The sequence below is a fragment of the Catonella morbi ATCC 51271 genome (assembly GCF_000160035.2).
GTDB classification, from domain to species: Bacteria; Bacillota; Clostridia; order Lachnospirales; family Lachnospiraceae; genus Catonella; species Catonella morbi.
Genome location: NZ_KI535366.1, coordinates 149,571 through 207,241, shown reverse-complemented (window position 1 = coordinate 207,241; position 57,671 = coordinate 149,571). Strand labels below are relative to the sequence as shown.

Genomic DNA, 57,671 nt, shown 5'->3' with positions numbered 1-57,671 from the left:
ATAAAGTCAAACATTTCAGCTATATTTCTCTCAGCATAGTACTCTGGATACTTAGAAGGCTGGTTTATGGCTTCTTCCATATTGCCTGCGGGAGCGGTAACCGCCATTATTATATCAGCCATTTCATAGGATTCTGTGAGCTGACAGCCGGCTGACAGCACATGGTATTTTAGTGTACCTGCAAGCATATTTCCTTCATAAAGCGGAATAATGTTCTTCGCAGCCTCTGTAGCATATTTTAAGTATACTTTGGGTTTCTTGCCCTTAAGAGTATTTATCATTCTGGACATAAGGGTGAGTTCTACCTCGTCTGCACCGGGATACATAAGTACCTTATCATCAAGACAGTTCTCGATTATAGCCTTTCTTATATCTCTTTGGTCTATAGCCGCATAGCCATATTTACAGGAATCATCCTGAGGTACAACAAGTGCATCTACAATATTTTCTTTTACCAAATCAAGTGATGCAAGATTCAGTTCCCTATTTACCTTTCTTCTTGAAATATAGTCATTTAAGTATCTTTCCGGAACTTTTTCTATGATTTCATCAAGAGACAAAATATTATCTATACCCAAATGACTCTTGTGCATGGCTACACCGATTTCATGAATTTCCCTGCCATAGTTCTCATAGTAGTCAGGTTCCTCATCGCTGCTTGAATAATTCGGACATCTCATTATTATATTAAATGCATAGATTATAAGCCCGGTATTCTCCCTCCTTATGTCTCTTAATATCTGCAGTCTTTCTTTTAACTTATCTTCTTTTTCATTATGTATTCTGGATGGTACAAGCCCTCCGTAAAGCAGGGTATCCAAAGAAATGATCAGACCTGTGGCGTCTTTACATTCTTTTGTTAAAAAATTATCGATTTCATTCAAATCGGCAGGAATTTTCTTGTCTCCTAATTTTTTAGGCAGGATTATCTCTATATCATCATGCGAAAATAGTTTCTGTGGAAAAAGATAATTGCAAGGTCTTTCGTCTAAAGGTAATAATACTATCTTTGCTTTCATATTACCCTCCTTCTATACTAATTGTTTGTAAGCCGCTTTATATGTCCTCTTGATTTCAAAGCCAAACTGACCGTAGAACTTGACAAGAATGGTCCAGTCGATATTTACCCTGTTAATGCCGTTACGTTCAGCCTGAATTAAGGACTCACGAAGCAGATAATTACCAACCTGTCTGCCTCTTACTTCTTTGGCTATACCTATAGGACCAAGTCCTCCGTAACCTGTCTTTTTACCGTTCTCATCCTTATACGAGGTCAGCATACAAAAGCCGATTACTGTTTTTTGTGTTTTACTCCATAAAAGTACAATTTCAGAAGGAGATTTATCAGCTTTAATCGCAGTATCTGCTTCATAAGCCCATCTTCCCGGAAATTCTTTATTTAAAAAGTCCATCAGCTTATCATAATCATTGTTATATGTTTTTACTTCAAATTCAGCTGTAAAAGGCGAGGTATCAAATTTCGCAGGCTTATCATTATCAGTCAATAAGCTTTCCAAATCATAGTGACTTCCCTCACTTACAGAAAAACCTAAACCGGTGAAAAATCCTATATTTTCCTCATTTGGATTGGGAATACCGGAGAAAAAGTTATGAAATTCCTGACCTATACTTACCTGTTTTACTCCCACATTTTTAAGTTCATCTAAGGCTCTTGTGACCAGAAGCCTTCCATAACCTTTGTGTCTTTCGGTTTTTTCAACAGCAATTATACTGAGCCAGGCAGTATCAGGGTATAGGCTGCTATGAGATAATTTGGTACCGATAAAGCCAATCAGCTTTGAATCTGATTTTCTTCTTATAATAAAACTTCCTTCATCAAATTTATCGCTGTCTTGTAATAACTTTTCGTTTAAATTGACCTTTGTTACATTATATTCGGGAGGAAATGATGTCTCCGCTAATTCTGTCATTTCCTCTAAGTCATTCTCTGACATGAGCTTAATTTCAACATTTTCCATAATATCAACCTTTCACTGCACCGCTAACAGCTTCTATATAATTTTTCTGACAAAGCATAAATACTATTAGTACGGGTATTATAGATAAAATAGTACCTGCCGCTACATAGCCGAACTTATAACTAAACGAACCGTTCAGATACTGCAGGGCTGTTGCAAGCGGATATTTCTCAGGGCTCTTAAATATAATAATAGGCCATAAGAAAGCATTCCAATTACCTATAAAGTCAAATATTACTACCGTAGATATACTTGGAATTATGCCCGGAAGCATAACCTTAAGCCAGGTAAGAAACTGCCCCGCTCCGTCTATTTTAGCCGCATCTATAAGCTCCTTCGGTACCCCCAGATAGGCCTGTCTTAAAAGAATAATACTGAAAGTTTTTACGGATGAAGGCAGGATTACACCCATAACATTATCAAGCAAATTCATCCTTGAAATAGTAAGATAATTGATTATCATGCCTGCGGCAGCGGGAATTATCATAGTTGCCACAAGAACTCCGAACACAAAGTTCTTTCCTTTAAAGTTCATGGTTGCAAGGGGATAGGCACACATTGCAGAAAATACCACATCTATTGCTATTGCACCGAAGGTAATAACAACTGTGTTCCATACATATTTATGCAGCTTCATAAATTCCATTACACCGGTATAATTTGCAAAGGAAAAACTGCTTAATGAAAAATGTAAATCATAAATATTGGCACCTGTTCTGAGAGATGACAAAAGTAACCAGATAAATGGTCCCGCACATATTATAGCTATTACGATTAAAAGGATGTATGATATCAAATTAGAAATGATAACTTTGGTTTTAATTTTCTTTTTTAACCTTACCTTACTCATTATTTGTCATACCTCCCCTCTTCCCATATATAAAGACTGCTATACTTACAATACTGGTGATGATCGCCTGAACGGCACCTACTGCTGCGGCATATCCGAATCTGAACTCTCCGAAAGCTTTGGTATATGAATAATAATTTATTACCATAGTCGCATTATCGGGACCTCCCTTTGAAAGAACAAAGACTACATCAAATACTCCTATAGCAGATATTATTGAATTCAAGGTGCAAAGCCAGATAAAAGGCTTTAACTGCGGTATAATTACACTGGTAATAACTCTGAGAGTTCCGGCTCCGTCTATCTTCGCAGCTTCACCAAGTTCCGAAGGTATACCTTGAAGCCCCGCAAGATACATCATCATATAATAGCCAAGTCCCTGCCAAAGTGTGATGAACATAAGACAGAGCATAGCAGTTTTCTTATCACTTATAAAGCCTAAAGGCTGTGTAATCAGCCCCAAATCACTAAGTAAAGTATTTATAACGCCGCTTGAGTTAAATATAAACCCCCAGATGATAGAAACGGCTACCATAGAGGTAATAACAGGTATATAAAAAAGGGTACGGAAGATTCCGATTCCCCGCAATTTTCTGTTTACTAAAAGAGATAAAAGTATGGAAAGAATCTGAATAACAGGAACAACTGCAACAAAAATAACGGAATTTTTAATCGCGATGATAAATTCCCTATCATTAAATGCTTTAATAAAATTTCCTAAACCAACGAACTTGGTCTTACCTAAAACCGAATAGTCAAAAAACATGAGCCCCAGACTGGCAAATATAGGGATAACCGTAAAAAGTAAAATAATTATGAGTGCCGGAGCCATAAATGCATAAGCTACCGCTGTTTCTTTAGCCTTCCTTGCCTTACTGCTTTTTACCATAGTACCTCCAAATTAGCATGGGGTTGCTACATTTGTAACAGCCCCATGAAATAAGTTTAAATCATACTGAAATCTTACTTGTTTTCAGCTAAAATCTTATTAACATCTTCTTCTGCCTGTTTAAGAGCAGCTGCAATATCATCACCGTTTATGATAGAAGCTTCATAAGCCTTGTTGATAGCCGCCTGGATAGTTCCCTGGTTAGCTACTCCGAGTGAGAAATCCTGAGATGTAAGACTTGCCTTTGCAGACATTGCACTTGCCTGTCCTTCAAGAGTTTTTGTGTCAGAGGTGAAGAAGCTGTCTTCACTTGCCTTCTTGGTTGAAGGGAATATTGAAACTGTCTTACAGAATGCAAGCTGATTTGCATCATTTGTTATATAGTTAGCAAAAGCAATAGCTGCTTCCTGATTCTTACTTGCCTTAGGAACTACAAGGTTCATAAGAGGGTTGCGGCTAAGTCCTGTACTTCCTGTAAGCGGTGTGCTTACAGCTATGGTCTTATAGATATCAGGAGCCTCATCCTTTATCCTTCCCAGTGAAGAACCGGAAGAACTTACTATGGCAAGCTTGCCTGATTCAAAAAGCTTAAGTGCTTCATCCCATGAACCCCAGTTTGTCTTTGGAAGAACGCCCTTATCTGTATAGGATTTATATTTTTTTAGTAAGTCTACAGCAGCCTGTGTGTTAAAGGCAGCCTTTGTTCTGTCTTCATTTAGTATAGGGATGTTTTCTTCAATTAAAAGGTTGAAGAACTCATCAGGTAAGAAAAGATATGCTTTTGTATCATTATGGAATTTTTCAGCCTTTTCAAGTGCCTGGTCAAAGGTAGCAGGTGCTTCGATTCCACCCTTCTTCATAAGTTCCTGATTATAGAACATAATATCAGGTGAAGCATACCATGGGAAAGCATATACGGAATCACCTACCTTAGCTGAATTCCAAAGGCTCTCAATATAAATACTCTTCTGTTCATCTGTAGCAGCCTTATTTAAGTCAACAAGTGCATCCTGTCCTACAAGCGTAAGTGCCATCTGTGTGTTCAGATTAACAACATCAGGCGATGTTCCGCCCGCAACAGCAGTTACAAGCTTAGACTGTACATCATCATAAGGTACATCCACCCAGTTGATAGTTACATTCGGATTAGCATTCTGATAGTCTGCAATTAACTTATTGAAGAATTCTTCAAAATTTGCCTTAAGGGATATTGTCCAGAATTCAACAGTTACAGGCTCAGTAGTGGTTGATTTTGCAGAACTTGCCACCGTAGAGGTACTTTTTGTACTTGAAACAGCACCGGAAGTGTTTGATTTAGCTGCGCTTCCGGAATTTGTTTTAGCACCATTACCGCCGCAGGCAGTAAAGGCTGTAACAGTAACTGCAGCCAGGGCTAAGAAACTCAACAATCTCTTTTTCATTTTCCATCCTCCTTAAAAATTAAAATTAGGTATTAACCTTTAACTTGATAATATCATCATTGTATAAAATATACAATAAAAATAGGCAATTCTGAAAGTAGATTTATAATTAGTAATATTCATACTAATTTTTGATAAATACTTTCACAATTACCTATAACTCAACCAATAAATAAAAGTAAATTTTACAAATTCAGAATTTAACTCTTTCCTTCTTTTTCTTTCTTTATAGCCTTAAAATAATTTTTATTTGCAGAACAGTATGAATAGATTACATCCATTGTCATAAGTATAACCATCTGCATTGAAATGACGTTTGCCAACCCTTTCGGATAGCTTACCTTTATTACTTCATTACAGAGATCAGCATATTCACAGGCTTCATTTGCAGTTATAAGAACAATGTCGGCTTCTTTTACCTCAGCCTTTTGGACAACAGTTTTCAGATTATCATTTTCACCTGATATATCACAGACTATTACCAAACTGTCTTTATTAAGTAAATCTACACTTGGCTCTAAAAATTCTTTCTTGGTTACTGTGTTTATATCTATACCAAGTTTAAGATATTTTAGCTTATATTCCTCAAATACGGCATTTTCCGTCTCAGAACCTGTTAAAATCACTCTTTTTCCGCTATTTAACAATGTGGCTATTTTTCTGATTTGATTATCTTTTATTAAACCAAAATTCTCTTCTACAAGTGTAGTGTAAGCTGCTTTAAGCTTAATAATTAACTGATTTACCTTCTTTTCGTCAGTACCGTTATTCCTCTCATTTTCGATATCTTTTTCATAAGAGAAGATAAATTCCCTATATCCTTTATATCCGCATTTCTTAGCGAATCTGTGAAGAGAGGCTTCAGATACATACAACAGTCCGGAGATTCCTTTAGAGGAAAAATCTCTTGCAGACTTGTTTTTAATAAAAAACTCTCCTATGCTTTTCTCTAACTGAGTCATATCTTCAAAGTTCTTTTCAATATTTTGCTTTGTTTCATTCTGATAATATTCAAAAAAATAGTTGTTCATTTTTTCTCCCACATCATTGAATGTTTTCAAGTATTACCTTTGTCAAACTATCGGCAACCTTTTCGTTTACTGCTATGCTCGGATGTCCTGCAGCACCTATGCCATCGCTTTCCTCTTGCTTATCAAGTTTGACAAAGAGGAGGTTTTCATCTCCGCTTTGTTCTTTATATTCTTTAACCAAATCTCTGATAGCAGGAAGTAATTCTGTGTCCATCACTCCGTAAGCTACAAATATTTTAGCCAAAGGATAGAGTTTTCTTAAATTTACTATAAATTTTGTATATTCATTTTTAAATAACTTTATTCGTTCCTCCCTGCCTCTTATATAGCTGTTATCGTTTGTCCCAAGATTAATAACTATATAATCAGGTTCAGGAAAAGTCTCACCTTCAAAAGGAAAAAAATCCTGTATTATTCCGTCTTTATTCGGCACATCAATCTCAGGCGGTATCCATCCTGAAATAATTCCATGACCGCTTCTTGCAAATACAAAGACTTCAGAGCCTGTTTTTCTTGCTGTAAATATGGCAGATGAACCAAGTATGTTTTCTTCAAATGTGGTGAAATCACCCTCTCCGTCTATCCCGTTAACACCGTAACCGGCCGTAATGGAATCACCAATGAACAAAATACTTTTATCCAAGGTTTCTGACTTCTTTACGCTTGCCTCGTCTTCAAAATTCAGATTACTTAACCAAAGATTACCGTACTGTTCCTCTGTAAGCTTGACTACTTCTATTTTATGAAGCTTCCCATCATTTTTAAGAAATTTAATATCCTTTAATTCTTTGGTTACAGCCAGCTTGGTTACATTTAACATATCATCATCTACAACTATTCCCAGATACGGACAGTTATCCTTGTCTGTTTCATTTTCAGGTGTAATAGTAAGAGTTATACTGCCTTTACAATAAAAGGATATACCCGTATATGAATCCTTAAGCAACAATTTACCCTCATTTTCGTTAGTTCTTCCGAGTAATTTAACCTTTTCAGAAAACATAATTTCTCCTTAAAAATAAAAATTTATAAACATCCCCAAAGCTAAAAAAACTATCATAACACTTCTGGTTACAAATATAAGCGCTTCTTCTGATTTTGAAGCTTTTTCTAAAATCAGATTAAAAGCAAGATTTATATAAAACAGCAGAATAACAATAATTAACACCTTTATATCATCCTTAAATAAAATAAAAGGCAATATTATACCTACACATTTTAAGCTTGTTACCAGAATTTCATTTAATACCGCATTAATTTCTTTAACTCCTGACAATTTAAGCCTTGCAAGAATACCACTGTTTCTTATTCTGTTAAACTTTGCAACCTGATTTATACTTATATTCATACTAATCAGAAGCAGAAAAAACAAGCTTATATAAGATGAAAAATTAATCTCAGAGCTTATTCCATCAGCTATTTTCCTGTTGTTTACCGAAATAAACAAAATTTCATTTGCAAGCTTTGTCTCAGCCAGACTTTTTTCATACTCATCAAAGCTTATATCTTTTTCAAGCCTTATTCTGTCATAAAGATTCAGATATATATAATCACTAATAAGTTTGGTCGCAATCCTATCATTTAAAAGGCTTATTCCCTGCTTAAAACTGTTTTTCTTTACCTCAATAAGTCCGTTAAATTCGCCTTTAACAAAATTATCCTCGAATCCTTTTTTAATTATGTACTCAATATCAGCTTCTTTGCCGGTAATTTCTACTCCGTTAAGTGCACCGATACTTTCTGCTGTTTTATGAGAGAGATTACTTTTATCCTCATCTACAATGTTTACCTTAAAGTTAGTCGGAGTTTCTAAGCTTTTTCCAAAGATATTAAGTACAAAGGAAAAGGTAAATGAAATTGCAATAAGTATAAATACCCATTTATTAATTAATTCATTTTTAAGTTTAATCCCAGTATACACCTAATCACCTATCCCTATAGTCTTTGCAACGTTTTTGAAAATAATCAGAAAAATCACATTTGTAAGTAATACTTTAGTTATAACGGTCAGATAAATTTCAGCATTTGAAATACCCGACAATATAAGCCTTTGACGCATATTTTTACGCAGGATTTCACTCTTTGCCGGAATTCCGATGCTTATTCCTATTAAGAATACGGCTGCAAGCAAATAATATCCGACTTCAATATCCCTCTTATCAAGTCCCATTACCCTGTTTTCACCGGTAAATATACCGCTTCTGGCTAAAGTAAGCTTCATATATGCAGCTTGAAGCTCATTAAATTTATCTATTCTCTCATCTTCCGTCATTCCTCTCTCATACATTACGTCCATGTAAGCCAGTCCGGCATTTTGCGAAACATTGATTATATCCGTAAACCCTTTTATATAGCTGATTATCAATCTTGTAAAGTCATTATCTTCATTTTTTGTATATATATTAATTTCAGCCCTTTTACCTTCATACAAGGTATCTATTGTACCTTTTTTAATATATACTAAAATCAAAGCTTCTCCGATATCTACCTGCTTCTTCCCTTCATCATAGTTAGTTGTTACAAAGTTAACAATTTCAGCAACCTTGTTGTTTAATATTGAATTAATGGTAAGGTTTGCAAGCATACTATTTTCTTCATTGGCAATCAGTACTGTGGGCTTTGCCATATCATATTTTTTCCACCAGATTGCAAATAAGGCAATCATTAAAGCGGTCAGAGCAATCAAAAACAAAGCTGATTTAAGCTTAATCAAGGTAAGCTTTGTCTGAATTAAAGATAATTTTATTATATTTTTAATTTTCATAACCAAGCTCCAATTTCCCATCAGTGAGCCTTCCTGTAATATTACATACTTCTCTCATAAATTCATCCTGATGAGAGGTAATTATCATTATCTTATCAGCCTTAATAACATTTATAAGTTTAATAACCTTATTTACAGTATCTTCATCCATGCCCACTATTACTTCATCAAGTAGGATTATCTTAGGATTACTTGCAATCCCGACAAGGAAATTTACCAGTCTCTTTTGTCCACCTGAAAGTTTATTTACTTTTTTCTTGAAAAGCCCTAAAAGATTAAGCTCTTTAGCATAGTTTTCAAGTCTGGTAAAATTTTCTTTAGCATTATTTCCATTACAAAAGGTCTTGAGATTGTCCTTAACACTCAGGCTTTCGAATAATACTATATCCTGTGGCACATATCCTAGAGTCAAACCCTGTTCAAACTCTATTTTCCCTTCATAATCCTTATCTACTCCTGCGATTATTCTAAGAAAAGTAGTCTTTCCGCTTCCGTTACTTCCTCTTAAGGCAAGCACATCTCCTTCTTTTAATAAAAGATTAAGCCCACTTAGGATTTTCTTCTCACCTATGGTTTTAGATAAGCCCTCTATCTTAAACTCCATACTTTCTCCCATCTGCCTAAGAGTAAAGCACCTTGCATATTGCAAAGTGCTTTAACTTTTTTACTATAAGTCAATCCAAAATCGGATTTTTTAATTACCGCCCATTCCAGACATAGATGAAGCCTGCTTGAGTCCTGCTTCAACCATAGCAGCATCTTCAGCAGCAAGACTTTCCTTAGCTGTCTTAATAAGGTCAGCTTCCATATTCTTGTAAGCATCACCTGTTAAGATTTCATTAGCCTTACCCATAATCGTTGGAAGAAGGCTGTCAGAAGAGCTAATGGTTTCTGTAAGGCTGTCAGAATTAGAAGCATCAGCAAATGTAAAGCCATCTGCACTATACTTTTCCATAGTCATAGCAAACTTAACACCTATACCCTGAACTGACATATCTCCGTCAACCTTAACAATCTCATCACCCTTAAATGTAAAGGTGTATTTAATTGGCATATCGCCAACCTGTGCTAAAGCATCCTTAAAGGTTTCTCCTGAGTAGGTCTTTGCTGCTTCTGTCAAGATATTTTCCCAGTTGTCACTAAGCTGTTTCTTTCCTTCTTCTGCCTGTTTCTTAAAATCTTCCTCAGAAAGACCTGCTAACTTATAATCACCGTTTTTAACAGCAACTTCCACTAACTTGTCAAACTTCTTCATTACAAAGTTCTTTAAAGCCTCGTCCTTAGCACCCTCATTAAATATGTCTTCAAAGACTTTTAATGAATCAGCATAATTAAGGTTAAGCACAACCTTATCTGAACCTTCTGATGTAAGATTATCCTTGAACTTCGCTTTTAATATTTCCACATACTTTGAATTTGCAAAATTCTTTGTGAAATCATCCTCTTCATATAATACATCAAAATAATCTTTAAGCTTGATACTGCTTATGTCAATACCTGACTCATTCTTGACATTTTCCTTAACATCCATGTAGAGAGGTTTGTTAAGTAAGGTATTTGAAAATACTGTAACTTCCCAAGGTCTTGCTGTTAATCCGGCACCGGCAAGTTCTTTACTATCATAAAGAACTGACATATTAGCACCTATACTTACAGGATCTTCTTTAGTGTTAGCTATTACAGTATACTTTAACCCTATTTTTGGAAGTATCTTTGACACAAAATCCATAAGCTGGTCATTGCTTGACTTAAATGAACCTGCAGGAATCTGTTCAAATAACTTCTTTGCTTCAGCGTTTTCCTTATCCAGCGAAAATGAAACATCCATAGAATATCTCTGATCTCTTTGGGCATAGGCCTTCATATAACCTGTAATAAGTCTTGCCATCGGATCCTTCTTAACCATATTTTTTGCAAATATAGCTCCACCGATTGCAAGTACCGCAACTACTGCAAGTATTATGATTAGAACCGATTTTCCGATACCTCTGTTGTCCTTCTTAAAATTCATTCTCTTTCCTCCTTTTTAAATCATCTTTTTCATTTACTTTTTAATTTTAACACATTTTTTATACAACTTCAATCCAATAAAAAGTAACTAATTACATAATTACTGATATCAAGTCCTCTTTCGGATAGTTTCAAAAACTCGCCATCATTAAGTAAAAGCCCGTTTTTTATATGTTTTTCTATCATTTTACCAAATACATTTTCTACAGTAAAAGTGAAAATTTTTTTAAACTCACTTTTGCTTATCCCTGCGGTTTTTCTAAGTCCGAGAAACATAAATTCCGTCATGGTATCATTTAAGGTTAACTTTGTAATTTCTTCTCTTATATCCTCTATTCCTGCTTTTTTAATATACTCTTTAAAATTTGCCCTGTTTTTATATCTTTCATCTTCAAAAAAAGACGAAGCCCCTACTCCAAAACCAAGATAAGGAACTCTTTCCCAGTAGGAAGTGTTATGCCTTGAATAGAAACCGGGCTTGGCATAATTTGATATTTCGTATCTTTCATATCCTGCTTTACCCAGTTTTTCAGATGTAAGTGCGTACATCTCTCTGTCTTCATCTTCTGAAGGTAAATCCTTAAAATGAGGCGCATTCTCAGAATATTTCTTAAAAAACGGAGTACCCTCCTCAATTATAAGACTGTAGCTTGAAATATGTTCAGGATTAAGCCTTATAATTTCATTTAATGATTTTTCATAAGTTTTTATTTTCTGATTAGGTATTGCACTCATAAGGTCTATGTTTACATTCTTAAAGCCCGACTTTCTGACCATTTCGTAGCTTTCCAAAAAATCCTCATAGGTATGAATCCTGCCAAGAAGTTTCAGTTCATCATTATCTGTTGACTGAAGTCCGAGACTTACGCGGTTAATTCCGGCTTCACTGTAAATACTGAGTTTTTCCGTATCCACAGTCTTAGGATTGCATTCAATGGTAATTTCAGGGTAGAAATCATCTTTATAAAGCTTAAAATATGACCTGATTACATCCAGTATTTCCCTTATGTAATCAGCTTTAATTATAGAAGGAGTGCCACCGCCAAAGTAAATTGTATATACTTCATAATCAGTACTTACCTTTTTAGATACTTCTTTTATCTCCCTTTTAAGTGCTTCTATGTAATTCTTCTTCTCATCTTCACCTGAGGCTAAAGAATAAAAATCGCAATAATTGCATTTTCTGGCACAAAATGGTATGTGAACATAAATTCCAAGTCTTTTCAAATTTTCTCCTGACTAAATCTGTCTCTTAAATTTCTTTTCTACATCCGACTTACTCATAAATATCATAGTCGGTCTGCCATGTGGACAATTATATGGATTGTCAAGGCTCATCAGCTCCTCAATTAGTGCCTTTACCTCAAGCAGGGATATATTCATATTTCCCTTAATGGCAGCCTTACAAGCCATGGTTGCAAGCTTTGAAAGCACAGTATCAGGTGTGGCCTTCTTTCCTTCAAGTGAATACTGGTCAATTATATCAAAAAACATCTCTTTTTCACTTATTCCAAAAAGCTCTGTCGGTACTGCCTTTATCACATACTCATTCCCACCGAAAGGCTCTATTTCAAAGCCCAGTTTATGAAGGTAGTTGCTTATTTCTTCCACTATCTGTCTCTGGCTGCCTGAAAGTGTTACAACCACAGGAGGAAGCAGGTTCTGCGAAGTTACTTTGTTTGCAGAGATTTCTTTGACAAATTTCTCATACATTACCTTTTCATGGGCTGCATGCTGGTCTATCATATACACACTTCCGTCAAATTCCATTATCCAGTAAGTTCCAAATATTTGTCCTATAATTTTAATATCAGGGAGAGCTTTTTTTGCAAGTATTCCTCCCTTAAAATCTTCGGAAGAAAGTTCATTATCTGTTTCAGAACCTGGTTCTACTGTTGTAGTTTTAATATTGATTGCTGTTTCTTCTTCATTATAATCCGATATTTTTTTATATGCGGTTCCCTCTTCTTCAACTGACTCTATATGTTCATTTCCTGCAGTTTTTTTATCATCTTCTACAAAAGTAGAATTCACATTTGCAGCATTTGATTTTTTATCTTCATCTAGATTATCAAATGAAATTTCATTTTTATTTTCTAGAATTTTATTTAGTTCAGACGAATTTACATCAGCAGCCGGATTACTGACTAAAGGTGCATATACTTCAGACTTGATTAGAGGACTTGCCTCATCTCTTTTTACTTTCTCTGCCACAAAACTTTCCTGCATAAATACCGGCTTTAACTCCTTCTTCCACTCACCCTGTCTGCTTTTTTCAAAAGGTTCAGGCATGGGAATATCAGGAATTACATATCCTTCTGTTTTTTCAGACTTAGACACAGACTTAAATTCTCTTACAAGGGGCTGCTTATCTGGAACCTGCTTTACACCCATATCCGGAAGTAAATCCTTCTTTCTCAGAGCATTGTCAACTTCGTGAAAAATAAGCCTGTACAAGCTTTCCGTATCACTAAACCTTACTTCTAACTTGGCAGGATGTACATTTACATCTACCAGAGAACTGTCAACGCTTATAAGCAGACAGGTAAATGGAAACCTGTGCTGCATAAGAAATGACTTATAAGCATCTTCTATAGCCCTTGTAATAACCTTGTTTTTTATAAATCTTCCGTTTATAAAATAGTTTTCATACTCTTTATTTCCTCTGGTTAAGGATGGCTTGCCTATATATCCGCGTACAGAAAGTCCGTTTACAAGTTCTCCCTCAGCATCAGGATTATTTACAGGAATAATATTGGCTGTGGTTTCCTTTCCATAGATGTAGAATAATACATCTTTCAGACTGCCGTTACCCATAGTCTGAAGCTTTACCTGACCGTTTAAGATAAACTTAAAGGCTATCTCAGGATGACTTACTGCCATATGCTCCATAACCTCACCAACATATCTTCCTTCCGTAGCCGCTGTCTTTAAGAACTTCTTTCTTGCAGGAGTATTGTAGAAAATATTTCTTACTACAAATGTAGTACCCTCCGGAGTGCCGATAGGCTCGTTAGCTTCTTCCTTGCCACCGTTTATTACATATCTGATTCCGCTTATTTCATCAGCAGTTTTGGTAAGCACCTCCACCTCACTGACTGCGGCTATGCTGGCAAGAGCTTCACCTCTGAAACCAAGGCTTGATACCAGGACAAGGTCATCGGCAGTTTTAATCTTACTTGTAGCATGGGGCAGAAATGCAGTTTTAATATCATCACTGCCTATACCTTTTCCGTTATCAGTCACCCTTATAAGTGATGTACCGCCGTCTTTTATTTCTACGGTAACCGAGTTTGCATCTGCATCTATCGCATTTTCCACAAGTTCCTTGACTACGGCAGCAGGTCCTTCTATAACCTCTCCTGCAGCTATTTTATTGATAGTATCTTTATCAAGTAAGTTAATTATTGCCAAAACCTCACCTCGTTTCTAACTATAAGCCTCTGCTTTTTACCTTCTTTTGCATAGCATAGAGCTTGTTAAGCGCATCTATAGGAGACAGCTCTTCAAGCTTCATATCCATAAGCTCTGCAATTACATCTTCATTCTTTGACGAGCCAAAGAATGAGATTTGGTTTTCATCTGTTTTATTAGGTTTTAAAAGCTTTTTCTCTTCTTTTTTATCAGGCATACCGCCGGTTTCCGATAAGAACTCAATTACATTCTTATTTTCCACATATTCTCTTGCTCCACTGCTTCCATCAGCCACGGATTTTACTTCAAGCTTCTTGGCTTTTTCCAATATGTCATTACTGTCAAGCTCTATAGCCAGTTCTTTGGCTCTTTCAATAACACTGTCAGGTACTCCCGCAAGTCTTGCCACCTGTATACCGTAGCTTTTATCAGCTCCGCCCTTAACTATTTTTCTGAGGAAAACTATATTGTCTCCGTCTTCCCTTACAGCTATGCAATAATTGTTTACATTTGGAAGCTTGCCTTCAAGCTCGGTAAGCTCGTGGTAATGTGTTGCAAACAAAGTTTTTGCGCCCAAAAGTCTTGGATTGCTGATGTATTCAACCACAGCCCAGGCTATTGAAAGTCCGTCAAAAGTACTTGTACCCCTGCCGATTTCATCTAAAATCAGCAAGCTGTTCTTTGTAGCATTTCTTAAAATATTTGCGACCTCTGTCATTTCCACCATAAAGGTAGACTGCCCGCTTGCAAGGTCATCAGAAGCTCCTACCCTTGTAAATATCCTGTCACAGATGCCTATGTTGGCTGAACCTGCCGGTACAAAGCTTCCTATCTGTGCCATAAGCACTATGATAGCAGTCTGCCTCATATAGGTTGACTTTCCTGCCATATTAGGTCCTGTAATTATTGAAATCCTGTCATTTTTTTCATCCAGATAAGTGTCATTTACAATGAAACCGTCCCCACCCATCATTTTCTCTACTACCGGATGTCTGCCGTCTTTTATATCAACTATTCCCTCTTCATTTATCTTAGGGCGTACAAAACCTTCACTTTCCGCGACTGCTGAAAGTGAAATAAAGGCATCTATTCCGGCTATGGCTTTGGCAGTCTTACTTATCCTTACAATCTCTGCGGCTATCTCATCCCGAAGTTCTGAAAACAGATCGTATTCAAGGGTTACAAGCCTTTCCTCCGCACCAAGTATCATATTTTCAAACTCTTTAAGACGCGGAGTTATGTACCTTTCGGCATTGGTAAGTGTCTGCTTCCTTGTCCAGTCATCAGGAACCATATCCTTATATGAATTGGTAACTTCTATATAGTATCCAAAAACCTTATTATATTTAATTCTAAGATTTTTAATTCCGGTTCTTTCTTTTTCTTCATTTTCAAGCTCTGAAACTAAGGTTTTCCCCTCTGTATTGGCCCTTCTGAGGCGGTCTATTTCCTCGTTATAGCCCTCTTTAATTATCCTGCCTTCTCTTACCGAAAGCGGCGGTTCGGGAACTATTGCCCTGTCAATCTTTTCGTAAATATCTGAAAGAGGATCAAGCATTTCATTATAATCATTTAACAGCTTAGAGCTAAACTCAGGTAAAAGACTTTTAATTGCAGGCAAAAACTCTATAGAATTCATAAAAGCCAGCAAATCACGAGGATTGGCACTTTTATAACAGATTTTTGCAAGAAGTCTTTCTATATCATATACAGGATTTAAATACTCTCTTATTTCTTCTCTTGTAATAATGTTTTTGTTAAAATCTTCTATTGCATCAAGCCTTGATTCTATGTCTGTTTTAACCACAAGGGGCTGTTCTAAGAAATTTCTTAAAAGCCTTGCTCCCATGGCAGTTTTGGTTTTATCAAGTACCCAGAGTAATGAACCTCTCTTATTCTTATCTCTTAATGTTTCTGTAAGCTCAAGGTTTCTTCTGGTAGAGCCGTCCAGTATCATATAGGCATTGTTTGAATATGGCTTGATTGAAATAATATGAGTTAAATCATTTTTCTGTGTTTCATAAAGATAAGCCAGTACCATACCTGCCGAACAGATTGCATTGTCCATACCGGTAAGTCCAAGACCGTCAAGCACTTCTACCTTAAAATGCTTCTTAATCATCCTGACTGCTGCAGAATATTCATAATATCTTTTTTCAAGCCTTGTTATTACTAAATGCTGTTTCTCTATAAAATCATCAGTCAAAACACCAGATATAATAAGGTTGTCATTGCAAACCAGTTCTGCCGGTTCGAATTTTGTTATCTCATCAAGCAAAGACTTAGCTGAAACTAACTCGGTTACAAGAAACTCACCTGTAGACACATCTACAAGTGAAATACCATAGTCTTCATTTACAGCTATTATTCCCATAAGGAAGTTATTTTTAGTTTCTTCAAGTGCCGAGGTATCAAGATTGGTTCCCGGTGTAACTATCCTTATTACCTCTCTCTTTACAAGCCCTTTAGCAAGCTTAGGATCTTCTGTCTGCTCACAGATAGCTACCTTGTAGCCTGCCTGTACAAGATTATTTAAATATCTGTCCACAGCATGAAAAGGCACCCCACACATAGGCGGACTGTTCTCATTGCTGTTAGATCTTTTGGTAAGTGTAATTTCAAGCACCTTAGATGCAGTTAAAGCATCATCATAAAACATCTCATAAAAATCGCCCATTCTGTAAAAAAGAATACAGTCACTGTATTCTTTTTTAATATCATAATATTGGCGCATCATAGGAGTAAGTTTTTCTACATCTATCTCCATTTTTTGCCTTTCTATCTTTACTCATCCCAGTCAAAACCTGAGTGTTCATCCTTTTTATCTCTTAAAAGCAGTTCGCTGAGCGCATCTTCTGCCTTCTTATTTTCAAATAATACCTTATTCATCTGTTCAACTATAGGCATATCTATATTATTTACGTGAGCCAGCTTACCGGCAGCCTTTGCGGAATATACACCTTCTACCACCTGTCCTACCTCTGCCATGGCTTCTTCCATGGTCTTGCCCTGTCCCATAAGGAAGCCCGCATTGTGGTTACGGCTGTGGGTTGAACAACAGGTAACTATAAGGTCGCCTATGCCTGAAAGTCCTGCAAAAGTTTCAAGCTTACCGCCTAGCTTCATACCGAGCCTGCCTATTTCCGAAATTCCTCTGGTTATAAGAGCAGCCTTTGCATTATCACCAAGTCCGAGTCCGTCTATTACACCTGCTGCAAGGGCGATTACATTTTTAAGAGAGCCGCCAAGCTCTATTCCTATGATATCAGGGCTTGTGTATACTCTGAATCTCTCAGACATAAAAGCGTCCTGTATCATGCAGGCAATTTCCCTTGATTTAGCTCCTACTACTGCTGTAGTAGGCATCCCGACAGACACTTCTTCGGCATGGCTTGGTCCTGAAAGTACTGTGACTATACCCTTGTCTCCATTATTTGCTTCAAATTCACTTTCAATAATTTCTGTCAAAGTCATAAGAGTATCTTCTTCAATTCCCTTAGCCACATTTACAACAGGTATTTTTCTGTCTATAAAAGGAGCCGCCTTTTTAGCTGTTATTCTCACATAAGGAGAGGCAACTGCAAATACTATAAGCTCCTTATCCTTGCAGGCAGAGCTTATATCGTTTGTAAGCTTTATTCTGTCATCTAATTTTACACCTTTAAGGTTCTTTACTGTTCTTGTATCGTTTAATTCATTAAACTCTTTTTCAACAGCAGTCCAAAGCGTAAGTTCATGCCCATTGTTGTTAAGTAAAATTGTCAAGGCACTTCCCCAGGTACCCGCACCCAATACTGCAATTTTCATACTGCCTCCTCTTTACTTTTTCTTCTGTCCCAGTTTATTCTCAGTCCCCTTCATAAGTCTTTCAATATTTGGCTTATGTCTTGCAATTCCTAAAATTGCATAAAATGAAGCCACCAGAACCAGTGCCCACTGTCCCGGATAGAAAAACGCAATAGTAACAGGAATTGAAATCAAACCTATCATAGAACCCAGTGATACATACTTAGTTATATAGCAAACTATAATAAATACGGCAAGCGGTATCATAGTCATAGGAAAATTAAATACGAGAAATGCACCGCCGGTAGAGGCTATACCCTTTCCGCCATGGAAACCAAGTACAGCAGGAAAATTATGTCCGAGTACAACTCCGAATCCGCATAAAAGTACAAAATAGTTTGTACTTAAATAACCAATTTCATTACCTGCAAGTCCCGGGCAAATAAGATGCTTTACCAAAAGGCAGGGAATTACAACTTTTAATATATCTCCCACCAAAGTAGGAAGTCCGCCTTTTAGAAAACCTAAGGTTCTAAGTGCATTGGTTGAGCCTATATTTCCGCTTCCGCTCTGCCTTATATCAATATTGTTGAGTTTTCCGACAATAAGTCCCGTAGGAAAATTGCCAAATACATATCCTAAAATAATAACAATTGCACTTAACATATATGCTCCTATTAATGTATTTTTGTTGTATCATCAGCACTTCTTTCTCTGATAATGAAACGAAGCGGCGTTCCGGTGAAGCCAAAAGCTTCTCTTATTTTATTTTCAATATATCTTGTATAAGAATAATGCATAAGTTTCTTGCTATTTACAAAAAGTATGAAGGTAGGCGGTTTCACGGATACCTCGGTTATATAGTAAATCTTAAGTCTTCTTCCTTTGTCGGTAGGCGGCTGCTGCATAGCTATAGCCTCGGCCAAAATATCATTAAGCACACCGGTTGACACTCTCAAGGTGTGATACTGAATAACCACATCTATAAGGTCAAAAAGTTTATTAAGACGCTGTCCGCTTACCGCAGATATGAAAAGAAACTCGGCATAAGGCATATAAGCAAGTATTTCCTTAAGCTTCTTGGTATGCTCATTCATAGTCTTATCGGTTTTCTCAATCAAATCCCATTTATTTACGGCTACTATTATACCCTTACCGCGCTCGTGAGCTATTCCCGCTATCTTTGCATCCTGTTCGGTTATACCTTCGGTTGCATCTATAACAAGCACGACTATATCGGCTCTTTCAACAGCAGATACTGTTCTTACTATACTGTAGTACTCAATATCTTCTTTGATACGGCTTTTTCTGCGGATACCGGCAGTATCTATCATTATATAGTCCTTACCGTTTCTGCGGATTCTGGTATCTATAGCATCTCTTGTAGTGCCGGCAACATCGGAAACTATAACCCTGTTTTCGCCAAGAAGCCTGTTGATTATAGATGATTTGCCTACATTCGGCTTACCTATAATGGCTATCTTAGGGGTATCATCTTCTTCTGCCTCAGGGCTATCCTCAGGAAAATGTTTAATTACTTCATCAAGCATATCACCTATACCGGTCTGGTTTACAGAGGATATAGGAAACGGTTCACCAAGTCCGAGGTTATAAAATTCATATACATCTGCCTGCTGTTTAACAGGATTATCTACCTTATTAACTACCAAAACCACAGGTTTTTTGGATTTTCTAAGCATATGAGCTACCTGATTGTCAGAGTCCACAAGTCCGGTTTTTACATCTGTTATAAATATAATTACATCTGCAGTATCTATAGCTATTTCAGCCTGTTCACGCATATTGGCAAGCATCATGTCGCTTGTATCAGGCTCTATACCGCCTGTGTCTATCATTGTAAATGCCTTATTGAGCCACTCAGCATCAGCGTATATTCTGTCTCTGGTTACACCGGGAGTATCTTTCACTATAGAAATGTCACTGCCTGCAAGTTTATTAAAAAGTGTGGATTTACCTACATTAGGTCTTCCCACTATCGCTACTATTGGTTTCAAATTTCACCTCTAAATTTGTTATGTTTTACGCTACTCTGTAATTTTACCTTATTGAGGGGTGTTTGTAAAGGTTAGAATTTATTACGTATTAAAAGACGGCATCCTTCCTTACAGAAATCTGCCGCCTTATTATACTATGCCTATTATTTTACAAGTAAAAGTGCCATCTTAAATCTTCCGACTGCCTTTACACTGTGAAGGGCATTTTTATCAAATTTGAAGTTATCTCCTTCGTTTACCTCATAGTCTGTACCCTCATAATTTATAATTCCCTTGCCTTCAAGAGCAAAAACAATTGCTTCACCCGGAGCACGATGCTCTGAAAGATAGCAGCCCTCATCAAAAGCCATTATCATAAACTTAAGATTGTCCTGACCGATAAGGTCTACATTTGCTATGCTTCCCTTCTCATAATCAAGTAAGTTTTTTAATTTTGTAACCTCTCCTGCTTTTAATACACTATTCATATTTATCTCCTTTTCAAGTAATATTTCTATATATGACAGGCCGCTTTCTGTACCGGCCGACATACCGCATAAAGTTTTGGGTGCTACATATAACAAGGCATTTTCAGACATCTGCACCCTATCATTTTCATTCAGATTAAACCTGCCAAATCCAGCTGTACCTATGTAAAGTACCGGACAGTCATAACTTTCCTTACTTATATCAGTACCTTTTCCAAGTCTGAAATAAGTAATAGGTGCATCTGAAAGTCCTAATTTTGTAGAAATGGTAAGTTCATTTTTTATCTTATATTCTTCTGAAAACTTAAATTTACCGCCTTTAATCATAGCCGCCTCCCTTGTCAAAATAGTTTACATTCATTAAATGATATATTATACGACTTATCGTCTGATTGCAACGGGAATTATACTTTTCTTTTTCTCTCCTTTATAATCCCCTTCATTTATGATAATTTCAACATCAAAAGCATCTTCAATATTGGTTTTATTGAGGATTTCATTTGTCTTTCCATAAATATATGAACCATCTTTTTTCATAAGAATAGTCTTATCGGATATCATAAGGGCGTTGGTAGGATAATGGGTATTGATAATTGCACTGAGTCCATCTTCATGTACCAACTTATTTATCAAGTCAAGAACCAAAATCTGATTATGAAAATCAAGACCAGTCTCCGGTTCATCAAGGACTATGAGCTTTGGTTCATTTATAAGTGCCTTGGCTATCAGTATCATCTGAAGTTCTCCGCCGCTCATCTTATTGCAATCTTTATCTGCCAGATACAGGATTCCGTTTTCCTTAAGTATTTCATACGCCCTTTCATAATCTTTTTTACCCGGTTGTTCAAAGGTATTAAGATGTGAACTTCGACCTAACACAACCAAATCTATACCGCTGTAAGAAAATGCAAAATTATGAGACTGCGGAATATAAGACACAGATCTCCAAAAGTCTTTGGGTTTCATGGTTTTTATATCATTACCATACAGTCTTGCCTCTCCCTTATTAAAATTTAGCAGTCCCAGACAACATTTTAACAAAGTAGTCTTTCCGACTCCGTTAGGTCCCAATACCGAAAGTGCTTCACCCTTGTCTACACCAAGGTTAATACCGTTTATCACTGTCTTACCACCCGGATAAGAAAATGCACCATTTGAAACTTCTAATATCATCTTAAATTTTTCCTGTTCCTTCTAAGTAGCGAAATAAATATCGGAGCTCCAACTATGGCAGTCAGTATCGACAGAGGAAGTTCTATTACGCTTATGCTTCTTGACATAGTGTCAATAGCAATCATAAATGCAGCTCCAATGCTCATGCTTATAGGAATTACATATCTGTTATTGCTGCCTACCAACATTCTTGAAAGATGCGGAACTAAAAGTCCTATCCAACCCACCTGCCCACACATAGATACACTTGAAGCTGTAATAAGTGTGGATGCAAGTATGAAAGCCAGTCTTATTTTTCTTATGTCCATTCCGCTTGCCTTTGCCTCGTCCTCACTTAGCGAAAGTATATTTAATTTCCATCTCAGCAGATAAATAACCGCTACTCCTATCAAGATTAACGGGCTTCCTATCAGTATCTTTGTGTAGGAGGCTGAAGCAAAGCTTCCCATCAGCCAGTAGGTTATCTCGGGCAGCTTGCTTGTCGGATCTGCCGTATATTTTAGCAATGAGCCTACAGCATTGAACAGGGATGAAATTATAACACCCGAAAGCACTAAAAACACTATTGAGCGTTCTGTATCGTTGCCTGCTACCTTCATTGTTATCCATACCGCTGCAAGTCCGAATACAAGTGCGATAAGCTGTACTTCTAATATACTTCTGCCAAGTAAAATTGCTAAGATTGCTCCTACACAGGTTCCACTTGTTACACCCAAAATATCAGGTGTAGCAAGCGGATTGGAAAAAAGTGATTGGAAGGTACTGCCTGCCAGACTCAATCCCATTCCCACTATTATTGCCATTATAATTCGAGGCAATCTTATGTTCATAATAATGGAATAGAACTCAGCTTCCTCTCCCTTTCCGTTTATTACCATCATCAATGTGTCCACAACTTCCTTTACAGACAGAAACATTCTTCCGCTGCAAAGTGCTATAAGTGCAAATACTATAGGGGTAATAAACATAAGCGCATATGAAAGTAATGTAAAATGATTATTTCTAATCCAAAGATTATCTTTCATTATAATCTAACATCCCCTTCATTTCCTCATCGGTAACATCGTAACCATAAAAATCTTTATAATATTTGCGGATAGTATCTTCAAGCGGATAATCCTTAAACTGCTCAGGATATGTTCTGCAGGCAAGCCAGGCAAGAACTAAAGGTCCGTCAGGGTTAGGTGTAAACCAGTTCCACATACCAAGTGTTGTATTATATACCCTCTTATCCTTTACAGCCTTTATAGTAGAGAAATCCGCACCTTCTACCTTATTTTCTATAACATCCGACGGAATCATATCAAGAAGTCCCGGTCCATCCAAAAGCAGAAGTGAAGGATTCCACTTATATATCTGCTCCATACTTACCTGCGCAAAGCCTTTGGTCTCTCCTGCCAGATTCTTAACCTTCAATCTCTGAAGCCAGAAATCTCCGAATGAGCCTTTACCTGCGACCATAGGGACACCGTTTGCATATTTCCAAAGTATCATAGTATCAGGTCTGTCTTTATCATCAACCTTGGCTATTCTTTCCGTAACATCAGCCACTATCTTGTCACCCTCGGCTATGAACTTATCCATCTTACCTTTTTCGCCGAATACATCCTCCAAAAGCCTCAGCCACTCTTTATATCTTTCTATCGGATCAGCGGGAGTGCTTGCTCCAACGGTTGCAAAACCTACTGCCGGTATTCCTGATTTTTTAAGTATTTCAGCATGTTCCTTGTTCTGAGCATTATAGAATATGACATCCGGTTTAAGTTTTATAATTTCTTCTATATTTAAATCGCTCTGTGCATAAACTGTATCACTGCTTTCAAAAAGTTCCGGAGCTATATTCTTGAGTGCTGTCTTCGTTATAATATCCTTAAATGAACCGGCAAAACCGACTAATTTAGGTGCACTTCCTTCAAAATAAGCCATATAAGTAGATAAAATAGGAATCTGATCTATAACTATTCTGTTTATCTCATTAGGAACCTCTACCGTATTACCGCCATGGTCAACTACTGTATGTGTACCCGCTGTCTTTGTCTCACTGCTTGTATTGCTTGCAGCTGAACTTGTACTTGCCATAGAAGCTGATGACGTTTTAGCTGAACTTGCCTGTGATACAGAGGTATTCTGAGTTACACTGCTCTTTTTCTCTATATTTGCCGTATTTCCTCCGCAGGCACTTAACGCTATGACTGCCCCTATCACGAGTGCTGTTAATCTTATTTTTTTCATATTATCCTCCTAAAGTATAGATTAGTTAGCTTAGACTAATCAAAGTATATTTTAGGTTTTGAATTTTTTCTATTGCAACTGCAACACTTTTTAATATTAATTGAATATTTTTATCAATAAGTCTTTATTTTTAATTCGGTTTCTTCCAGTATTCCCTCTTTTCTCATCCTGGATATTTCCCTCGACAGAGCACTTCTGTCCACCCCGAGGAAGTTAGCCAGCTCCTGATTATTCATAGTTTTAATCCCATTGTTGATATCTGTAAGAAATTCTTCTATATAAGAAATAACCTTAGCCCTTATACTCTTTTGCCCCATAACCCTGATTCTTTTATCCTGAATCACTTTTTCTTCCGCTATCTGCCTTAAAACATTTACAGTCATCATAGAGGCATACTGACATTTTATTGCATAGGATTCAAATAGATTAGAAAGTTTCAAAAAAAGAATTTTTGTTTCTTTCTTTGCAACTGCACTGGCCAAGTATTTTTGTCCCGAAATACAGGCATTTGCACAGGCAAAAAATCCGGACTCAGTTATATTACCCATATTAGTCTCACTTCCGTCCGCTTCCGGAATCACAAGAGCCAGCTTTCCCGAAAGTACAACTCCTGCATACTCTGTTTTACTCCCATAGGGTAGAACGACACTTCCTGACTTATATATACGGATATAGCCTTTGAGACAATTTACAATATGAAGTATTGCTTCTAAATCTAAGTCTAAAAATAATTCGGACTTTCTTAATATTTCATAGTATTTTTCTATTTCTAAGCTCATTACAGCTCCTTAACAATCCTGTTTTCGTATTCCATCCAAAAAATATTCCTCAAAATATTCTCCGCATTTCTGTAGCTCTCCAAGTACCACCTGAATCCCTCTCTCAGTCTTATACCAACTGTCCGCAGTTATACCCTGCGTATCAGTAGGAACTACATAAAACTCAACATCAGGAAATAAATGTGAATAAGTCATAAAGGCTCTTCTGGCATGAAAAGCCTGGGGACAGATGATAGCTTTCTTAACAGTTAAATTATTTTCCTTAAGCAAATCTCTGGAAAATATTGCATTTTCATAAGTATTTGTAGCTTTCTCCTCAATAAGAATATCCTTATTCTCTACACCGTTTTTTACAAGAACTGAACTTAAAAATTCTGCTTCTGTCCTAAAATTTCCTTTATACCTCTCATCTGTTACTCTTTCGTTTAGAAATCTTCCTATTTTATAAAAATACATCCCTGAAGGCATTATTTTATTTGCCTTGCCTTCTTTGTACAAAGAAGCTGCTGTTTCAGCAAGTACCCAGTTTGAAGAACCTGGAATAAAAATTATATCTGAGTCTTGCGGCTCATCTTCAATAAAAATATATCTTGTAATATCATCTATATTGTTTCTCATTAAAATATTGCTCCAATCTGCATACATTTTAAATCATTCACTGATATCCTGCCAATCCCGGCGATATAACTGTTCAGTTGACTTGATAAAATTACATATATCCGGCATCACCTGATATTAAAGTGAATAATTGGTTGTATGCATATTGTAATTCAAACTCAATTATTGGTCAAGAATTCAATTTTGCAATTTAGTTGCAATTTATACAAAAAATTTATTATTATTTTATATTTTTTTAGTGACTTTTATAGAACTAACTGTTATAATATATTCATATCTTTTATGTAGGTTAAATCTTTATATTTCGAAAGGAGAATGGTTATGAAAGGTTATGCAATGCTCAAAATTGGAGAATCAGGCTGGATAGAGAAGGAGAGACCTAAATGCGGTCCTCTTGATGCTATCTGTAAGCCTCTTGCTCTTGCTATCTGTACATCTGATGTGCACACATTATGGGAAGGTGCTATCGGTGAAAGACACAATATGATACTCGGCCACGAAGGCTGTGCTGAAGTAGTTGAAGTCGGTGAATTGGTTAAAGACTTTAAACCTGGTGATAGAGTACTCGTTCCTGCTATTACACCTGATTGGAACTCTCTTGAGGCTCAGGCTGGATTTTCAATGCATTCAGGCGGAATGCTTGCGGGCTGGAAGTTCTCAAACTTTAAGGATGGTGTGTTCTCTGAATTTTTCCATGTAAATGATGCAGACGGAAACCTTGCCCTCCTTCCTGACAATATAAATACTGTTGATGCTTGTATGCTTTCTGATATGGTTCCTACCGGTTTCCATGGTGCAGAACTTGCTGATGTACAGTATGGTGATGTTGTACTTGTTATCGGTATCGGACCTGTTGGTCTTATGTCCGTAGCAGGAGCTAACCTCCGCGGTGCTTCAAGAATAATTGCTGTCGGTACAAGACAGGTTTGTGTTGATGCGGCTAAGGGTTATGGTGCTACAGATTTCATCAGCTATAAGAACGGTCCGATTGATGAGCAGGTTATGAAGATGACTAATGGCAAGGGTGTTGACAAAATCATCATTGCCGGCGGTGGTGTCGAAACCTTCTCTCCTGCTGTTAAATGCTTAAAGCCGGGCGGAAAAATCGGTAACGTAAACTATCTCGGTTCAGGAGAAAATATTGATATTCCTCGTGCTGAATGGGGTGTAGGTATGGGACATAAACAGATTAACGGAGGTCTTATGCCTGGTGGAAGACTTCGTATGGAGAAGCTTTCCGCTCTTGTATCTGCAGGTAAACTTGATCTTTCTCCTCTTTCAACACATGTATTTGAAGGATGGGATCATATCGAAGAAGCTCTCTTCCTTATGAGAGATAAACCGGCAGATCTTATTAAACCTGTAATTAAGATTCAGGATTAATCTTAAGTTATTAATTTCAAATTATTCACCCAAAGGTAACAAACCTCTTTTCGTGAATATTTTGGTATAACTAAAATCCGGATACCTGTATGGAGTAATTCTCTATACAGGTATCTGAAGTTAGAGGGAATTTATGAAAATACTTATAATATCCGGCTTTCTCGGTGCCGGTAAAACTACATTTATTAAAGAACTGGCAAAGCGTACCAAAAAAGAAATAGCTATTTTTGAAAATGAATACGGAACTTCAGGAGTAGATGGGGATATTCTGAAAGAATCAACCAAAGTAAATATATGGGAACTGACCGAAGGCTGTATCTGCTGCTCGGTAAAAGGTGATTTTGCTGTCTCCGTACTTACCATAGCCAATACCGTTAATCCTGAGTATTTGGTTATAGAGCCTACCGGTGTGGCTATGCTTAGCAATCTGATAACCAACCTTAAACAAATTGAATACGAACATATTAAACTTATGGCACCTATTTCCATAGTAGATGCCTTAAGTCTTGAACGATATAAAAATGAATTTCCTGAAATATATAAAGACCAGATAGAATTTGCGGATACTGTTATTTTTTCAAAATCCGAAAATTTAAGTGATAATGAAAAAGAAAAACTTAGTCTTGAAGTAAAGAGCATAAACAATTCCTGCAATATAGTTTCAGATCACTACTCTACCCAACCTGACAGCTGGTGGGATTCTCTTTTACTTAAATACCTTGACGGAACCGTAGAGATACCTATTAAAGATGAAACTGCAGAAATGCCTGACAGTTTCTCGCTTAATAATATATCTGTAAGATCTGTGGAAAAGTTTATTATTTTTCTTGAAAATCTTATCAGAGGGCTGTATGGCAATGTATTCAGAGCTAAGGGAAGCTTTACTGTCAAAGGGCTCAACCTTAGATTTGACGTAGCCGATAACAGGTATATGGTAGAACTGGACACCGATGAAATATCTGATAAAGTTGTCTTTATCGGGAACGATATCAAGAAGCAAAAAATCAGAGAAATTTTCTTTGAAAACTCTGACTTTATTAAAATAGGGGTTAAAAAATCTATGTCACTTTGAAACAGACTTAACTTATTACACCTAATCTAACTACATTACCTTCAAAATATAGCGCATACAACATTTGTTTAAGTTATAATAAAGCCCTGTCTGAAGCCTTATATAATTCAGACAGGGCTTTAATTTACTAATCAAGATTGTTAGCTTATGTTGCCTATATGAAAGTTCACTTTCAATATAGGCAAATACAGCTAACAATTAAAATAATTTGTATTTACCACAAATTAGGGTTTACTATTAACTAATCTTCTTTTCCTGAATTTGCAGCATTTTCTTCAACTACCTTCGCCTGTACATCGGCAGGAGCCGCTTCATAATGGCTGAATTCATAGGAATATTCTCCGATACCTCCTGTCATAGATCTGAGGTCTGTGGAATATCCGAGGAGACTTGCCTGTGGAATATCATCAAGTATTTCAGTTCTTCCATCATAAAGAGTATTCATACCGCTTACTCTGCCGCGTCTCTTGTTAAGATCTCCCATTACATCACCTGTAAACTCATCGGGAACTACTACTCTGAGAGTTACGATAGGCTCTAAAAGTATAGGCATAGCCTGCATAAATCCATCTTTGAATGCCTGAATAGCAGCAGTCTTAAATGCCATTTCAGAAGAATCTACAGGATGATAGGAACCGTCGGTAAGTGTAGCCTTAAGTCCGACTACCGGATAGCCGGCAAGAGGTCCCTTAGCAACGCACTCTGCTATACCCTTTTCAATAGCAGGGAAGAAGTTCTTTGGAATAGCTCCTCCGAATACGGTTTCTTCAAATATGTACTGTTTTTCAAGGTCATTTGAAGGTTCAAAAGTAATATGAACATCACCATACTGACCATGTCCTCCGGTCTGCTTCTTATACTTGTTCTGTACGGAAACTTTCTTCTTAATGGTCTCCTTATAAGGAATACGAGGTTTAAGTAATTCAATCTCAACCTTGTATCTGTTGGCAAGTTTGCTTACCACAACGTCAAGCTGCTGATCACCTATACCATAGATAAGTGACTGACGGTTTGCACTGTCATTTACCAGCTTAATAGTCGGATCTTCGTCTACTATCTTTGCTAAAGCGCTTGCTATCTTATCATCATCCCCCTTATTCTTGGTTACATATCTCATATATGTATATGGAACGGTGAATGTCGGCTTGTCATAAACTACAGGTACAGCCTTAGTAGCTATACTGTCACCGGTTGCGATATCAAGCTTACCTATGGCACCTATATCACCGGCATGCAGTTCTTTCACTTCTATCTGTTCTTTTCCTCTGAGCACATAAAGTCTTGAGATTTTCTCTTCAGTATCTTTTGCTACATTATAAATGGTGGAGTCAGCCTTAAGCACACCTGAGCAAATCTTAATAAGAGAGAATTTACCTATGAAAGGATCTGCTATTGTCTTAAATACCTTGGCTGTCATTTCCTTGTTTTCATCATAATCGGCATGGAAACTTTCACCTGTTTTTTGGTTGATACCTGTTATAAATGTCTTATTAGGTGAAGGGAAGTAGTTTACAATCTGGTCAATAAGGTTTCTTACACCCTTAGCCTCTGTACCCGAACCCATAAGTACAGGAACAAGAGAACTGTCACCGACACTCTTTCTGAGAGCTGTAGACATTTCAGCCTGAGTAAATTCCTCTCCGTTAAAGAACTTATCCATCATATCATCACTGGTCTCAGCCACTGCTTCTAAAAGAGCATCTCTGTATGTCTGTAAATATTCCATAGAATAATCAGGAATATCCGAATCTATATAAGTGCCGTCGTCATTAAATCTACGTCCGGCCATTTTTACCACATTTACAAAACCAACAAACTTTTCATTTTCACGAATAGGAAGCTGGAAAGGAGCTACTCTTGTTCCATAGAGTTCCTGAAGGGCTTCCACAACTTTTCTGTAACTTGCATTATCATCATCCATATCTGTTACAAAGAACATTCTCGGAAGTTTATATTTTTCGCAAAGATTCCATGCTTTCTCGGTACCTACCTGTACACCTGCCTTAGCTGAAATGACTATAATAGCTGCATCCGCCGCGCTTACAGCTTCCTCTGCTTCTCCTACAAAGTCAAAATAACCCGGAGTATCTAAAATATTAATTTTTGTCTCATCACTTACAATCGGAATAACGGAAGTATGTATGGAGAAAGTTCTCTTCTGCTCTTCTTTATCATAATCGCTGATAGTTGAGCCATCCTCAATCTTTCCCGGTCTTGAAATTACACCTGTTACAAATGCCATGGCCTCTGCAAGTGTAGTTTTACCACAGCTGCCATGGCCAAGTAGAGCTACGTTTCTGATTCTTTCATACTTAAAAATGTCCATAATTTTCTCCAATCTGCCACAAACTTATGTAGCCTGAAATTTGGATATAACGCATATATACATTGTATAATTTTTACGTCATTTTTTCAAGTATTATGTTGAAATTTTACATATTTTTTATTATTCTCTTCAAATTTATATGCATAAAGAACATTGTGCAACTAGATTTGTATGCTTTTGTGTAAATAATATATACAATTACTACAAATTGTTTGGGATTAATAATATTAATCCGGGCTTTATGAATTCTATCACCCGAAACCTAAGAAGTTTAATATTAATTCATACCGATCAATTTCCGGCAAATTATTAAAAGGTACAGAATAAAACAGCCATCCTGTACCTCTTAAAATAGGAAATAATTTATGCTATTTTAAGCTCCTTATTACTCCTTATATAGTGATAAACTTTATCAGACAGGATATCTTCCGTAGAAACCACAGTATTATTAATATTTTTAACCATATCCTGTAAGTCGGATATGTCCTTATCCTTATCTGCTCTGATTATTATTGTTTCATGTATGGAACTTGGAAGGATATATAAATCAGATTCTAATTTAGATGAAAGCTCCTCAAGAATTCTGTCGTACAAAAGAACACCTGCACCACCGGCTTTTTTCTTGTTACAAAGTATATACATTTCTTCTGTTTCTGTGTCCGCAACTTCACCGGGCACGAAGCTTGACATAGGGATAATATCTGCTTCCAACAGCTTCGGAGTATTTCTTTTTGCTATATCCCAAATTTCATTTTTTGTTAATCCAAAATTGTTTGCCATTTCATTGGTAATATGTACTACCCCAAAATCTCTGCCCAAATCTGTTGCAACAAAAGCAAAAATGACTGCTAAATCCATAATTTTTATAAAAGGTCTGTCGGAAAGCCTTTCCTCATTCATTTTATAGTTCACAAGCTCAAAGATTATTCTGTCCTTTATCTTATCAATATCTGTATAATCTGTTTCCTTAAATTCAGGGGTATCAAAATTCAGTAAAATGCCGTATAACTCTTCAACTATATTTTCTAAGTTATATATCTGATTTTCCTGATACTCCTGATAGAAATCTTCAAGATAAACAATTCTTGATACTTTACCCGTTTTATTATTTCCGGTAGGAAATACCGAAAGACCATATCGGTATATGTTATTGTTCTTTGCAACCTTTTTCAGCACAATCTCATAAGAAGGCTTAAGTTTAGCTGATAAGCCCTCTCTTACTTCTTCAATAAATTCATTATAATTCAATTTTCCTCGCTTTCTTCCCAACTTATTGAATCAAACAATCAAATTATAATGCATCTTTTTTATGTACACAACGGCAAAACTAACAAAAATATAAACTTTTATTTGGCAGATTGCACAATTATCTGATTTCTTCAGCAGTTAAAAGCGGTCCGTATAATTCTCCTTCGACAAACTTTCCGCCACATTCCTTGACTACATCCTCTCCTATTGAATCAGATATTCCCGAAAATGATACATTCTCTCCCAATTCATTAACAACAGACGTAACTATTTTTAAATACTTAATTACATCTTCTGTCTCATTTTCTTCCAAGAGCCTGTTGACCGGAATAGATACCTGCGATACAGGTAAATTCTTAAGAATATCCATTGACATTCCACCGCTACCGTATCTTCCCACTCTAAAACCAAATCCTTTTGCAAGCATTTCTTCTATGACAAAGCTGGATTCTGCCAAATCCGATATCAAAATATTTTCATCTATTTCAATTATCATTCTTCCTACATCTGTACCGGTTTCAGCAACAATTCCATAGAGTTTATTTCTAAAATCATAGTTAAGTACAAGCCTCTTAGAAAGCGGTAAAATAACTTTTTTCTCTGTAAAAATCTTCATTTCCTCACAAACTTTTTTGAAGGTATTCTCACCAAGGGCAAATATCTGTCCTGTTTTCTCCGCGAAACTTATGAACCTTCTTGCCTGCCATACACCCTTTTCTCCTCTGTCCCAGAGCAAACGCATACGTACCGTATCATAGCTTCCGTCTTCAATATTATAAACCGGAGCATACTTAATAATAAGACTTTCGTTTCTTATTGCATTGGTAAGGCTTGATTGCAGTTCCAGATTTTCAAGTCCTTTTATATTCATTTCTTCGCTGTAATAGCAATAATTATCTTTTCCCAAATGTTTAGCTTCAGAAAGAGCAGTAGTGGCATTTTTTATAAGCACATCAGCTTTAGTCCCGTCTCTCGGTGCCAGAGTTGCTCCTATACTGGTAGTAACTACAACCTGTCCGAAAGAAGTTATGAAAGGAAATCTGAATGAATTGCCGATTCTTTTCAATTTTTCATTAAAATCTGTAGATTCAAGTATATTCTGACTGAGTATCATAAATTCGTCACCGCTCATCTTAGCCAGATAGTCATTTTCATCCAAATTTTGCCTGAGTCTGTGACTTACATCCAAAATCAGCTCATCACAATTGGCATGCCCCCACAAATCATCAATCTGCTTAAAATTGTCCAGGTCAACATACATAATTCCGACAGATTCTTCTTTTCTAAGGGTTTCAAGTGTATGTATAAGCATTTCATTGAAAGCAACACTGTTGGGAAGCCCTGTGAGAGAATCTTCATAAGCCAGCTTTCTTATCTTGTCTTCGTTTAATTTTATTTCCCTGTATTTCACATTCAATTCTTCCTGGGTTGTATTTATTTCACTATATACATTTTCCAGGTCACTTAATGTATCTTTTAATTTTCTTTCGGCTTCCTTCTTTTCTCTTAAAATCTTATTTCTTGAAAATAGTAAGAGAACTGCTATAACTGTCAAAACTCCGATTACCGCATATAATAATGTTGTCAAAATTACTCCTCCTAAACTATAAAACCTTCCTGATTAAGATATTATTATACCACAAGTTCTTACTATATTAAACAAAAAACAGAGAACCAGGTGTGTAAGCTCTCTGTTTTTATAATATTTCAAATATTTGACAAAATTTTAATAAATCACTGCAGCAGCTTCATACGGTCTTAATTTTTTATTCTCTAAACTAAAACCTTCATAATTATTTATTAAGACCTTACCGTTCTTAACAGGACTAAAGTCAAACTCTCTTTCCTTTTCAGAGAAATTGCAGGCTACAAGAAGCTTCTTTCCGTCAAGGCTCCTTTCATATACAAATAAGTCTTTATCTTCAGGAAGAAGTAAATTATAATCTCCGTAAACTATAATCTCATATTCTTTTCTGAGCGCAATAAGTTTTTTATAATAATTAAAAACTGAATCTTCCCTTGCTATCTGCTCCTTAGCATTAATTTTGGTATAGTTAGGGTTTACAGCTATCCAAGGATTTCCTGTAGTAAAACCGGCATTTTTACTGTCATCCCACTGCATAGGAGTTCTTGCGTTATCCCTGCTCTTATGGCAAATCTTAGGGAAAAGCTCTTCTGCACTGATTACTCCGGTTTCAGTAAGCTCATTAAAAGCATTAATTGATTCAAGATCTCTGAAATCCTTAACCGAATTAAATACAGTATTTGTCATTCCCAGTTCTTCACCCTGATAGACATAAGGTGTTCCCTGCATCATATGCAGGCAGGTAGCTATACATTTTGCTGAAAGTTCCCTATATTCATCTTTTTCGCTTCCAAGTCTTGAAACTATCCTTGGCTGGTCATGATTACAGAAATATAAGCTGTTCCAGGCAACCTCGTTAAGTCCCTTCTGCCATTTTGTAAGATTTTCTTTAAGAGGGACTAAAGGCATTTTTTTAGTTGACCATTTCATTGTGCTGTCATCATCCAGTCCGGTGTGCTCAAACTGAAATACCATATTAAGCTCGCTGCCGTTGCTGTTTGCATACTTTTTAGCTTCCTCAAGTGTTACGCCCGCACACTCTCCGACTGTCATAATATCATACTTGGAAAGCACCTTTTTATTCATTTCCTGAAGAAATTCATGTACCCTCGGACCGTTACTGCAGGATTCAAAACTCCCATACAGTCCGCCATAAGTAGGACCGTCAGGAAAACTCTGATCCTTTGATATAAGGCTGATAACATCCATTCTGAAACCGTCTATACCCTTTTCACACCAGCGATTCATCATAGAGTATACTTCTTCTCTTACCTCATCATTTTCCCAGTTAAGGTCAGGTTGTTTTTTTGAAAATAAATGCAGATAGTACTGTCCTGTGGTCTCATCTAACTGCCAGGCCGAGCCTGAAAAACAGGAACCCCAGTTATTTGGCTCTTTACCGCCTTTTCCGTCTTTCCAGATGTAATAATCTCTCTTTGGATTATCCTTTGAACTACGGCTTTCTATAAACCATTTATGTTCATCTGAAGTATGGTTTACTACCAGATCCATGACTATTTTAATTCCAAGACTGTGAGCCTTAGCGAGCATTTCATCAAAATCGGCCATAGTACCGAACTCTGTCATTATAGACTCATAATCACTTATATCGTAGCCATTGTCATCATTAGGTGACTGATAGACAGGTGAGAGCCAGATTACATTTATACCAAGATCTTTTAGATAATGAAGCTTACTTGTGATACCTTTTATATCACCGATACCATCTCCGTTGCTGTCACAAAAACTCCTTGGATAAATTTGATAAACAACACTTTCCTTCCACCAGGTTTTATTCATTTTTCTTCTCCTTGAATTATTATATTGACTTAATTCTTAGTTATATAGTAGTAACTAAGAGTAAAAATTTTATTTGTCACTATATTTATATTTAAATTTAATCTTTATATTTCCCCAATCACTCTTAAAAAAGCATGACACCGGAAGTTTTGTTTTTTTATTTATGACAATCCTTGTCTTTGAATCACCACTCTTCTGAATAAATACCCAATTCTTTTTAGTATGAACCGGCTTAGCAGACTCGCTAAATCTCTTTAAATCCAGTGTATCTGAAAGTAATTCGGAACCACAGTCATATTTTTTATCTTTCAATTCTTCTAACATCAAAGCTTTCATTGAATCAATTTCTTTTTCTGTTTTTTCATCTTTTACTTCATTATCTGTTTTATCTTTTAAATTATCCTCTTTTATCTTTGGTTCAGAAAAAAAATCATCTCTGACACCATTAAGCTTGTAACCTTCTCCCTGTACCTCCAATTTAATTGAGCCTTTCTCAAAATTCACACTATACTTATATCTGTTAAGAGTTGACAAGTAGATAGTAAAATCAATTTCTGAGCAGGCATCTGTTTCTTCCTCTATTTTCTCTAATAATTCATCATCAAAAAGTTGAACTTTGGCCTGTACAGTCAGAGGATTTAGAAAAAACATTCCTAAAATCAATATTATTACAGTAAACTTAAATTTCATCTTAGTTCTCCTTTCTGTGTTTATATTTGATTTCTTCCAGAAATTCACCTTCATTTGACCTCAAATTCTTATTCTTATCTGTTATTTTTGTATAAACCTTTACTTTATTTGAATCATCCATACGATATACATGTAGAATCAATCCATTTTTCATTTTTATATCAGTTTTATCCTTATTATTATCTTTAAACTCATAGATTTTATCAGCAATATCATTTCCAAAAATAAGACTGATTCTTTTCTTGTTAATTACATTCAAATCAAATTTACAATAAAATGCAGGATTTCCGTTTTTACCGGCATTAGCCCTAAATCTTAATTCGGTATCTGCAGTATCAAGTTTAAGCCAGGCACCGTCACTTGCATCGTATATACCTGTATCTTCACTCGTAAACTCCGGAAACTCAACTTCTTTATAATATTCCTTAAAATTTTTAAAATTATTAAACAGATTATACTTTGTCATTTCAGGTTTAATATACTCATTATAAAGAATGTCTGCATTCAGGTATTTTTTCATATTAAAATTGTCAAAATCTTCTTCAGCCTGCATCTTATGAATATTATAAGAGATTAAATGTTCCTGCCTGTCCACTACCGGCAGCCACCTTTTATTTTGTAATTCTTTTTGAAACTTTTTGTCCTTACGATTAATAGGATTCTTGAACTTAAAAGCATTCGCAACATCTTCTTTGAAATGATGCTTTATCAAATCAAAAATTTTAGTTTCATTTTGTTTGGCAACTTTTTTCGTTACTTTATTATTTAACCATATTGATAGATTAACCTGATTTAACTTTCTGTTTCTCGTAAAAATTAAATCAGTATAATAATTGTATTTTTCAGGTTTCTCACTTTCAACTTTAACGGAATATTGAATAAAAGGGTGGTCAAAATATTCTCCTCTTATATCCATGTCAGGTACAAAAAATATCTTAACATTTCCTTTCAATGTTTTGCTTAAATCTTTTGCAAAACTTTCGACTTCCGGCAAGATAACAGGCTTATGTTCTTTTGCATTCCAAAGTAAAAATTTATTATTGTATTTATATGGATCTTTTTGTGCACCGGCATAAGTAGGTATTTTTGTACTACTTAATAAAATAAAAGCCAATAAAACTATAATAAATTTCTTTTTCATGCTTCAGCACCTCCGTATCTGTTACACTTTTTTAGATTAAATCCCGGACTAATACTGTTTGTAGTCATTAAGCTAATTGTTTTGGAATAATTATAAACCATTTAAGTAAAAAATTAAACCATTTAAACCACAAAAAAGCCACTTCCATTCAGAAGCGGCTTATATTGTTTACCCTAAATTAAGCTTCAACTTTAACGATCTCTTTCTTGTTGTAAGAACCGCAAGCTTTGCATACTCTGTGAGGAACCATAAGCTCTCCGCAGTTGCTGCACTTAACAAGTGCAGGAGCACTCATCTTCCAGTTTGCTCTGCGGGCATCTCTGTGGCCCTTAGAACTCTTATTCTTTGGACAGATTGACATGTGAACACCTCCCTTATCAATACTTTATATATTGTATTCAAAAGGATTTATCACATGGATAACAATCCTTGAATAAACAATAAAATTTCATACCTATGCATTATACAAAAATATATTTTTTTTGTCAAGTATTATCTTCTTTTTCAAACACAAAATTCACCCCAAATTACCTAAAATGTCAGGTGGCTGTCTCTTTCTTCCAAATCTTTTTCCAATCCTTCAAGATAAGGCACGGTAGTCTTTCCCGTGATATCCAGATAATATCCCTCCGTGAACTCTTCTCTTTTAATGCTCTTTCTGCCACCGTTTACAGCCCTTGTCCAGTATTTTTTAATTTCTTTAAAAGGTGAATAGTAGTATTCATCTGTATCAGAAAAATATATTACCATAAAGGCTATTCCGTCTTGAGCTTCAAAATCCTCCATAAATTTTACCTGATGCTCATGTATATTTTGAAGCGGAAAAGTGGGTTTATTACACTCTTTTGCATCAAAGCAAATCGGAATACCCTGAACCACCCCTATATAATCCACTGTACTCTTACTGTCAAAATACGCAAGGGTAATCTGGCCCTTATCATTTATATTTACAGGGGTAATCGGTGTCGGTACTTTTTGGACAAGGGCAAGTCCCTGTTCTCTGTATTTATCGTTTGTCATATTTATAAGAGTCTCAAGAAGTGAACCTCTGAGACCTCTGGAATTCCAAGACGGCATATAATCTCCTTTTTATTTAGAGTACATAAATATTCGTAATCCGCTCATTTTTTGCGTGTCAAGAGATAACAACCCCTAAATATTCAAGTCAAGGGGCACATACCTCTAATTTCACATATTAAAGTATAATAAACCGTTTTCGGTCTGTGACTATAGGGGGATATGACCTAATATTTGCAAAATATCGAAATTTAGTTTAGCCCTCTAAAGCATTAACGTTTTAGAGAACTAAATTAAAGTGTAACTATTAATGATATTAAATATTAAACCCAAGCTTGTTTGCAACTTTTTCAAGCCTTTCAGGCAGTTTTGCACTAAAACTTCTCTCACTTAAATATGCAAATTCCCCCTCAAACTTAGGGAACTTAATTTCATAAGAATGTAAAAACTGAGTGTTAAGCCCCATTCTTCTATAATTTGTATTCTCTGATTTAAGTCCGTATTTACCGTCACCTATTACAGGATAGCCAAGGAAGGATAGGTGAGCCCTGATCTGATGGCTTTTGCCGGTTATAAGTTCAACTTTAAGCAGACTGTGTCCGTCTTTTACCTGCAGAACTTCATAGGCTGTTTTTATGTATTCTGCTCCCTCAACCTTGTCTTTATAGATTTTAACTGTATTGTGATTATCATTTTTTAGAAGATAGGCTTCAGCAGTGAAATTATTAGGAATTTCTCCCTTAACTATGGTCAGATAATATTTTGTAAGCTTTCTGGTTTTAATAATATCCGAAAGAAATCTAAGCCCTGTAAGAGTCTTTCCTGCAAGTATAATTCCGCTCGTATTTCTGTCAAGCCTGTTCACAACCGCAGGCTTAACCGTAAGCATATCTTCTGCTGTAAGGCTTCCTGAATTTATCAGATAACTGATAAGCCATTCATTCATAGATACATCGCCTGTTTTTGCTATCTGCGAAAGCACATTTACAGGTTTGTTAACTATAATAATATCCCTGTCCTCATATATGACCTTTGGTTCATCAAATTCCCATTTAAGGGATTTTAAGAAATCATACAGGGAATCGTCACTACCGCTTTCAACGCTATCCTCGGCAGTAGCAACATATTCCCTGTCAGCAGTCTGTGACAAAGTCACTTTCCCTCCAAATTTGACTATGGTCTCATCTGCAAGGAAAAGTTTGACTTCATCATTTTCTTTTAATAATTCATTTCCGGCAGCCTTCTTGCCGTTTAGTACTATGTTTTTCTTTCTAAGCATCTTGTAAATGAAGCTTGTGGGAGCATCTTTTAAGAATTTCATCAGATATTTATCAAGTCTCCCACCGGCATCAATATGCTTTATTTTAAGTAATATCATTTAACGGTTACCTTTTTAATAAAATATGATTAGGGCATCAAAAGTATTTGACACCCGGTAATCTAAATCATGAATTTAAGGCTGATACGGAAGTTCAATCTCCACTACCTGTCCATTTTTCACAGTAATGCCTGCCGGTATGTAGTAGCCGCTAAATTCCCTATACAATGACTCGAGAGTTAACGCTTTATACTCATCAGGGCTCTCCGTATAATCCTTAACTTTTACATTTCTGGCCAGTTTAGCAGTATATGCCTCAGTATCCAGTGATATCATTACACCGTCTGAACCGTATCCGTTACCTGTATGATAAGTTATACTTTTATTATTTTTGTACGAAATATCGGTAATAAATATATAACCATCAGATTTGGCTCTTGGAGTTTTTTTGAAAAGCTCCGCAACTGTTATTCTGAAAAAGTTTTCCAAATCCAGGTAATAAATCAGGTTTTCATCATAAAAAGTACTGTCAAATTTAACATAAAACTGGTCAAGAGTTTGGCGTTTCTTTCCCTTTTTATCAATCAGCACCTTGATAATCTGGTCCTTGTAAAAGTAAAGACGGTATTCAGTTTTTTGTTTAGTTTCTACTCCATAAGCGAACATCAGATCTTTACCTAGCAAATAATAATCAAATCTAATTACAGCTTCATCAGAATACTTATCACGGTACTCTATACTCTTTTTGGTAAGCTTTTTAGGCTGTTTGTAGTAATATTTTTTAATTTCGGCTATTCTTTGCTTCATTTCTTTTTCACTAAAAACTATATGTCCTACAGCAGTTTTAGCCTGAGTAATCTTAGCAGGGATGAAAAATGAAACCACCATCAAAAACAATACTGCTAAGCTCATTTTAATCGTCATTTTTTTTAACATACCATTACCCCCTCATTATCATACATTCCAAATTGTGGTTTATCATTTTATGCAAGATATGGAAGTTCAATTCTTATAATTTTACCATTTTCTGCAATAATACTGCAAAGGACAAAACCTGATTTAGTTTTGGCAAAATCATTTATAAACCACTTAAGTGAGCGTGTTTCAGGCTCAGTAGGAGACTCGGTATAATCTAACACCTGTACTTTACTGTCTAATTTTGCAGTGTATGAAGCCGCATCTAAGGATAAATACATTGCTCCCGGTCCATATACAATACCTGTATGATAAGTTATTTTTCCTTTTGAAATATTGGTAATATATACCTCTTCTTCCGACTTTATTCTATTTTTTCTTGGAAACTCATCAGCAAGTTTAATCCTGAAAAAGTTCTCTAAACTTATACACAGATGAATTTCATTACTTTCCTCCAAGTGTTTAAGTTTTCTATACAACTGTGTGTAGGTTTTTCTTTCTTTTCCTTTTTTATCAATCACCATCCTGATAAGCTGATTTTCGTAAAAATAAAGCCTGTATTCAATGCCTTGTCCCTTTCCGTAGGCAAACATCAATTCCTTATCTTTTAAGTAATAATTGAATTTAACATCCTTATTCTTGCCCTTTAAGGTCCAGTCATTAAAGATCGCTGTTTTTACAGTAAGAAGCTTGGACTTATTGTAGTAGTAATCCTGAATTTCCTTTACTCTGCTTTCAACAGTTTTATTTGAAAATATCTCATGATTTGCGACAGTTTCAGCCTTTGCTGTAATTTCCCCCGATGGTAACAGGGTAAATACTGCAACGAGTAAAAGCAACATCAATCCTGTTTTACATAAATTTTTAATATTCATATTTTTCTCTCCCCTTTCATAGTCAGATAAAACAAATCATCCACCTTTACCTTAATCCTGATACATCAGACTGACTTCAACTATTTTCCCATTCTTTTCTTTAAGGCTTGCAGGAATGTAGTTTCCTCTGGAACTAAAGTTTTCTTTCAACCACTCAACAGTTTTAAGTTCATAATCAAGCGGAGCATTCCAGTAACTTTTTATTTTAACATTTTTTGATAATTTAGCTGTATAAGCCTTGGCATCAAGAGATACAATTCCTGTCTCATATAAATACGATTCGCCGGTATGATAGGTCAGACTTGTATTTGAAACATCGGTAATATATATCCATTTTACGGTCTTTGTCCCATCTTCTTTTGTGAAAAGAGATGCATACTTTATCCTAAAAAAACTTTCAAGTTCCATATATAAGTTCAGTTCATCATCATATTCTGCAGAATCAGGATCATTATTAAGTTTTTTATAAAGCTGGTTGAAGGTTTTAGACTTTTTACCTTTCTCATTAACTAAAAACTTTATAAGCTGGTTTTTGTAAAAATAGAGGCGGTATTCCTCCTTATATTCTCCTTTGCCATACGCAAACATAAGATCATTACCCTTTAAATAATATGTAAATTTTATTTTTGTGCCCATATCATCAAAAGGTGTATTCTTTTTTGTAAGTTTCTTAGACTGATTATAGTAATAATTTTTGATTTCAGCTATTCTTTTTTGAATGGTTTTCTCAGAAAAAATCTTGTGTTTTGCAACAGTTTCAGCCGCAAAAGTCTTAGTAGGCATCTGTGTAAACAGTGCCACAAAAAATAATAACATTAATCCGATGTTAATTATTCTTTTTCTTATCATTATATCATCCCCCTCATTTAAGAAAATAATGATTATTCCAAATTATGACTCAAACGGAATCCTAACCTCAATCAATTTGCCCTTCTTTGTTACAAGTTCACAAACATCCAGATAATCTCCGATTCTTTCTTTAAGCCACTTAACAGAACGTAATTTAGGTTTTGCAGGGTCTGAAGTATAATCCTTTATTTTTACATTTTTAGTCATTTTTACTGTGTATGGTTCAGGATAAAGTGATCTGATGGACATATCCTTCCCACAGCCATGTCCCAAATGATAAGTCAGGCTCTTGTCTGAAATACCTGTTATAAATACTCTCTCTCCTGTAACCGTTTTTGAAGTCTTTGATACAACATCATCCAGCTTTATTAAAGAGAAATCCTCAAATTCCATATAAAGACTGAGGGTTTCATCATAAGAAGAGGTATCAAGCTTTTTATACAACTGCGTATATGTCTTGCGTTTTTCACCCTTTTTATCTACAAGAAGCTGAATCAGCTGGTTATCTTTGAAGTAAAGACGGTACTCGGTATTTTTGCTCTTGCCGTAAGCAAACATTAACTCTTCACCATCAAGATAATAGTTAAAGTTTGCCTTTCCGCCATCAAAAGACCAATGTTTGAATACTGCCTTTTTAACAGTGAGTTCATCACGTTTATTGTAATAATAATCCTTTATCTCAGCTATTCTTTCTTTAACTTCCGCATTGGAAAAAACTTCATGTTCGGCTACTGTATCAGCCTTTACTGTAACAGACTTTAACGAAAACAAGTTAAATACCATAGAAAATAAAAACAAAACAACACTAATTTTACATATTCTCTTAATAGACATATTCTTTCCCCCTTATACTCTCATTATAATTTTTAGCTTAATAACCTTCCTGAATAATAATCTCAACTATCTTTCCGTTTTTTTCTTTAATATCAGCCTCGACATAATTTAAGTAATCAATTGCATACATAAGATCATCAAGATTTTTCGTCTTATATGTAGAACCATCTTCAAGAGGTTTTATATAATGAGACTTTACTATTACTTTATCCGATAGTTTTGCAATGTAGGCTTTAGTATCAAAGCTAATATATTCTCCGTACACCTTACAGGTATGATAGGTTATACTCTTATTCGAAGCATCAGTTATAATAACCTGCTTTATGGTCTTGGTTCCATCCGTTTTTTTTAAATGGGCAGAGTATTCCTTTTTGAAAAGATTCTCAAGTTCCATATAAATCTGTGCATCACCTACCAAATAGTTTTCATCTTCTAAAAGTTCCTTATAAAGCTGTGTATAAATCTCTCTTTTCTTGCCTTTTTCATCATAAATCATTTGAATAAGCTGATTTTTATGGAAATAAAGGCGAAATTCCATATCATCATTTTTTCCGTAAGCAAACAGAAGATCTTTTCCCTTCAAATAATAAGTAAATTTGATACTTCCACCCGGAAGTATATTACCTCCAAAGCTTATTTTTCTTGTAGTCAGCTTATCAGGTTGTTTGTAGTAAAACTTTTTGATTTCAGCTATTCTTTTCTTAATGATTTTCTCAGAAAAAATCTGATGATTTGCAACCGTTTCCGCATAAACAGCCTTAGATGGTATTACATTAAAAAATGTAATCAAAAACAGCACTACAATTCCAATTTTAAATATTTTTTTTAACATACTTTCCCCTTTCAATCGTAATCTACTAAACTGTAAAGTACTCCATACTTTCTGCAAAGCCTTTAATCTCAGACATTTCCCCCTCTGACAGCTTATTTTCCGGAAATGCTTTGATAAACTTATCCATGTCGTCAAAAACGACTATATTATCCCCCCTTCCCTGATTTTTTAGATGTTTGTCTATATAAGCTTTGGCTGCATCAGTTTTTTTCTTATAATCATATTCATTTCTGACAGATTTCCCTGCTTTTTCCTTGTAACCTAATATTCTCCCCTTAAATACAGCTACGAGGTCAAGGTGCATTACATTTTCTGCTGAAGTGAATACCGGTGAATATAGCAAAATGCCTTTACCTGCTATATTCTCCTCAGCCTTAACCAAGGTCTCACCTTTCATTTCTTTATAGGGCAAAAGAATAAAAAATGTGGCTAAACTCCTTCCGACAGGAAGTACAAACAACAAGGCTAAAACCGAAAATATATTTCTTGGCTGCATTTTATTTAGCAAAAGTCCGACAATAAAAATGATAACTGCTGCCAATACATTTAAGGCTACATTTAAGAATAATTTATTTTTTCTGTACGTGAGATAGCCTTTTTCAAACTTATTATATTTCTTCATAAAAATTCTTACTCCAATTATACAATATTTTATATATTTTTTCACTAATTTTAGTTCGAATTATTCAAAAATATTCCCTGAAATACATGAACTATTAAGTGAATAACCGGAAATTCATATTACTTTTTAAGTTGCCCTATTTCTTCCTCTGTAAGTGCCCTTACTTCGCCTAATTCTAAATTGTCATCAAGCTTAAGACTTCCCATAGAAAGTCTTTTCAGGTATATAACCTCATTCTCCACAGCCTCAAACATACGCTTTACCTGATGAAATTTCCCTTCAGATATGGTAATTTTAGCCGCAAATTTCTTTACATCATCACAGATTTCAAGCCTTGCAGGTTTACAGATAAAGTCTCCCAAATCTAACCCACCCGCAAAAATCTCTATATCAGATACTTTTACAGGGCTTTTAAGCTCTGCATAATAAACCTTATCCACATGATTTTTAGGAGAAAGCAGTTTGTGGTTTAATTCCCCGTCATTTGTAATCAGTAAAAGTCCCTCCGTATCCTTATCAAGCCTGCCTACAGGGGAAAGTTCGTTAAATCTCGGACAGCCGGTTCCTGTTTCCTTGAAAACATCCATAACCGTCTTTGTCCTGCCCTTTTCGGTAGAGGTTATTACTCCCTGTGGTTTGTTCATCATATAGTAATAGTATTCTACATATCCCACCGGCTTACCATCTATACAAATTTCGTCATTATCTGTATCTACCTTGGTTTCAGGGCTTTTGATAACAACTCCGTTAGCCGTAACCCTGCCTTTTCTTATATATTCTTTAACCTTGCTTCTGGTTTCAGAGGTCATATCTGATAAATATTTATCAAGTCTTATTGTTTTTGACATTGGCTGCTCCGTTTCATAATATTAATGACCTGCCTTATATTTTCATTTAATTTAAAATAAGTATATTCCCTTAAACTTAGAGGTTTACTATAGTAGTATTCTTTTTAATCTCAATCCAAAGCATAATTTTACCTACTTTTAACTCTTAGAAATCATCACCAGCAATTCAGAAATATCATTTTTAGAATTATCCATATATCTTTATTCCATCTTTCAAAATTTCTTCCAGTAATTCTATATTATCCTTTAACCCGGCAACCTCTAAAACATCTACCTTTTTATGTAATGAACTTCTTATTTCTTCCACTAAACCATAAAACTTAAGTCCTTTAATATCAGTGGAAATAAGAATATCCACATCACTATCTTCTCTTGCCTTACCTTTTGCATAAGATCCAAAAAGATAACAGAAATTTACCTTATATTTACTAAAAACCTCTGAACATTTCTGCTTTATGTATTCAATTTCAAGAATCCCATGTTCCTCATCAATAGGGTTAATTTCTGATAATTTCTCAAAAATGTAGTTATATTTTATACTTCCTTCTTTTAAGCTATCATTTTCATATGATTTATATGAACGTAAAGATATTCCAACCAAATTCGCTGCATCTTGCTGTGTTAATTTTTTATCTATTCTTAATCTTTTTAACTTTTTCATAATTTGCACCTCTATAATCAGCTTAGTGCAAAAATTGCACTTTGTCAATATTAAAAGTGCAAATTTTGCACTTTCTATCTATATAAGGTGCAAATTAATTAAACTTAAAATTTAAACTAAATTATTGAGAGTTAACTCCGGGATCTAAATCTTTCATTAATCCCTACATCATCCTCCAGCCCGCAAAGTACTTATTTTTTACCGTAGTTCCCGAAAGCTTTCCAAATCCCAAAGGAAAACCGTTAATTCCAATCAGAATAAAAGCTCCCTTTTCAGCCTTATCAAGTTTATTTTTTACAAGCTCATCCTTTGTCACTTCTATCGTTTCACATTTTAGGTATTTAACCACTCTCTCATCATCTGCATCTAAATCAAGAAAATACTTGGATTCGTCTTTAGTACGTGACATAGCAAAAGGTTCACTTGGCTCAAATCTTCCTTTCTTTCTATCTCCCACATAAAGTCCGTTTCTAAGAATCCTAAGCCCGGTGACATCCGGCAGCCCCTCAGGAATAAGATAGAGTTTCTCTCCATGTAACTCAAGTCTTGCCAGTTCTTCATTTGTTAAGCCCCAGCTTTTAAGGAAAGCTTCTTCTTCATTAGAGAGCTTAACCCTCTTTACATTAGTTTCAAAATACTTAGGATAATCAGTTTTCTTCTTATGAAGCAAACATAGAAAATGTCCCTCTCCCTCCATCTTATGTGGCCAGAGCCGCACAGCACCTCTTATTTCTTCTTTGTCTGAACCTATCCATTCAGGATGTCCTGAATCAAAGCCTTCATAACTGTCATTGACAGGTATTACTTCAAGCTCGGGAAACATTGTTAAAATATAGTTAATTGTACCCTCGTTTTCATCAGGCGAAAAAGTGCAGGTTGAATACAGTAAATATCCGTCATCTGACAGCATATTTACCGCATTAGGAAGTATATCTTTTTGTAAATCATTATAATAACCTGTGCCATACTGTTCCCAGTTCTTAATAATGGCAGGCTCTTTCCTAAACATTCCTTCTCCTGAACAAGGTGCATCCACCAGAATTTTGTTAAAATATCCCTTAAATACATCACTTAAATTCTTCGGAGTTTCACTTGTAATTAAAGCATTTTTAATGCCGAATACACCTAAGTTTTTAAGCAGAGCCTTTGCTCTGGTAGCAGATATATCATTTGATACAAGTACACCTTTTCCATTTAGCTTAGCTGCAAGCTCTGTACTTTTACCTCCCGGTGCGGCACAAAGGTCTAATACCCTGTCTCCGGGATCTACCCGAAGAATATTGGCGGGAGTTTGCGCAGAAGGCTCTTGTATATAATAAAGACCCGCATAATAGTAAGGGTGTCTGGTAGCGGCAAATACAGAACCATCAAAATAATAGCCGTTATCTATCCAAGGAATATTTTCCGTTTTAACCACAGAAAGTCTCTCCCATTCCTTAGGAGAGACCTTGGTTCTGTTAAGTCTTAGTCCCTGTAAAGGACTTTTATTGTAGCTTTCAAGGAATTTATCATATTCCTCTCCAAGCATATTTTTAATTTTTATTAAAAAACTTTCCGGTAAATTTATCATTAAATATTACAAATTCCTTTCCGGCAGGCTCTGACTGTGATATCCTTCCGATATAGTATCCAGCTCCTTGCTAAACTTTATAAGAGTGTTCAAATCTCCGGTTGCATAGATATCATAAAACTCTTTCTGTATCTTGGTTACTTCTCTGTCATTAGCCACCTTATATAGGTTTTGAATGTTGTTTAGTATCTGAGATACAATGCTTGCTTTAATTCTGAATGAATTCTGTGCATCCACAATTTCATTTCTGATTGCAGACATTTCTGTATCCAGTTGAACTATAGCGGCAGCAGAGTTTTTAAGCCTTTTAGATACATTCTCAGGCATGTTTCCCTTATACTTATACTGAAGCGAATGCTCGATTATAGCCCAAAAATTCATAGCCAGGGTTCTAACCTGTATTTCTACCTTCACCGTCTTTTTACCGGTCAGAGTCTCCACATTATAAGATGCGATTATGTGGTAACTTCTGTAACCGCTGCGTTTTTGATTGCTTATATAATCTTTTTCTTCATGTACCACCAAGTCAGAACGTTTTTTAATCATTTTTATAACATTTGCAATATCATCTTCAAACTGGCAGATAATTCTGATACCCGCAATGTCTTCTATTCTGTTTTCTATGTCATAAAGTGGAATTCCTTTTTTTTGAGCTTTTTCTATAATGCTGGAAATTCGTTTAACTCTGCCTATAACCTGTTCAATAGGAGAATACTGCCCCATCGCTCTATAATCTTCAATTATATGATTAAGCTTTACAACAAGTTCATCCACCGCAAGTCTGTAAGGTGCTAAAAATTCACTCCACATCTTAGTTTCCATAGATAACCCAACCTTCATTAATTTTTTAAGCTGTCTTAATTTTTGAAACTATGTATAGGTGCAGGTATTCTGCCACCTCTATTAATAAATTTTTCACAAGAAAATCCATTCACAGGCATAATCGGAGCATAACCCAGAAGTCCTCCGAATTCAGCCTGTTCTCCGACATCTTTCCCAACTACAGGAATAAGTCTTACCGCTGTTGTCTTCTGATTTATCATACCTATTGCCATTTCATCAGCTATTATTCCCGAAATGGTCGAAGCTGAAGTACTGCCCGGAATTGCTATCATATCAAGTCCAACTGAGCATACGCAGGTCATAGCCTCAAGTTTTTCAATACTCAATGCTCCATCCAAGACAGCATTTATCATCCCCTGATCTTCACTTACAGGGATGAAAGCACCGCTAAGTCCACCTACATAAGAAGACGCCATAACTCCGCCCTTCTTAACCTGGTCATTGAGGAGGGCAAGGGCTGCTGTTGTACCCGGAGCACCTGCATGTTCAAGTCCCATTTCATAGAAAATATCTGCAATAGAATCTCCGATTGCAGGTGTAGGAGCTAGTGAAAGGTCTACTATTCCAAACGGAATACCAAGTCTTTTCTCTGCTTCCAAGGCTACAAGCTGACCTATTCTTGTTATCTTAAATGCAGTCTTTTTAATCTTCTCACAAAGGGTACCAAAATCATCTCCTTCAGAATGTTTGAGCACCGCTCTTACCACACCCGGTCCGCTTACACCGACATTTATTATTTTATCTGCCTCAGTAACCCCATGGAAAGCCCCCGCCATAAACGGATTGTCATCAGGAGCATTACAAAATACCACAAGTTTTGCACAGCCTATGGAATCCCTGTCCTTTGTAAGCTCCGCAGCCTCTTTAATGATTTCTCCCATCAGCTTCACTGCATCCATATTTATTCCGGTTTTTGTAGAGCCCAGGTTAACAGAGCTGCATATATGCTCTGTTTCTTTAAGAGCCTTCGGAATAGACCTGATTAAAAGCTTATCGGCAGGTGTGCTTCCTTTAGATACAAGAGCCGAATAACCGCCTATGAAGTTTACTCCGGTTGCCTCTGCTGCCCTGTCAAGAGTCTTTGCAATTGACACAAAATCTTCTTCTGTTTTACAGGCTGAATTGCCTATAAGGGCTATCGGTGTTACGGAAATTCTTTTATTTACAATAGGGATGCCGAATTCCTTGCCTATTTCATCTCCGGTCTTTACCAGGTCTTTTGCGGTTTCTGTAATTTTCTTATAGATGTTCTCATTTAATTTGTTTAAATCATCTGTAATACAATCTAAAAGACTAATTCCGAGAGTTATGGTACGAACATCCAGATGTTCATTCCATATCATGTCATTTGTCTCAAATACCTCTCCTAAAGTAATCATTATTCCTCCTAATCACTTATATCAAATATACCTGACTTTAATTACGCAGTTTCAAATATCAGATACGATGCATTTGATCAAAAATCTCTTCTCTCTGGATATTTGCCTTAAAATCACATTTTTCTCCAAGTTTCATAAAACCGTCCACTACAGAAGCAAATTCATTGTCTACCTCTGTAATATCAACAATAAGCATAATATTAAAGAAACCACCGATAAGAGTCTGCGAAACATCAAGTATATTTATTTTTTTCCCCGCAAGATAATTGCATATTTCTGCAAATCTTCCTACACTATCTTTTCCTACTGCTGTAATTACTGCTCTTTTCATATCCTCTCCTTCTTGGGGAATCCCCATAATTAGTATTGTAACTAAGCATTCATCTTAAGATTATGCTGTCTTTCCGTCTGTAATTACGGAAGCCTCTAATATAACTTTTCCGGATGTTTTATCCCGATTGGCTACTTCAATCTTTGTAAAGTTTTCATAATTTTTATGCTTCATCAACAATTCACACCTTACTGTTTCAAGTGCAAGTTCAGGCATATTATTCTCATCACTCAGATGTCCCAAAAAGACATGCTTCATATCTTCATTCCACAGTTTTGTTATAAGTTTTCCTGAGTTTTCATTGGAAATATGTCCCCTGTCACCCAGGATTCTCCTCTTTAGCCTGAAAGGATATCTTCCTGCTTCAAGCATCCTCTCATCATGATTTGCTTCTATGACCAAACCTTGCGATCCTTTAAGCCCATCTTCAATTTCATCAGTAATCATACCAAAATCAGTACATACAGAAACCTTGGTATCATATTTTTCAAAATTAAAGCCCATAGGCTCTGCAGCGTCATGAGGTATGTTAAAACAATTTACCTTAAAATCATTAAAACAGAAAGGGCGGTTTGCCTCTATTTTATACATCAGCTTTTTATAACTGTTATCAAAGCCTCTGCATTTAGTCAGTTCCGAAAGTGTTCCAAGACTTGCAAAAACAGGAATTTTGTATTTTTTCATAAGCATCATCAGTCCGTTTATATGGTCAGCATGTTCATGTGTAATGAAAATTCCTTTAACACTTTCTGTATCAATCGAAAAATCAGACAGACTTTCCACTATCCTTTTACAGCTTATTCCGCAGTCTACAAGAAAGTGATTTCCTTCCGAATCCCCAATAAGGCTTGAGTTACCGCTGCTTCCGCTGGCAAGTGTTGTAAACCATAATGAAGAACTTATTTTAGTATTATTCACTCCAAGCTATCCTAATCTGATCTCCGTCATGTATAGGTGAGGTAAAGTCCATATCTCCCACACCGTTTACTTCAAGAATCAGCCTTCCTCTGTATTCGCTCATATCAAAGGGATAGAAATCAAGCACATCAACGAGCAGATAATGTACCTTACCCTTAAGTGTTACAATTGTATCATTTACTTTAACCGTTATATCTTTTGCGGATGGATTAAATGAAGTCTGTGCTTTTTCAGGTATTTCCGAAACAGCTTCTTCCTGTTCGTAAACCGGTGCCACAGCCATAGCCGCTCCTTCAAAGCCTGTTGTAAATACGGATTCATCTGTTGTAGGCTCAGAGGCAGATACTTCCACCGGTATATCTTCTTCCTTTACTTCTTCCACAGCCTCATCCATATACGGTATCTCATCGGTTACAGTTTGAGGTGCCGCAACCGGTATAGATATTTCATCTTCACCCGAACCGAAAGTAATTGAATTTGCAGTTTCTTTATAAGAAGGTGCCGGCTCTGATACTGTAGCGGTTCCTATCTCTGTTTCAACGTATTCTTCATCATCGGGAAGTTCGTCATAGCTGCTGTAATTTACTTCCGGTTTAGCTTCTTCCTCTGTATAAGAAGCATTGTCCGTTACTGCAAAATTGTCATAAATCTTTGTATTCTCATCAGCAGGCATATTATTAACCAGTATGCCGTTATGATAAGGTAAATCAAGCATTTCCATAACCTGAAGCAGGGTATAATAATTTCTTATAACTACATTATCACCGTCAGCTACTTCATAGAAACCTGATACCAGCCTGCCGTTTACCTCCGCAAGTTTTGGACAGCTAAGCTCTTTTCCGTTGAAAATGATATGGAAAGGATTGTCCATTTCTCTTATCTTATTAACCAAAAGTTTTGCCGGAGCTCCGGATGTGGACGGTTTAATTGTAATTACATCATTCTTGGAAATAGGCTTGCTTATGCTTACAATATTTCCGTTCAGCTTGATTTCAGCAGGTTCACCAACTTCTCCTCTTTCAACCCTTCTTGTGCCGTCCAAGGTATAATTAATAGATTTCCCGCGCTTAGGAAAAAGATCATCATTTGAAAATCCATCCTGACTGAGCACATCATATATTGTCAGCTTATTATTATCATAAAGCTTGATTCTGGTATCGTTCAAAGTAACATATATGAAGTTGTTCCTAGATTCGTAATAGCTGTAACATATGCCTATAGGTGTGACCAACATAGGATCTTTTTCAACATTTTCATCTGCAAATTCAACTTCTCCGAGTACTTCTTTACCTCTTAGTGCAACTCTTTCCTTTTGTAATCCCAGAATTTCAGCAATATGCTCCGTAAAGCCTTTAACCTTACCGCCACCGCCTACTACAAATACTGCACTTACAGACTTACCGCCATTTAATTCTTTAATCTTCTCAGCTATTTCCTCCGTTATTGAATTAAGGGTTGGAGCTATGGTCTTAAGTATATCTTCTGAGTTCATTGTCTGAGTAATATCCATTATGTCCTTAAACTCTACCGTAGGATTCCCAAGATCTCTCTTAATCTCTTCAGCTGTATTAAAATCAACCAGGCAAAGTCTGGCTATTATTTCGGTAATCTCATCACCTGCATGAGGAATCATACCATAGGCTATTACGCAGCCATCATTGGTTATACATATATCGGAAGTACCTGCCCCCACGTCAACCAAGGCTATATTAAGCAGTCTGAATTTTTCCGGAATGGCTATATCTATGGCTGCAATAGGCTCTAAGGTAAGATTTGCTACATTTAAGCCTGCATTTTCAACAGCTGCATATAAATCATCAACCACGTCCCGGGGAAGAAAGGTTGCAATAAGCTCCGCATCTATCCTTGTACCTTTGTGCTCCTCCAGGTTAACCATTTGCTGGCCATTTATATAATAATGCATTACCGAATAGCCTACACAATAGAAATCGTTGCCCTTTTCCTCGGATGCCCTTATGGTCTTATAGGCTTCTTCAACTCCAAGCATTTCAAGGGTATGAATTTCATCATCATGGATTATGGTTTCTTCTGTAAACTCTATAAAAGGTTTTACCTTCACAGTCTTAAGTACACGACCTGCCGCCGCTATCGAAACCTCGGTCAATTCCTTGCCAAGCTCTGCTTCAAGCTTCTTCTTCATCTTTCTTATAGATTCAGATACTTTCGGAATATCATGAATCTGTCCGTCAAGCATAGCTCTGGTCTCATGCTCAGCCTGAGCTATAGCATAAACTTTAAAAGTATGTTCATCTTCCCTTGCACCAACAGTTCCGACCAGACTTCTGGTTCCTATATCCAGACCAAACACCGGCTTCTCAGGTAATTCCTGCATTGTACCCTCCTCTAATAGCTTTCTAATATATTTTTTATCTGAATTTCAGTCTCCGCCTCAGAACCCGAGTTATCTATAACATCATCCGCAATTTGTCTGAATTCTTCCTCTGTGTTCTGGCTTTCAAATATTTTTCCGGCTTTTCCCTTGTCTATACCACGATTATCATAAAGCCTTTTAAGCCTTATATCTTTGTCAGCATAGACAAACCAAACCTTATCACACTTTCTATTATACCTTACTTTTATCAAAAGTGCAGTCTCTAATGCAATATATTTATATTTTTTTTGTGTAAATTCAGCTATCCTTTTATCTACCTCTGCCTCTACAGCAGGATGAATTATATCGTTTAACTTACATAATAATTCCCGGTTATCAAAAACCAGACTTCCAAGCTTTTTCCTGTCAATAGATCCGTCTTCCGCAATCACCTTATTTCCAAAAATTTCAACAACCTTTTTATAAGCACTTTTACCGATTTCCATTACCTCATGCCCTATTGTATCGGTGTCTATAACGGCTGCATCAAATTTATCTCTTAAAAGAGAGGTAACTACAGATTTACCTGAGCCTATTCCGCCTGTAATTCCTATTACCAATGAAATTCCCTCCGAATTTAATGAGCATCATACCAATTATAGCCAAATTTAACATCTACCGAAAGCTTAACTTTAAGTTCGGCTGCCTTCATCATTTCCTCTTTAAGAAGCTTTGCCACAGCCTCTTTATCCTCTTCTTTTGCTTCTATCAGAAGTTCATCATGAATCTGAAGCAGAAGTCTTGAATCCGGAAATTCTGATTTAAGCCTTGCATTTACACTGTTCATTGCAATCTTGATTATGTCTGCGGCAGTACCCTGTACAGGTGAGTTCATGGCTATTCTTTCCCCAAACTGACGCTTCATAAAATTGTTGCTGTTAAGCTCAGGTATAGGGCGGATTCTGCCAAAATAAGTCTTTACAAAACCTTTCTCTATGCCTGTTTCTACCAGAGAATCCAGATATTTTTTAACCTGCGGATAAGCCTTAAAGTAATCATTTATATATTTTTCGGCATCCTTCCTTGATATACCGAGATTTTCGCCAAGTCCGAATGAGCTTATTCCATAAATAATACCGAAGTTTACAGCCTTTGCATTTCTTCTCTGCAAATCCGTAACCTCATCAAGAGGTACCCCGAATACGTGAGAGGCAGTTATCCTATGTATGTCCTCCTCGCCCTGATAAGCCTTTATTAACTCCTCATCTCCTGAAAGATGTGCCATTATCCTAAGCTCTATCTGAGAGTAATCCGCATCCACAAACACATAGCCTTCTTTCGGAACAAAGGCTTTTCTTATTCTCTTGCCAAGCTCCATCCTGATCGGTATATTCTGTAAGTTAGGTTCAGTACTTGAAAGCCTGCCCGTGGCAGTTACAAGCTGGTTTAGTTTACAATGTATCCTGCCATCTTCTTTTACATACCCTTCAAGTCCGTCCGTATAGGTAGACTTAAGCTTTGCAACCTGCCTGTAGTTAAGTACCCTTTCAACTATCGGATCTTCCAGCCTTATCCTTTCAAGCACATCTGCAGAAGTCGAGTATCCTGTTTTGGTCTTCTTTCCGTAAGGAAGCCTTAGTTTTTCAAAAAGTATCACACCGAGCTGTTTAGGAGAATTTATATTAAACTCCTCTCCCGCCATCTTGTAGATTTCTTCTTCATAATTTTTAATCAGTACATCAAGCTCCTCAGAGTATTCATGAAGCTCCTCTTTATTGAGCTTAATTCCTCTTTCTTCCATTTCATAAAGAGTTGAAACCAAAGGCATCTCAATTTCTTTATATAAATTCTCCATCCCAAGATTACTTAGCTCTGAAATTAACTTTGGTGCGGATAAAAGAGCCGCCCTTGCCGTAAATTCAGGATTTTCACCTGAGAGAATATCAGGATAATCACTTAACACCGCTTCTGCATTATGTTCTGTAGAAAGCGGATTTATAAGGTAATGTGCCACAGCTAAGTCATACACATTTTTATAATATGTCTGCTTAAAGAAAATTAACTTCTCTTTAAGTGAAAATGTGACAAATATAGTGTTGTTGCATCTATTAAAAAGTTTGTCCAGATTTACCTTCAGAAAATCATCATTGATAAACATCTCTTTCTTAATAAAAGTTTCTTTACTTCCCGAAAGTAAGGTAAGTCCTTCTTCATTTATATCAAAGCCTACATATTTTTCATTATTGCTTATATTTTTAAAACACTGTAAAGCCTCTTCCATATCACAGGTTTCCGCTCTTTCAAAGCTTATTTTAGGCTTTGCTTCCTTTTTTGTAACCTTGATAGCCTCTGCCTTTTCATGCAATTTATTTATCAAATTGATTCCGTTTTCAGAAATCAACTTTTCTGCAACAGCTTTATCAAGACTGTAAGGAAGTGAATTTACATCACTTTTCCCCGCACTCTCTTCATTTTCCAGGTCACTGATATCCACTGAGTTAAACTCAAGTGCTTTTATAATCTTTGCGCCGCCTTCAAAATCTATATTAGCAGTTAAATCCGACAATTCTACGCCGGTAGTATCAATATCTTTCTTTATAGTTGCAAGCTGTTCCGAAAGTCTGGCAGATTTTTCTCCAACCAGCTCAGTATCAGACGTTTTAAGAAGGTATGAAAGCGGAGAACGGTTTATCCCGAGTTCTTCCTTCCAAGCCTTTTTAATCTCATCAAGCTCTTTTTTATCTTTATTATTTATAGCCTTATACAGCTCATCAACTGTATGATATTTCCCTATAAGCAGCCTTGCCGTAGCCTCACCTACACCGGGTACTCCCTTTATATTATCCGAAGCATCACCCATTATTCCTTTAAGGGAATTTACATTTTCAGGCTCTACTCCGAATTCCTTTTTTATAAGCTCTTTATCATACACAAAACATCTGTCAGGTGCATTTACCTTGGACTTATCGATACCGTATTTTTTATACAGTTCATCTGTTTTTTCAGCAGTACCATGCATAAGCCAAAGCTTGATTTTATCATCCACCAATTGAAGATAGTCGTTATCCTTGGTCATTATAAATACCGGAATTTCAGACTTAAACTTCTCAGCCAGTGTACCGCAGAAATCATCCGCTTCAAAAGTACCGGACATAAACTGCGCTATTCCAAAGGCTTTTACTACCTCCTGACAGATAGCAAACTGGTCTGAAAGAGGAGCCATAGTCTCTACCCTGTTGCCTTTATAATCAGGATATATTTCCCTTCGAAATGTATCTCTGCTTAAATCCCAGGCTATGGCTATATGACTGGGTTTTTGCTCCCTGATGATTTTTAATAAATATTTTACAAAACCAAAAACTCCGTTAGTGTAGAAACCGTCAGCGGTCTGTAATATTTTATCATAATACTTTTCTTTTTCTTCTATGGTTTTTGCAAATAAAATCTGTCTCGGAAGGCTGCCGAAAAACTGAGTGGATAAAAGGCTTGAGCCATCTATTAACAAAAGGTAATTATTTTTCATACAGTCTTCTCCTAATTTCTATTTCTTTAGCCAGTTCTTCTATATCCACAAATGGATCCGATAGTACCTTGCTGTCGCTAAACCTGAAACGCATGCTTAAGTCGTTATCTATAAAACTCCTGCTTTCACTTGTTTCCGTCACCTTTATATCGGTTTCCGTCTTTACAGAAAGACCGGTGAAAAGAACTGCCGCTCCGACCACTCCCGGAAAAGCCACTCTTCTTCTTAGCATCCTGTTTTTATACTTTTTAATATCCCTCTTGGTTTTCTCAATAAAGTTATTGTATTCACCATGATAATTGTCAGAAGTTTCAAGCTTTCCTTCAAGTTCCTTCAGACAGTTAATAATAGTGTAGTAAATTTCAAGCTCGTCATTACATTCTTTGCACGTCAAAAGATGCCCAAGCATTTCCTCTTTCTTAGGCATATTTAGCTGTCCGTATATTAAAGGCCGAATATTTTTTTGAAATTCACTACACTCCATATTATCACATCTTTTCCGGTTCAGGATAATCCACACCCTTAGTATCTACAGTTACTTTTGCTATTTTTTGCTCTTCTTTCGGTCTGTCCTCAAAATCAGTCTTGGTCTCAGCTATTTCATTTACAACATCCATACCTACTATAACCTTACCAAAACCTGCATAAGCTCCATCTAAATGAGGTGATGTCTTGTGCATAATAAAGAACTGTGAACCTGCTGAATCAGGATGCATAGCCCTTGCCATAGACAGTACTCCCGGCTCATGTTTTAAGTCATTCTTAAAACCATTCTGTGCAAATTCTCCCTTAATACCATAGCCCGGTCCGCCTGTTCCAAGTCCTTCAGGGCAGCCTCCCTGTATCATAAAACCCTTGATTACCCTATGAAAAATAAGCCCGTCATAAAAGCCTTTTTTTACAAGTGAAATAAAGTTATTCACAGTATTTGGAGCTATCTCAGGATAGAGCTCTGCTACTATTTTTTTACCGTTTTCCATTTCAATTGTTATTTCCGGATTTGACATAAAATTACCTCTTTCTGTTTTTTATAATATATTTTCTTTTTTACAAAGATTGCAACAGCTTGTTTCCGTCGCAATTCTCACCTTACTAGTGTACTGGCACATTGATATTTAGTATTACAACAACTTCCTATCTGGAAGCTGTTGTGAACTTAGGATACAATGAATTCAATTTTACTCTGGCATCAACAGTTCGAAATTGCCAATAGACCTTTGCTGCAAAAATATTTCGCTCTACCTCCCAGGCTGCTAATTCTTCGCGAAGATTGGTAATGTTTTTAATCCTTCGTGACAGACACTGTCTGGTCATCACATTAAGTTCTATTT

At 36.1% G+C, this 57,671-nt stretch carries 52 protein-coding genes and 1 pseudogene (1 of these 53 only partly in view); 2 read left to right on the top strand and 51 right to left on the bottom strand.

The features are described 5' to 3' along the window. The 23 genes from GCWU000282_RS00970 to GCWU000282_RS00860 all read right to left on the bottom strand — a co-directional run. A protein-coding gene (locus GCWU000282_RS00970) for a DUF4127 family protein (RefSeq protein ID WP_023353102.1) crosses the window boundary here: on the bottom strand, window positions 1-1,019 show its 5' portion. The gene continues 481 nt to the left of window position 1, outside the view; only the first 1,019 of its 1,500 coding nucleotides appear in the window; it begins with the start codon at window positions 1,017-1,019; the stop codon falls past the left edge of the window. A 12-nt stretch (window positions 1,020-1,031) separates the two neighbouring features. Continuing rightward, window positions 1,032-1,979, bottom strand: coding sequence for a GNAT family N-acetyltransferase (locus tag GCWU000282_RS00965; RefSeq protein ID WP_023353101.1), 948 nt, complete (start codon window positions 1,977-1,979; stop codon window positions 1,032-1,034). Between the two features lie 4 nt (window positions 1,980-1,983). Then, window positions 1,984-2,829 (bottom strand): carbohydrate ABC transporter permease, encoded by an 846-nt coding sequence (locus tag GCWU000282_RS00960; protein WP_023353100.1) that lies wholly within the window; start codon window positions 2,827-2,829, stop codon window positions 1,984-1,986. Further along, the gene (locus GCWU000282_RS00955) at window positions 2,822-3,718 is read right to left on the bottom strand and encodes a carbohydrate ABC transporter permease (RefSeq protein ID WP_023353099.1); all 897 of its coding nucleotides are present in this window, start codon (window positions 3,716-3,718) and stop codon (window positions 2,822-2,824) included. Before GCWU000282_RS00955 ends, GCWU000282_RS00960 begins: the two co-directional genes overlap by 8 nt. Before the next feature lie 74 nt (window positions 3,719-3,792). Further along, window positions 3,793-5,139, bottom strand: a complete 1,347-nt coding sequence (locus GCWU000282_RS00950) for an ABC transporter substrate-binding protein (protein ID WP_023353098.1) — start codon at window positions 5,137-5,139, stop codon at window positions 3,793-3,795. A 200-nt stretch (window positions 5,140-5,339) separates the two neighbouring features. Continuing rightward, complete coding sequence (locus GCWU000282_RS00945) at window positions 5,340-6,170, bottom strand: MurR/RpiR family transcriptional regulator (RefSeq protein WP_035038932.1); 831 nt, start codon at window positions 6,168-6,170, stop codon at window positions 5,340-5,342. A 13-nt stretch (window positions 6,171-6,183) separates the two neighbouring features. Further along, window positions 6,184-7,173: an SGNH/GDSL hydrolase family protein gene (locus GCWU000282_RS00940; protein ID WP_023353096.1), complete on the bottom strand. Its 990-nt coding sequence runs from the start codon at window positions 7,171-7,173 to the stop codon at window positions 6,184-6,186. Between the two features lie 9 nt (window positions 7,174-7,182). Beyond that, complete coding sequence (locus tag GCWU000282_RS00935; protein ID WP_023353095.1) at window positions 7,183-8,091, bottom strand: ABC transporter permease; 909 nt, start codon at window positions 8,089-8,091, stop codon at window positions 7,183-7,185. After that, on the bottom strand, window positions 8,092-8,934 hold the full coding sequence (locus tag GCWU000282_RS00930; protein WP_023353094.1) for an ABC transporter permease: 843 nt from the start codon (window positions 8,932-8,934) through the stop codon (window positions 8,092-8,094). It abuts the gene before it with no gap. Further along, on the bottom strand, window positions 8,924-9,538 hold the full coding sequence (locus GCWU000282_RS00925) for an ATP-binding cassette domain-containing protein (RefSeq protein ID WP_035038927.1): 615 nt from the start codon (window positions 9,536-9,538) through the stop codon (window positions 8,924-8,926). Before GCWU000282_RS00925 ends, GCWU000282_RS00930 begins: the two co-directional genes overlap by 11 nt. 90 nt (window positions 9,539-9,628) lie before the next feature. Further along, window positions 9,629-10,945, bottom strand: coding sequence for a hypothetical protein (locus GCWU000282_RS00920; RefSeq protein WP_023353092.1), 1,317 nt, complete (start codon window positions 10,943-10,945; stop codon window positions 9,629-9,631). 68 nt (window positions 10,946-11,013) lie between these two features. Then, window positions 11,014-12,171 (bottom strand): radical SAM family heme chaperone HemW, encoded by a 1,158-nt coding sequence (hemW, locus tag GCWU000282_RS00915; protein WP_023353091.1) that lies wholly within the window; start codon window positions 12,169-12,171, stop codon window positions 11,014-11,016. Between the two features lie 12 nt (window positions 12,172-12,183). Next, on the bottom strand, window positions 12,184-14,358 hold the full coding sequence (gene mutL / locus GCWU000282_RS00910; protein WP_023353090.1) for a DNA mismatch repair endonuclease MutL: 2,175 nt from the start codon (window positions 14,356-14,358) through the stop codon (window positions 12,184-12,186). 19 nt (window positions 14,359-14,377) lie between these two features. After that, on the bottom strand, window positions 14,378-17,125 hold the full coding sequence (gene mutS / locus GCWU000282_RS00905; protein WP_023353089.1) for a DNA mismatch repair protein MutS: 2,748 nt from the start codon (window positions 17,123-17,125) through the stop codon (window positions 14,378-14,380). A gap of 17 nt (window positions 17,126-17,142) precedes the next feature. Further along, window positions 17,143-18,165 carry an NAD(P)H-dependent glycerol-3-phosphate dehydrogenase gene (locus GCWU000282_RS00900; RefSeq protein WP_023353088.1) on the bottom strand — a complete coding sequence of 341 codons (1,023 nt, stop codon included), beginning with the start codon at window positions 18,163-18,165 and terminating at the stop codon, window positions 17,143-17,145. 12 nt (window positions 18,166-18,177) lie between these two features. Further along, window positions 18,178-18,810, bottom strand: coding sequence for a glycerol-3-phosphate 1-O-acyltransferase PlsY (gene plsY / locus GCWU000282_RS00895; protein ID WP_023353087.1), 633 nt, complete (start codon window positions 18,808-18,810; stop codon window positions 18,178-18,180). Between the two features lie 11 nt (window positions 18,811-18,821). Beyond that, a complete protein-coding gene (der, locus tag GCWU000282_RS00890) occupies window positions 18,822-20,159 on the bottom strand; it encodes a ribosome biogenesis GTPase Der (protein ID WP_023353086.1) in 1,338 nt (445 codons plus the stop codon). 143 nt (window positions 20,160-20,302) lie between these two features. Further along, the gene (locus GCWU000282_RS00885; protein ID WP_023353085.1) at window positions 20,303-20,953 is read right to left on the bottom strand and encodes a cupin domain-containing protein; all 651 of its coding nucleotides are present in this window, start codon (window positions 20,951-20,953) and stop codon (window positions 20,303-20,305) included. Between the two features lie 54 nt (window positions 20,954-21,007). After that, complete coding sequence (locus GCWU000282_RS00880; protein ID WP_023353084.1) at window positions 21,008-21,799, bottom strand: ABC transporter ATP-binding protein; 792 nt, start codon at window positions 21,797-21,799, stop codon at window positions 21,008-21,010. Then, the gene (locus GCWU000282_RS00875) at window positions 21,796-22,824 is read right to left on the bottom strand and encodes a FecCD family ABC transporter permease (protein ID WP_023353083.1); all 1,029 of its coding nucleotides are present in this window, start codon (window positions 22,822-22,824) and stop codon (window positions 21,796-21,798) included. The genes GCWU000282_RS00880 and GCWU000282_RS00875 overlap by 4 nt, the downstream gene beginning before the upstream one ends. After that, on the bottom strand, window positions 22,814-24,031 hold the full coding sequence (locus tag GCWU000282_RS00870; protein ID WP_023353082.1) for an ABC transporter substrate-binding protein: 1,218 nt from the start codon (window positions 24,029-24,031) through the stop codon (window positions 22,814-22,816). The genes GCWU000282_RS00875 and GCWU000282_RS00870 overlap by 11 nt, the downstream gene beginning before the upstream one ends. Window positions 24,032-24,144: 113 nt before the next feature. Then, window positions 24,145-24,810: a Crp/Fnr family transcriptional regulator gene (locus GCWU000282_RS00865; protein ID WP_023353081.1), complete on the bottom strand. Its 666-nt coding sequence runs from the start codon at window positions 24,808-24,810 to the stop codon at window positions 24,145-24,147. 9 nt (window positions 24,811-24,819) lie between these two features. Further along, window positions 24,820-25,428, bottom strand: a complete 609-nt coding sequence (locus tag GCWU000282_RS00860; RefSeq protein ID WP_035038921.1) for a YdcF family protein — start codon at window positions 25,426-25,428, stop codon at window positions 24,820-24,822. Between the two features lie 321 nt (window positions 25,429-25,749). Between GCWU000282_RS00860 and GCWU000282_RS00855 the strand changes: the two genes are divergently transcribed. Together GCWU000282_RS00855 and GCWU000282_RS00850 are read left to right on the top strand one after the other, a co-directional pair. Further along, window positions 25,750-26,811 (top strand): NAD(P)-dependent alcohol dehydrogenase, encoded by a 1,062-nt coding sequence (locus GCWU000282_RS00855; protein ID WP_035038918.1) that lies wholly within the window; start codon window positions 25,750-25,752, stop codon window positions 26,809-26,811. Window positions 26,812-26,944: 133 nt separating this feature from the next. After that, entirely contained in the window at window positions 26,945-27,883 is a 939-nt protein-coding gene (locus tag GCWU000282_RS00850) for a CobW family GTP-binding protein (RefSeq protein WP_023353078.1), read from the top strand. A gap of 241 nt (window positions 27,884-28,124) precedes the next feature. On the opposite strand, the gene GCWU000282_RS00845 is transcribed toward GCWU000282_RS00850, so the two are convergent. The 28 genes and pseudogenes from GCWU000282_RS00845 to GCWU000282_RS16770 form a co-directional block, all read right to left on the bottom strand. Further along, window positions 28,125-30,209, bottom strand: a complete 2,085-nt coding sequence (locus tag GCWU000282_RS00845; protein ID WP_023353077.1) for an elongation factor G — start codon at window positions 30,207-30,209, stop codon at window positions 28,125-28,127. 363 nt (window positions 30,210-30,572) lie between these two features. After that, window positions 30,573-31,457 carry a DUF5688 family protein gene (locus tag GCWU000282_RS00840; RefSeq protein WP_035038915.1) on the bottom strand — a complete coding sequence of 295 codons (885 nt, stop codon included), beginning with the start codon at window positions 31,455-31,457 and terminating at the stop codon, window positions 30,573-30,575. Between the two features lie 118 nt (window positions 31,458-31,575). Next, window positions 31,576-33,045, bottom strand: coding sequence for a diguanylate cyclase domain-containing protein (locus tag GCWU000282_RS00835; protein WP_023353075.1), 1,470 nt, complete (start codon window positions 33,043-33,045; stop codon window positions 31,576-31,578). 138 nt (window positions 33,046-33,183) lie between these two features. Continuing rightward, window positions 33,184-34,842, bottom strand: coding sequence for a glycoside hydrolase family 13 protein (locus GCWU000282_RS00830; protein ID WP_023353074.1), 1,659 nt, complete (start codon window positions 34,840-34,842; stop codon window positions 33,184-33,186). 69 nt (window positions 34,843-34,911) lie between these two features. Beyond that, window positions 34,912-35,532 (bottom strand): hypothetical protein, encoded by a 621-nt coding sequence (locus GCWU000282_RS00825; RefSeq protein ID WP_035038912.1) that lies wholly within the window; start codon window positions 35,530-35,532, stop codon window positions 34,912-34,914. Window position 35,533: 1 nt separating this feature from the next. Then, window positions 35,534-36,673: a hypothetical protein gene (locus GCWU000282_RS00820; protein ID WP_023353072.1), complete on the bottom strand. Its 1,140-nt coding sequence runs from the start codon at window positions 36,671-36,673 to the stop codon at window positions 35,534-35,536. 178 nt (window positions 36,674-36,851) lie between these two features. Further along, window positions 36,852-37,034, bottom strand: coding sequence for a 50S ribosomal protein L32 (gene rpmF / locus GCWU000282_RS00815; protein WP_023353071.1), 183 nt, complete (start codon window positions 37,032-37,034; stop codon window positions 36,852-36,854). Window positions 37,035-37,204: 170 nt separating this feature from the next. Continuing rightward, window positions 37,205-37,750: a Holliday junction resolvase RecU gene (locus tag GCWU000282_RS00810; protein WP_023353070.1), complete on the bottom strand. Its 546-nt coding sequence runs from the start codon at window positions 37,748-37,750 to the stop codon at window positions 37,205-37,207. A 256-nt stretch (window positions 37,751-38,006) separates the two neighbouring features. Then, on the bottom strand, window positions 38,007-39,068 hold the full coding sequence (locus GCWU000282_RS00805; protein ID WP_023353069.1) for an RluA family pseudouridine synthase: 1,062 nt from the start codon (window positions 39,066-39,068) through the stop codon (window positions 38,007-38,009). 75 nt (window positions 39,069-39,143) lie between these two features. Next, on the bottom strand, window positions 39,144-39,944 hold the full coding sequence (locus GCWU000282_RS00800; protein WP_023353068.1) for a hypothetical protein: 801 nt from the start codon (window positions 39,942-39,944) through the stop codon (window positions 39,144-39,146). A 47-nt stretch (window positions 39,945-39,991) separates the two neighbouring features. Then, window positions 39,992-40,798: a hypothetical protein gene (locus tag GCWU000282_RS00795; RefSeq protein ID WP_023353067.1), complete on the bottom strand. Its 807-nt coding sequence runs from the start codon at window positions 40,796-40,798 to the stop codon at window positions 39,992-39,994. A 51-nt stretch (window positions 40,799-40,849) separates the two neighbouring features. Further along, window positions 40,850-41,647 carry a hypothetical protein gene (locus GCWU000282_RS00790; protein WP_023353066.1) on the bottom strand — a complete coding sequence of 266 codons (798 nt, stop codon included), beginning with the start codon at window positions 41,645-41,647 and terminating at the stop codon, window positions 40,850-40,852. A 42-nt stretch (window positions 41,648-41,689) separates the two neighbouring features. Further along, window positions 41,690-42,481, bottom strand: a complete 792-nt coding sequence (locus tag GCWU000282_RS00785; RefSeq protein WP_023353065.1) for a hypothetical protein — start codon at window positions 42,479-42,481, stop codon at window positions 41,690-41,692. Between the two features lie 37 nt (window positions 42,482-42,518). Then, complete coding sequence (locus GCWU000282_RS00780) at window positions 42,519-43,313, bottom strand: hypothetical protein (RefSeq protein WP_023353064.1); 795 nt, start codon at window positions 43,311-43,313, stop codon at window positions 42,519-42,521. Window positions 43,314-43,338: 25 nt separating this feature from the next. Continuing rightward, window positions 43,339-43,935, bottom strand: a complete 597-nt coding sequence (locus tag GCWU000282_RS00775) for a hypothetical protein (protein ID WP_023353063.1) — start codon at window positions 43,933-43,935, stop codon at window positions 43,339-43,341. Between the two features lie 119 nt (window positions 43,936-44,054). After that, window positions 44,055-44,783 carry a pseudouridine synthase gene (locus GCWU000282_RS00770; protein WP_023353062.1) on the bottom strand — a complete coding sequence of 243 codons (729 nt, stop codon included), beginning with the start codon at window positions 44,781-44,783 and terminating at the stop codon, window positions 44,055-44,057. Window positions 44,784-44,970: 187 nt separating this feature from the next. Continuing rightward, window positions 44,971-45,444 (bottom strand): nucleotidyltransferase domain-containing protein, encoded by a 474-nt coding sequence (locus tag GCWU000282_RS00765; RefSeq protein ID WP_023353061.1) that lies wholly within the window; start codon window positions 45,442-45,444, stop codon window positions 44,971-44,973. 163 nt (window positions 45,445-45,607) lie between these two features. Further along, window positions 45,608-47,014, bottom strand: coding sequence for an RsmF rRNA methyltransferase first C-terminal domain-containing protein (locus GCWU000282_RS00760; RefSeq protein ID WP_023353060.1), 1,407 nt, complete (start codon window positions 47,012-47,014; stop codon window positions 45,608-45,610). A gap of 6 nt (window positions 47,015-47,020) precedes the next feature. Beyond that, window positions 47,021-47,836, bottom strand: a complete 816-nt coding sequence (locus GCWU000282_RS00755; protein ID WP_035038906.1) for a GTP pyrophosphokinase — start codon at window positions 47,834-47,836, stop codon at window positions 47,021-47,023. Window positions 47,837-47,871: 35 nt separating this feature from the next. After that, complete coding sequence (locus GCWU000282_RS00750) at window positions 47,872-49,236, bottom strand: PFL family protein (protein WP_023353058.1); 1,365 nt, start codon at window positions 49,234-49,236, stop codon at window positions 47,872-47,874. 58 nt (window positions 49,237-49,294) lie between these two features. After that, the gene (locus tag GCWU000282_RS00745; RefSeq protein ID WP_035038904.1) at window positions 49,295-49,567 is read right to left on the bottom strand and encodes an ACT domain-containing protein; all 273 of its coding nucleotides are present in this window, start codon (window positions 49,565-49,567) and stop codon (window positions 49,295-49,297) included. A 60-nt stretch (window positions 49,568-49,627) separates the two neighbouring features. Then, window positions 49,628-50,485 carry an MBL fold metallo-hydrolase gene (locus GCWU000282_RS00740; RefSeq protein WP_023353056.1) on the bottom strand — a complete coding sequence of 286 codons (858 nt, stop codon included), beginning with the start codon at window positions 50,483-50,485 and terminating at the stop codon, window positions 49,628-49,630. After that, complete coding sequence (locus tag GCWU000282_RS00735) at window positions 50,478-52,838, bottom strand: cell division protein FtsA (RefSeq protein WP_023353055.1); 2,361 nt, start codon at window positions 52,836-52,838, stop codon at window positions 50,478-50,480. The genes GCWU000282_RS00740 and GCWU000282_RS00735 overlap by 8 nt, the downstream gene beginning before the upstream one ends. Window positions 52,839-52,849: 11 nt before the next feature. After that, the gene (gene coaE / locus GCWU000282_RS00730) at window positions 52,850-53,437 is read right to left on the bottom strand and encodes a dephospho-CoA kinase (protein ID WP_023353054.1); all 588 of its coding nucleotides are present in this window, start codon (window positions 53,435-53,437) and stop codon (window positions 52,850-52,852) included. Window positions 53,438-53,454: 17 nt separating this feature from the next. Then, window positions 53,455-56,340, bottom strand: coding sequence for a DNA polymerase I (polA, locus tag GCWU000282_RS00725; RefSeq protein WP_023353053.1), 2,886 nt, complete (start codon window positions 56,338-56,340; stop codon window positions 53,455-53,457). After that, the gene (locus GCWU000282_RS00720) at window positions 56,330-56,767 is read right to left on the bottom strand and encodes a hypothetical protein (RefSeq protein ID WP_156913095.1); all 438 of its coding nucleotides are present in this window, start codon (window positions 56,765-56,767) and stop codon (window positions 56,330-56,332) included. The genes polA and GCWU000282_RS00720 overlap by 11 nt, the downstream gene beginning before the upstream one ends. Window positions 56,768-56,828: 61 nt before the next feature. Continuing rightward, window positions 56,829-57,347, bottom strand: a complete 519-nt coding sequence (locus GCWU000282_RS00715) for a peptidylprolyl isomerase (protein WP_023353051.1) — start codon at window positions 57,345-57,347, stop codon at window positions 56,829-56,831. A gap of 127 nt (window positions 57,348-57,474) precedes the next feature. Continuing rightward, a pseudogene (locus GCWU000282_RS16770) lies at window positions 57,475-57,671 on the bottom strand (IS630-like element ISCARN102 family transposase); the annotation flags it as partial.

Bases quoted from the DNA above. Each gene is read 5' to 3' on its own strand.
- rpmF (WP_023353071.1), bottom strand. From the start codon at position 37,034: ATGTCAATCTGTCCAAAGAATAAGAGTTCTAAGGGCCACAGAGATGCC.
- mutS (WP_023353089.1), bottom strand. From the start codon at position 17,125: ATGGAGATAGATGTAGAAAAACTTACTCCTATGATGCGCCAATATTAT.
- GCWU000282_RS00880 (WP_023353084.1), bottom strand. From the start codon at position 21,799: ATGATATTAGAAGTTTCAAATGGTGCATTTTCTTATCCGGGTGGTAAG.
- GCWU000282_RS00755 (WP_035038906.1), bottom strand. From the start codon at position 47,836: ATGGAAACTAAGATGTGGAGTGAATTTTTAGCACCTTACAGACTTGCG.
- GCWU000282_RS00820 (WP_023353072.1), bottom strand. From the start codon at position 36,673: ATGAAAAAGAAATTTATTATAGTTTTATTGGCTTTTATTTTATTAAGT.
- GCWU000282_RS00805 (WP_023353069.1), bottom strand. From the start codon at position 39,068: ATGATATTACTTAAAATAAAGCATATTGATGCCGGTGGGAGACTTGAT.
- GCWU000282_RS00720 (WP_156913095.1), bottom strand. From the start codon at position 56,767: ATGCCTAAGAAAGAGGAAATGCTTGGGCATCTTTTGACGTGCAAAGAA.
- GCWU000282_RS00855 (WP_035038918.1), top strand. From the start codon at position 25,750: ATGAAAGGTTATGCAATGCTCAAAATTGGAGAATCAGGCTGGATAGAG.
- GCWU000282_RS00960 (WP_023353100.1), bottom strand. From the start codon at position 2,829: ATGAGTAAGGTAAGGTTAAAAAAGAAAATTAAAACCAAAGTTATCATT.
- GCWU000282_RS00885 (WP_023353085.1), bottom strand. From the start codon at position 20,953: ATGATTAAAGGCGGTAAATTTAAGTTTTCAGAAGAATATAAGATAAAA.
- GCWU000282_RS00940 (WP_023353096.1), bottom strand. From the start codon at position 7,173: ATGTTTTCTGAAAAGGTTAAATTACTCGGAAGAACTAACGAAAATGAG.
- GCWU000282_RS00900 (WP_023353088.1), bottom strand. From the start codon at position 18,165: ATGAAAATTGCAGTATTGGGTGCGGGTACCTGGGGAAGTGCCTTGACA.
- GCWU000282_RS00830 (WP_023353074.1), bottom strand. From the start codon at position 34,842: ATGAATAAAACCTGGTGGAAGGAAAGTGTTGTTTATCAAATTTATCCA.
- GCWU000282_RS00800 (WP_023353068.1), bottom strand. From the start codon at position 39,944: ATGTTAAAAAAAATGACGATTAAAATGAGCTTAGCAGTATTGTTTTTG.
- polA (WP_023353053.1), bottom strand. From the start codon at position 56,340: ATGAAAAATAATTACCTTTTGTTAATAGATGGCTCAAGCCTTTTATCC.
- GCWU000282_RS00865 (WP_023353081.1), bottom strand. From the start codon at position 24,810: ATGAGCTTAGAAATAGAAAAATACTATGAAATATTAAGAAAGTCCGAA.
- plsY (WP_023353087.1), bottom strand. From the start codon at position 18,810: ATGTTAAGTGCAATTGTTATTATTTTAGGATATGTATTTGGCAATTTT.
- GCWU000282_RS00715 (WP_023353051.1), bottom strand. From the start codon at position 57,347: ATGTCAAATCCGGAAATAACAATTGAAATGGAAAACGGTAAAAAAATA.
- GCWU000282_RS00965 (WP_023353101.1), bottom strand. From the start codon at position 1,979: ATGGAAAATGTTGAAATTAAGCTCATGTCAGAGAATGACTTAGAGGAA.
- GCWU000282_RS00765 (WP_023353061.1), bottom strand. From the start codon at position 45,444: ATGAAAAAGTTAAAAAGATTAAGAATAGATAAAAAATTAACACAGCAA.
- GCWU000282_RS00760 (WP_023353060.1), bottom strand. From the start codon at position 47,014: ATGATAAATTTACCGGAAAGTTTTTTAATAAAAATTAAAAATATGCTT.
- GCWU000282_RS00735 (WP_023353055.1), bottom strand. From the start codon at position 52,838: ATGCAGGAATTACCTGAGAAGCCGGTGTTTGGTCTGGATATAGGAACC.
- GCWU000282_RS00780 (WP_023353064.1), bottom strand. From the start codon at position 43,313: ATGTTAAAAAAAATATTTAAAATTGGAATTGTAGTGCTGTTTTTGATT.
- GCWU000282_RS00770 (WP_023353062.1), bottom strand. From the start codon at position 44,783: ATGTCAAAAACAATAAGACTTGATAAATATTTATCAGATATGACCTCT.
- GCWU000282_RS00775 (WP_023353063.1), bottom strand. From the start codon at position 43,935: ATGAAGAAATATAATAAGTTTGAAAAAGGCTATCTCACGTACAGAAAA.
- GCWU000282_RS00945 (WP_035038932.1), bottom strand. From the start codon at position 6,170: ATGAACAACTATTTTTTTGAATATTATCAGAATGAAACAAAGCAAAAT.
- GCWU000282_RS00745 (WP_035038904.1), bottom strand. From the start codon at position 49,567: ATGAAAAGAGCAGTAATTACAGCAGTAGGAAAAGATAGTGTAGGAAGA.
- GCWU000282_RS00790 (WP_023353066.1), bottom strand. From the start codon at position 41,647: ATGATAAGAAAAAGAATAATTAACATCGGATTAATGTTATTATTTTTT.
- GCWU000282_RS00795 (WP_023353067.1), bottom strand. From the start codon at position 40,798: ATGAATATTAAAAATTTATGTAAAACAGGATTGATGTTGCTTTTACTC.
- GCWU000282_RS00875 (WP_023353083.1), bottom strand. From the start codon at position 22,824: ATGAAAGATAATCTTTGGATTAGAAATAATCATTTTACATTACTTTCA.
- GCWU000282_RS00845 (WP_023353077.1), bottom strand. From the start codon at position 30,209: ATGGACATTTTTAAGTATGAAAGAATCAGAAACGTAGCTCTACTTGGC.
- GCWU000282_RS00930 (WP_023353094.1), bottom strand. From the start codon at position 8,934: ATGAAAATTAAAAATATAATAAAATTATCTTTAATTCAGACAAAGCTT.
- GCWU000282_RS00850 (WP_023353078.1), top strand. From the start codon at position 26,945: ATGAAAATACTTATAATATCCGGCTTTCTCGGTGCCGGTAAAACTACA.
- GCWU000282_RS00750 (WP_023353058.1), bottom strand. From the start codon at position 49,236: ATGATTACTTTAGGAGAGGTATTTGAGACAAATGACATGATATGGAAT.
- GCWU000282_RS00810 (WP_023353070.1), bottom strand. From the start codon at position 37,750: ATGCCGTCTTGGAATTCCAGAGGTCTCAGAGGTTCACTTCTTGAGACT.
- GCWU000282_RS00950 (WP_023353098.1), bottom strand. From the start codon at position 5,139: ATGAAAAAGAGATTGTTGAGTTTCTTAGCCCTGGCTGCAGTTACTGTT.
- GCWU000282_RS00785 (WP_023353065.1), bottom strand. From the start codon at position 42,481: ATGTCTATTAAGAGAATATGTAAAATTAGTGTTGTTTTGTTTTTATTT.
- GCWU000282_RS00955 (WP_023353099.1), bottom strand. From the start codon at position 3,718: ATGGTAAAAAGCAGTAAGGCAAGGAAGGCTAAAGAAACAGCGGTAGCT.
- GCWU000282_RS00920 (WP_023353092.1), bottom strand. From the start codon at position 10,945: ATGAATTTTAAGAAGGACAACAGAGGTATCGGAAAATCGGTTCTAATC.
- GCWU000282_RS00870 (WP_023353082.1), bottom strand. From the start codon at position 24,031: ATGAAAAAAATAAGATTAACAGCACTCGTGATAGGGGCAGTCATAGCG.
- GCWU000282_RS00825 (WP_035038912.1), bottom strand. From the start codon at position 35,532: ATGAAATTTAAGTTTACTGTAATAATATTGATTTTAGGAATGTTTTTT.
- GCWU000282_RS00925 (WP_035038927.1), bottom strand. From the start codon at position 9,538: ATGGAGTTTAAGATAGAGGGCTTATCTAAAACCATAGGTGAGAAGAAA.
- GCWU000282_RS00860 (WP_035038921.1), bottom strand. From the start codon at position 25,428: ATGAGAAACAATATAGATGATATTACAAGATATATTTTTATTGAAGAT.